General features: G+C 46.6%; 57 protein-coding genes, 1 tRNA gene and 3 pseudogenes (1 of these 61 running past the window's edge). 46 read left to right on the top strand and 15 right to left on the bottom strand.

Annotation, left to right across the window (positions count from 1 at the left end; all coding sequences use genetic code 11):
* The 4 genes from ACIFO6_RS12150 to ACIFO6_RS12165 form a co-directional block, all read left to right on the top strand.
* The coding region (locus tag ACIFO6_RS12150) for an ATP-binding protein (RefSeq protein ID WP_430040910.1) at positions 1-895 on the top strand (895 nt) is incomplete at its 5' end.
* Positions 896-1,269: 374 nt separating this feature from the next.
* Entirely contained in the window at positions 1,270-2,304 is a 1,035-nt protein-coding gene (locus ACIFO6_RS12155) for an NAD(P)/FAD-dependent oxidoreductase (RefSeq protein WP_430040911.1), read from the top strand.
* Between the two features lie 77 nt (positions 2,305-2,381).
* The gene (locus tag ACIFO6_RS12160) at positions 2,382-3,047 is read left to right on the top strand and encodes an HD domain-containing protein (protein ID WP_430040912.1); all 666 of its coding nucleotides are present in this window, start codon (positions 2,382-2,384) and stop codon (positions 3,045-3,047) included.
* A gap of 107 nt (positions 3,048-3,154) precedes the next feature.
* Entirely contained in the window at positions 3,155-3,334 is a 180-nt protein-coding gene (locus ACIFO6_RS12165) for a hypothetical protein (protein WP_014280513.1), read from the top strand.
* Positions 3,335-3,435: 101 nt separating this feature from the next.
* On the opposite strand, the gene ACIFO6_RS12170 is transcribed toward ACIFO6_RS12165, so the two are convergent.
* Positions 3,436-4,548, bottom strand: coding sequence for a LuxR C-terminal-related transcriptional regulator (locus ACIFO6_RS12170; protein WP_430040913.1), 1,113 nt, complete (start codon positions 4,546-4,548; stop codon positions 3,436-3,438).
* Positions 4,549-4,758: 210 nt separating this feature from the next.
* On the opposite strand from ACIFO6_RS12170, the gene ACIFO6_RS12175 reads away from it, so the two are divergent.
* The 11 genes and pseudogenes from ACIFO6_RS12175 to ACIFO6_RS12225 all read left to right on the top strand — a co-directional run bounded on the left by ACIFO6_RS12175 (position 4,759) and on the right by ACIFO6_RS12225 (position 11,802).
* Positions 4,759-5,601 carry a class I SAM-dependent methyltransferase gene (locus tag ACIFO6_RS12175; RefSeq protein WP_430040914.1) on the top strand — a complete coding sequence of 281 codons (843 nt, stop codon included), beginning with the start codon at positions 4,759-4,761 and terminating at the stop codon, positions 5,599-5,601.
* Positions 5,588-6,673, top strand: coding sequence for a saccharopine dehydrogenase family protein (locus ACIFO6_RS12180; protein WP_430040915.1), 1,086 nt, complete (start codon positions 5,588-5,590; stop codon positions 6,671-6,673). Before ACIFO6_RS12175 ends, ACIFO6_RS12180 begins: the two co-directional genes overlap by 14 nt.
* A 197-nt stretch (positions 6,674-6,870) precedes the next feature.
* A complete protein-coding gene (locus ACIFO6_RS12185; protein ID WP_430040916.1) occupies positions 6,871-7,167 on the top strand; it encodes a hypothetical protein in 297 nt (98 codons plus the stop codon).
* A 24-nt stretch (positions 7,168-7,191) separates the two neighbouring features.
* Entirely contained in the window at positions 7,192-7,905 is a 714-nt protein-coding gene (locus tag ACIFO6_RS12190; protein WP_430040917.1) for an HAD family hydrolase, read from the top strand.
* Positions 7,902-8,048, top strand: a pseudogene (locus ACIFO6_RS12195) (GNAT family N-acetyltransferase); the annotation flags it as partial. The gene ACIFO6_RS12190 and the pseudogene ACIFO6_RS12195, both read left to right, overlap by 4 nt.
* A gap of 187 nt (positions 8,049-8,235) precedes the next feature.
* Entirely contained in the window at positions 8,236-8,724 is a 489-nt protein-coding gene (locus ACIFO6_RS12200; RefSeq protein ID WP_430040918.1) for a DUF2809 domain-containing protein, read from the top strand.
* A 60-nt stretch (positions 8,725-8,784) separates the two neighbouring features.
* Complete coding sequence (locus tag ACIFO6_RS12205; RefSeq protein WP_430041033.1) at positions 8,785-9,996, top strand: rhamnogalacturonan acetylesterase; 1,212 nt, start codon at positions 8,785-8,787, stop codon at positions 9,994-9,996.
* A 116-nt stretch (positions 9,997-10,112) separates the two neighbouring features.
* Positions 10,113-10,262 carry a hypothetical protein gene (locus tag ACIFO6_RS12210; protein ID WP_430040919.1) on the top strand — a complete coding sequence of 50 codons (150 nt, stop codon included), beginning with the start codon at positions 10,113-10,115 and terminating at the stop codon, positions 10,260-10,262.
* 56 nt (positions 10,263-10,318) lie between these two features.
* Positions 10,319-10,687: a hypothetical protein gene (locus tag ACIFO6_RS12215; RefSeq protein WP_430040920.1), complete on the top strand. Its 369-nt coding sequence runs from the start codon at positions 10,319-10,321 to the stop codon at positions 10,685-10,687.
* Positions 10,688-11,052: 365 nt separating this feature from the next.
* Positions 11,053-11,610 (top strand): hypothetical protein, encoded by a 558-nt coding sequence (locus ACIFO6_RS12220; RefSeq protein WP_430040921.1) that lies wholly within the window; start codon positions 11,053-11,055, stop codon positions 11,608-11,610.
* A gap of 39 nt (positions 11,611-11,649) precedes the next feature.
* Positions 11,650-11,802: a GNAT family N-acetyltransferase gene (locus tag ACIFO6_RS12225; RefSeq protein WP_430040922.1), complete on the top strand. Its 153-nt coding sequence runs from the start codon at positions 11,650-11,652 to the stop codon at positions 11,800-11,802.
* 2 nt (positions 11,803-11,804) lie between these two features.
* Here ACIFO6_RS12225 and ACIFO6_RS12230 read toward each other — a convergent pair whose 3' ends face one another.
* Together ACIFO6_RS12230 and ACIFO6_RS12235 are read right to left on the bottom strand one after the other, a co-directional pair.
* Entirely contained in the window at positions 11,805-12,146 is a 342-nt protein-coding gene (locus ACIFO6_RS12230; protein WP_430040923.1) for a GIY-YIG nuclease family protein, read from the bottom strand.
* 33 nt (positions 12,147-12,179) lie between these two features.
* Positions 12,180-12,938, bottom strand: a complete 759-nt coding sequence (locus tag ACIFO6_RS12235; RefSeq protein ID WP_430040924.1) for a DUF2087 domain-containing protein — start codon at positions 12,936-12,938, stop codon at positions 12,180-12,182.
* Positions 12,939-13,170: 232 nt separating this feature from the next.
* Here ACIFO6_RS12235 and ACIFO6_RS12240 point away from each other — a divergent pair, with 232 nt between their 5' ends.
* Entirely contained in the window at positions 13,171-13,971 is an 801-nt protein-coding gene (locus ACIFO6_RS12240) for a barstar family protein (protein WP_430040925.1), read from the top strand.
* Positions 13,972-14,174: 203 nt separating this feature from the next.
* Here the strand turns inward: ACIFO6_RS12240 and ACIFO6_RS12245 are convergent, their stop codons facing one another.
* Complete coding sequence (locus ACIFO6_RS12245; protein WP_430041034.1) at positions 14,175-14,354, bottom strand: helix-turn-helix domain-containing protein; 180 nt, start codon at positions 14,352-14,354, stop codon at positions 14,175-14,177.
* A 6-nt stretch (positions 14,355-14,360) separates the two neighbouring features.
* Complete coding sequence (locus tag ACIFO6_RS12250) at positions 14,361-14,576, bottom strand: helix-turn-helix domain-containing protein (RefSeq protein ID WP_404519989.1); 216 nt, start codon at positions 14,574-14,576, stop codon at positions 14,361-14,363.
* Between the two features lie 355 nt (positions 14,577-14,931).
* Between ACIFO6_RS12250 and ACIFO6_RS12255 the strand changes: the two are divergent.
* Positions 14,932-15,322, top strand: a pseudogene (locus ACIFO6_RS12255) (hypothetical protein).
* 47 nt (positions 15,323-15,369) lie between these two features.
* On the opposite strand, the gene ACIFO6_RS12260 reads toward ACIFO6_RS12255, so the two are convergent.
* From ACIFO6_RS12260 to ACIFO6_RS12270, 3 genes and pseudogenes are all read right to left on the bottom strand, one after another.
* Entirely contained in the window at positions 15,370-15,675 is a 306-nt protein-coding gene (locus tag ACIFO6_RS12260) for a hypothetical protein (RefSeq protein WP_430040926.1), read from the bottom strand.
* Between the two features lie 143 nt (positions 15,676-15,818).
* Positions 15,819-17,090 carry an MFS transporter gene (locus ACIFO6_RS12265; RefSeq protein ID WP_430041035.1) on the bottom strand — a complete coding sequence of 424 codons (1,272 nt, stop codon included), beginning with the start codon at positions 17,088-17,090 and terminating at the stop codon, positions 15,819-15,821.
* A 329-nt stretch (positions 17,091-17,419) separates the two neighbouring features.
* Positions 17,420-17,830: pseudogene (locus ACIFO6_RS12270) on the bottom strand (family 1 glycosylhydrolase); the annotation flags it as partial.
* An 80-nt stretch (positions 17,831-17,910) separates the two neighbouring features.
* Here ACIFO6_RS12270 and ACIFO6_RS12275 point away from each other — a divergent pair.
* From ACIFO6_RS12275 to ACIFO6_RS12295, 5 genes are all read left to right on the top strand, one after another.
* Positions 17,911-18,078, top strand: a complete 168-nt coding sequence (locus ACIFO6_RS12275) for a hypothetical protein (protein WP_430040927.1) — start codon at positions 17,911-17,913, stop codon at positions 18,076-18,078.
* Positions 18,079-18,099: 21 nt separating this feature from the next.
* On the top strand, positions 18,100-18,270 hold the full coding sequence (locus tag ACIFO6_RS12280) for a hypothetical protein (RefSeq protein WP_430040928.1): 171 nt from the start codon (positions 18,100-18,102) through the stop codon (positions 18,268-18,270).
* A gap of 215 nt (positions 18,271-18,485) precedes the next feature.
* A complete protein-coding gene (locus ACIFO6_RS12285) occupies positions 18,486-21,377 on the top strand; it encodes a 2-oxoglutarate dehydrogenase E1 component (protein WP_430040929.1) in 2,892 nt (963 codons plus the stop codon).
* 5 nt (positions 21,378-21,382) lie between these two features.
* Positions 21,383-22,693 (top strand): 2-oxoglutarate dehydrogenase complex dihydrolipoyllysine-residue succinyltransferase, encoded by a 1,311-nt coding sequence (gene odhB, locus ACIFO6_RS12290; RefSeq protein WP_430040930.1) that lies wholly within the window; start codon positions 21,383-21,385, stop codon positions 22,691-22,693.
* A gap of 138 nt (positions 22,694-22,831) precedes the next feature.
* A complete protein-coding gene (locus ACIFO6_RS12295) occupies positions 22,832-23,389 on the top strand; it encodes a YfiT family bacillithiol transferase (RefSeq protein WP_430040931.1) in 558 nt (185 codons plus the stop codon).
* Here the strand turns inward: ACIFO6_RS12295 and ACIFO6_RS12300 are convergent.
* The 4 genes from ACIFO6_RS12300 to ACIFO6_RS12315 all read right to left on the bottom strand — a co-directional run bounded on the left by ACIFO6_RS12300 (position 23,358) and on the right by ACIFO6_RS12315 (position 27,017).
* Positions 23,358-24,335: an alpha/beta fold hydrolase gene (locus ACIFO6_RS12300; RefSeq protein ID WP_430040932.1), complete on the bottom strand. Its 978-nt coding sequence runs from the start codon at positions 24,333-24,335 to the stop codon at positions 23,358-23,360. The genes ACIFO6_RS12295 and ACIFO6_RS12300 overlap by 32 nt on opposite strands.
* Positions 24,336-24,361: 26 nt before the next feature.
* Entirely contained in the window at positions 24,362-25,336 is a 975-nt protein-coding gene (locus ACIFO6_RS12305; RefSeq protein WP_430040933.1) for a type I phosphomannose isomerase catalytic subunit, read from the bottom strand.
* 145 nt (positions 25,337-25,481) lie between these two features.
* Positions 25,482-26,063 (bottom strand): class I SAM-dependent methyltransferase, encoded by a 582-nt coding sequence (locus tag ACIFO6_RS12310; protein ID WP_430040934.1) that lies wholly within the window; start codon positions 26,061-26,063, stop codon positions 25,482-25,484.
* A complete protein-coding gene (locus ACIFO6_RS12315; protein ID WP_430040935.1) occupies positions 26,064-27,017 on the bottom strand; it encodes a TIGR01212 family radical SAM protein in 954 nt (317 codons plus the stop codon). It lies immediately after the preceding gene.
* Between the two features lie 305 nt (positions 27,018-27,322).
* Between ACIFO6_RS12315 and ACIFO6_RS12320 the strand changes: the two genes are divergently transcribed.
* Both ACIFO6_RS12320 and trmB read left to right on the top strand, forming a co-directional pair.
* Entirely contained in the window at positions 27,323-27,520 is a 198-nt protein-coding gene (locus ACIFO6_RS12320) for a hypothetical protein (protein WP_430040936.1), read from the top strand.
* Between the two features lie 104 nt (positions 27,521-27,624).
* Complete coding sequence (gene trmB, locus ACIFO6_RS12325; protein ID WP_430040937.1) at positions 27,625-28,338, top strand: tRNA (guanosine(46)-N7)-methyltransferase TrmB; 714 nt, start codon at positions 27,625-27,627, stop codon at positions 28,336-28,338.
* Between the two features lie 24 nt (positions 28,339-28,362).
* Here trmB and ACIFO6_RS12330 read toward each other — a convergent pair whose 3' ends face one another.
* Together ACIFO6_RS12330 and ACIFO6_RS12335 are read right to left on the bottom strand one after the other, a co-directional pair.
* Positions 28,363-29,496 (bottom strand): MGDG synthase family glycosyltransferase, encoded by a 1,134-nt coding sequence (locus ACIFO6_RS12330; RefSeq protein ID WP_430041036.1) that lies wholly within the window; start codon positions 29,494-29,496, stop codon positions 28,363-28,365.
* Positions 29,497-29,547: 51 nt separating this feature from the next.
* The gene (locus ACIFO6_RS12335; protein WP_283655212.1) at positions 29,548-30,075 is read right to left on the bottom strand and encodes a phosphatase PAP2 family protein; all 528 of its coding nucleotides are present in this window, start codon (positions 30,073-30,075) and stop codon (positions 29,548-29,550) included.
* Positions 30,076-30,676: 601 nt separating this feature from the next.
* Between ACIFO6_RS12335 and ACIFO6_RS12340 the strand changes: the two genes are divergently transcribed.
* From ACIFO6_RS12340 to ACIFO6_RS12380, 9 genes are all read left to right on the top strand, one after another.
* Positions 30,677-31,915, top strand: coding sequence for a glycosyltransferase family 2 protein (locus ACIFO6_RS12340; protein WP_430040938.1), 1,239 nt, complete (start codon positions 30,677-30,679; stop codon positions 31,913-31,915).
* A gap of 316 nt (positions 31,916-32,231) precedes the next feature.
* The gene (gene infC, locus ACIFO6_RS12345) at positions 32,232-32,729 is read left to right on the top strand and encodes a translation initiation factor IF-3 (protein ID WP_014280557.1); all 498 of its coding nucleotides are present in this window, start codon (positions 32,232-32,234) and stop codon (positions 32,727-32,729) included.
* 20 nt (positions 32,730-32,749) lie between these two features.
* Positions 32,750-32,950 carry a 50S ribosomal protein L35 gene (rpmI, locus tag ACIFO6_RS12350; protein WP_013309379.1) on the top strand — a complete coding sequence of 67 codons (201 nt, stop codon included), beginning with the start codon at positions 32,750-32,752 and terminating at the stop codon, positions 32,948-32,950.
* Positions 32,951-33,003: 53 nt separating this feature from the next.
* Positions 33,004-33,363 carry a 50S ribosomal protein L20 gene (gene rplT / locus ACIFO6_RS12355; RefSeq protein ID WP_007429517.1) on the top strand — a complete coding sequence of 120 codons (360 nt, stop codon included), beginning with the start codon at positions 33,004-33,006 and terminating at the stop codon, positions 33,361-33,363.
* 380 nt (positions 33,364-33,743) lie between these two features.
* Positions 33,744-34,781: a BMP family lipoprotein gene (locus tag ACIFO6_RS12360; protein WP_430040939.1), complete on the top strand. Its 1,038-nt coding sequence runs from the start codon at positions 33,744-33,746 to the stop codon at positions 34,779-34,781.
* 141 nt (positions 34,782-34,922) lie between these two features.
* A complete protein-coding gene (locus tag ACIFO6_RS12365; RefSeq protein ID WP_430040940.1) occupies positions 34,923-36,461 on the top strand; it encodes an ABC transporter ATP-binding protein in 1,539 nt (512 codons plus the stop codon).
* Positions 36,454-37,533: an ABC transporter permease gene (locus tag ACIFO6_RS12370; protein ID WP_430040941.1), complete on the top strand. Its 1,080-nt coding sequence runs from the start codon at positions 36,454-36,456 to the stop codon at positions 37,531-37,533. Before ACIFO6_RS12365 ends, ACIFO6_RS12370 begins: the two co-directional genes overlap by 8 nt.
* A 1-nt stretch (position 37,534) precedes the next feature.
* The gene (locus tag ACIFO6_RS12375) at positions 37,535-38,494 is read left to right on the top strand and encodes an ABC transporter permease (protein ID WP_430040942.1); all 960 of its coding nucleotides are present in this window, start codon (positions 37,535-37,537) and stop codon (positions 38,492-38,494) included.
* Between the two features lie 265 nt (positions 38,495-38,759).
* A complete protein-coding gene (locus tag ACIFO6_RS12380) occupies positions 38,760-39,113 on the top strand; it encodes a hypothetical protein (RefSeq protein ID WP_430040943.1) in 354 nt (117 codons plus the stop codon).
* Positions 39,114-39,147: 34 nt separating this feature from the next.
* On the opposite strand, the gene ACIFO6_RS12385 is transcribed toward ACIFO6_RS12380, so the two are convergent.
* A complete protein-coding gene (locus tag ACIFO6_RS12385; protein WP_430040944.1) occupies positions 39,148-39,588 on the bottom strand; it encodes a GNAT family N-acetyltransferase in 441 nt (146 codons plus the stop codon).
* A gap of 613 nt (positions 39,589-40,201) precedes the next feature.
* Here ACIFO6_RS12385 and ilvB point away from each other — a divergent pair.
* The 13 genes from ilvB to pheT form a co-directional block, all read left to right on the top strand.
* Entirely contained in the window at positions 40,202-41,947 is a 1,746-nt protein-coding gene (ilvB, locus tag ACIFO6_RS12390; RefSeq protein WP_430040945.1) for a biosynthetic-type acetolactate synthase large subunit, read from the top strand.
* A 1-nt stretch (position 41,948) separates the two neighbouring features.
* Positions 41,949-42,434 (top strand): acetolactate synthase small subunit, encoded by a 486-nt coding sequence (ilvN, locus tag ACIFO6_RS12395; protein WP_430040946.1) that lies wholly within the window; start codon positions 41,949-41,951, stop codon positions 42,432-42,434.
* A 164-nt stretch (positions 42,435-42,598) separates the two neighbouring features.
* Positions 42,599-43,591 (top strand): ketol-acid reductoisomerase, encoded by a 993-nt coding sequence (gene ilvC / locus ACIFO6_RS12400; protein WP_014280566.1) that lies wholly within the window; start codon positions 42,599-42,601, stop codon positions 43,589-43,591.
* 124 nt (positions 43,592-43,715) lie between these two features.
* On the top strand, positions 43,716-45,257 hold the full coding sequence (locus ACIFO6_RS12405; protein ID WP_430040947.1) for a 2-isopropylmalate synthase: 1,542 nt from the start codon (positions 43,716-43,718) through the stop codon (positions 45,255-45,257).
* Positions 45,258-45,461: 204 nt separating this feature from the next.
* Positions 45,462-46,538: a 3-isopropylmalate dehydrogenase gene (gene leuB, locus ACIFO6_RS12410; protein WP_430040948.1), complete on the top strand. Its 1,077-nt coding sequence runs from the start codon at positions 45,462-45,464 to the stop codon at positions 46,536-46,538.
* Between the two features lie 301 nt (positions 46,539-46,839).
* Complete coding sequence (locus ACIFO6_RS12415; RefSeq protein WP_430040949.1) at positions 46,840-47,379, top strand: peroxiredoxin; 540 nt, start codon at positions 46,840-46,842, stop codon at positions 47,377-47,379.
* Between the two features lie 265 nt (positions 47,380-47,644).
* A complete protein-coding gene (locus tag ACIFO6_RS12420) occupies positions 47,645-48,061 on the top strand; it encodes a hypothetical protein (RefSeq protein ID WP_064963921.1) in 417 nt (138 codons plus the stop codon).
* Positions 48,062-48,403: 342 nt separating this feature from the next.
* On the top strand, positions 48,404-49,507 hold the full coding sequence (locus ACIFO6_RS12425; RefSeq protein WP_430040950.1) for an ATP-binding protein: 1,104 nt from the start codon (positions 48,404-48,406) through the stop codon (positions 49,505-49,507).
* Positions 49,508-49,850: 343 nt separating this feature from the next.
* Positions 49,851-51,992, top strand: coding sequence for a putative bifunctional diguanylate cyclase/phosphodiesterase (locus tag ACIFO6_RS12430; protein ID WP_430040951.1), 2,142 nt, complete (start codon positions 49,851-49,853; stop codon positions 51,990-51,992).
* A 107-nt stretch (positions 51,993-52,099) separates the two neighbouring features.
* Positions 52,100-52,170, top strand: a tRNA-Gly gene (locus tag ACIFO6_RS12435).
* Between the two features lie 511 nt (positions 52,171-52,681).
* Positions 52,682-54,523 (top strand): ribosomal protection-like ABC-F family protein, encoded by a 1,842-nt coding sequence (gene abc-f, locus ACIFO6_RS12440; protein WP_430040952.1) that lies wholly within the window; start codon positions 52,682-52,684, stop codon positions 54,521-54,523.
* Positions 54,524-54,999: 476 nt separating this feature from the next.
* The gene (gene pheS, locus ACIFO6_RS12445; protein WP_430040953.1) at positions 55,000-56,031 is read left to right on the top strand and encodes a phenylalanine--tRNA ligase subunit alpha; all 1,032 of its coding nucleotides are present in this window, start codon (positions 55,000-55,002) and stop codon (positions 56,029-56,031) included.
* Positions 56,032-56,059: 28 nt separating this feature from the next.
* Positions 56,060-57,671: the 5' portion of a phenylalanine--tRNA ligase subunit beta gene (gene pheT / locus ACIFO6_RS12450; protein ID WP_430040954.1), read on the top strand. 836 nt of this gene lie beyond the right edge of the window; only the first 1,612 of its 2,448 coding nucleotides appear in the window; it begins with the start codon at positions 56,060-56,062; its stop codon lies beyond the right edge, outside the window.

The following is a 57,671-nucleotide window of genomic DNA, read 5'->3' on the forward strand; positions in this document are numbered from 1 at the left end:
CTTATTATGGTTAATCAACAGGCGTGTTAGTATAGTTTACTATTTAAACATTGTACTCATTTTCATAATAAGTCTATTTATTTTAAATACCTTATTTCACCAAGTAGAAAACGATGTACTCTATGTTCTATCAGGCTGTGGTATTCTAACTATTGATATTATGATCATCTTTGTATACGACAAAATGATTGAAATGGTTAGATTGAAGAATGAAAAGCACCAGTTACAAAAGCATATAGAATTGTGGGGTAACAGTTATGTAAGAACGAAACACTCATTTAATAGAATTAAAAGAATCATACATGATACTAAAAAACAGTTGGTGTACATCCGGGTTTGCATAATGGAGCAACAATTCGACGAAGCAATAACAAATATTAATACAACTTTGGAAGATATAAATTCAGCTTGTTTACGGATTGCTACGGGAAATCTTGTCATTGATGCCTTGGTTAGTCACGCGCTCAATATTGCTAACGATAAAGGAATGAACTTTAAACACGATATCCGTATTAACAGTGAAGATATTCGCTTGGATCGTTATGATTTGTGTGTAGTGATCGGCAATATTCTAGACAATGCTATTGAAGCGGTTGATCTGGTTCCTGATAAGGAAGAGAGGTCTATTTATTTGCAAATATGGTCTGACGCCCATTCGCTATTTATTCATGTAACGAATACTTGCTTGAAGACTACGGAGATACCTAAGAAGCCCCATGTAGAAGACGATTCTGATTTTCATGGCATAGGGCTAGTTAATATCCAACATATAGTTGAAAAGTATGAAGGCTTTTTTCATATTTCGCTTTCTGATTATCGTTTTGAAACCATGGTTATGCTTCCTTTTCACGAAAATAATAGTAGTACGAAGCCTGTTGATTCATCTGAAACATAGCAAATAATCTGGATAACGGCAGACTGACTTATGTGCTTTATTGAAACTAGATATGTACAATGTTTACCATGTGGTGGAGCATACGGTTATCATCTGGGTCAGATCATAGACCGCGCACAGAGATTAGCAGATCGCTGTTTTCAATTTGTACAGACAGGACTTAATGAGAAGGAGTTACGTGCTATAGTGCAGCAATCCCTGAATACCTCAGGAAAATGAGAGAAACAACAGCCATATATACCGTATAAAAATGTAGTTCCAAGGTCACAAAAACCTCCGAATCGGATATGTTTTTAATTCTTAATTGATATTGATAATTATTATCACTTATAATAGGAGCAGACATATCACGCTAAGGTAGGGAGAGTTGCAGAGTGACAGAGTCCTTGGAATTATATGATGTAACGATAATCGGCGGTGGTCCTGCCGGTATGTATACCGCATTTTACAGCGGAATGAGAGATATGAAGACCAAGCTGATCGAAGCCAAGCATGAACTGGGCGGACGGATGCGCATTTACCCGGAGAAGATGATTTGGGATGTTGGAGGTGTCACGCCGATATTATGTGAAAAGCTGATTGATCAGCTAGAGCAGCAGGCGCTGACGTTCGAGCCTACGATTGTGCTGGGACAGCAGATCACAGGTTTGGATCGGCAAGAGGATGGCACCTTCCTATTGACCTCTGCGACAGGGGAGCAGCATTGGACACGTACGGTGGTGCTGGCAGTAGGCTATGGCATTCTCAAAATGGCCAAGCTGGAGATTGAAGGAGCTGACCGCTATGAGGTTACAAACTTGCATTATACTGTGCAAGAGTTGGAGCCGTTTCGAGGCAAGCATGTCCTGATTTCCGGAGGAGGCGACTCGGCTGTGGATTGGGCGAATGAGCTGGAATCTATTGCTGCAAGTGTGACGGTAGTCCATCGGCGTGAGCATTTTGGCGGTCATGAGAAAAATATAGTCCGCATGAAAGAATCTTCGGTGCATGTCCTCACACCTTACGCGGTGAGCCAGCTACATAGTAATAATGGCGAGACGATTGAACAAGTGACGATCAGTCATGTAGAGACGGGTGAAGCACAGGTACTGAACGTCGATGCGATCATTGTAAACCATGGTCTGAAATCGGACTTCGGCCCGCTTCGGGATTGGGGACTGGATATGGGTGAGTGGCATGCCAGAGTGAGTGAAAAGCTGGAAACGAATCTGCCGGGGGTTTTCGGTGCAGGCGATTTTGTCGAGTACGGAAGCAAGCTGTATCTGATTGCGGGTACGTTCACGGATGCTGCCCTTGCGCTGAATAGCGCCAAGCTGTACATTGATCCCGCAGCAGATAAAGTGGCCTATGTATCTTCCCACAACAGCCGCTTCAAGGAAAAAAACCGCGAGCTTGGTGTCGTGGAGTAAGATACCTCAATAAGTTTAATAGGATAGAGATAGGAAAGGCAAAACGCAAAAGAACTTCTGAAAGCAGAAGGTGACTTATGGAGAAACGAACGGAGCAACAGAAAGCTATTTTAGCAGATATTATTCAAAAGGCAGAACCCTTTGTACAGCAGCAGTTGGAGCATGACCATAGTGGTCACGATTGGTGGCATATTGACCGGGTGAGAAAGCTGTCTCTCGTAATTGCTGCCCAAGAGGGCGCAGATACGTTTATTTGTGAACTGGCAGCGCTACTGCATGATGTAGCGGATGAAAAATTAAACAACTCCAAACAAGCGGGACTGGACAAAGTGGAGCAGTGGCTGGGTCTGCATGTAAGTGATCCGGGCGTGATTACGCATGTGATGAATATTATCGGTACGATGTCCTACAACGGTGGACAAAATCCACCTATGGATACGTTGGAAGGTCAGGTTGTGCAGGATGCAGATCGGCTGGATGCCCTTGGAGCGATTGGCATTGCGAGGACTTTTATGTATGCAGGCTCCAAAGGCAGCATGATGCACCACCCGGACAAGGATTTTTCACAGCATGAGTATCGTGCTGCGGGGAAAAGTGCCATATACCATTTTTACGAAAAGCTGTTAAAGCTCAAGGATTTAATGAATACAGCTTATGCTAAAGAACTGGCGGCTGTCCGGCATCAATGGATGGAGATGTATTTGGAGCAGTTTTATAGAGAGTGGAATGTGGATGATAAATAAGGTGTTTCAATAAGGCTGTACTGTTATGTAGAGGTTTGCACAGGATGGCAATGGGGAATGTTGATTAAGGTACATCAATCAGATGAAGTCAAAAAGGAGGAATCAACATGAGCGACCACACTCAAGACGAGGCGAAAATCCGCAACAAGAAGAACGAGGACGGAGATTCCTTGATGGAGAAAAACAAGCTGGAAAACGGCGTGGATATCGAGCCAGAGGCTGACGAATGGATTGCGAAGCCTTCACCTGTGTCCTACGATGATACGAAAACCTCTTCGAAGCAATAAGGCTCTTGCGTCCAAATAGAGCAAACATGCAAAGACAGATGATCCTTAATGGGGTCATCTGTCTCTTTGGCATGTATTATGGTGGAATAGGTGGATAGAAATTAGTTGAATCTGGAATATACCTTCCATACCAGCTCACGGCGGCTGCTTACACCTGTTTTCAAGAAAATCGCTTTCAGATGATCCTGCACTGTGTAGGCTGAAATATGAAGTGCGTTTGCCAGCTCTCGGGTCGAAAAGCCTTGAACAATGAGCCGGACAAGCTGTCTTTCCCGCTCGGACCATGCAAACATCTCGGCCATGAGCGGCAGCATTTCAGATGCTTTAGCAGGCTCAAACCATACGGCAAGCTGTTTTTCATCTTTACTTTGCCCGCTTTGAAGAAGGGTGGCTCTGAGTGTTGCCCACGGGGTTCCTGCGTCTGCGGCGGGTATACATAGTTTGGCTGGTGAAGCGGAAGTAGTCAAAGCTCCCGGAAGGGCTGTGGATAGTGCGCGAAAGCATACTGCCCGAACGGGCGCGGGAAGGCTATTTTCGTTAATGCCTTCCTGCTGCCGAAGCAACTTGAGCCACTGGTCTGCCGTTGGATTGGAGGAAATCGGCTCCAGCTTGCCAGAAAGCACCAGAACCCCTGGCTCCATATTATTTTCCATTATTATAGCGGAGTCTGGAGATAAGCCCACACTGGCCTGACGCAAATGGTAGGCTATAGACGGTGCTAAGGCTTCAAGAAGCTGCTGCTCTTCCTCGCTGAATACCGGCTCCGTATGAAGGCGAAACAACGTGAGAAATCCCCAACAGCTCCCTTTGTACATTAATGGAACACGTAGCTCATCCCCGAATCCGGCAGGCTGCAAAACATCCCTGTAGCGTGCGCTCCGACCCGGTTCACCTTGCGTAGCTCCGTTGAGAGACGCTATGGACTGCCCCTCCCGCACCAACAGCTCGTATTTCATCACATCATTGCGCAGATATTCGTACTCTAACAGCTTGTAATGAATGTCATCCACGCCTGATTCGGTGAATGCCCCTGTGGAAAGCAGCGTATGCGGATCAACCGAGGTACAACACGCCGCATCGAACGAAACCTGAGTACGTAAGCGGTCGATTAGCGCATGTTTGTATGCTTGTGATGAAGGGGCTTTTTCTCCCAGTCGAATGATTTGCTGTCGAGCATCCTTTAGCTGTGAAAATTGTGTATATTGTGCGCTCATACATTGCTCCCATCGTGAAAAGCTGGAGTTTCGTAACATTGTATCGAAGTAAATCCCACATCTATGGGATGGTGGATATACGTATAGTCGTTATAATTGAGAATGATTCTTGATTAAATCAACAATATACGAATGCTAGGGGAAGATCAAGGCTAAATGCAAGGCCAGTCGCATCTTTTTCCAGCTGTTCGATTTTGGAGGGAACTATATATGGAATATAGCAACAGCCGTCATACAGGCCCTGAACATACGATTCCTAACCAGCCTATGAGCTGGAACGATCCGAATGCAAGCAAGTACCCGGACACAATTGCTTTAAAAATACCGGGATATGCTCATCTGTATGAGATGACGGACCGCTTGTTAACCGCACAGCTTGAAGCTCAGGCCAGCACGCAGACCGCAGATCCGAATGTACTGATTATCGGTGCTGGCGGCGGTCAGGAGCTGATTACACTCGGAGGACAACATGCGGCATGGTCTTTTGCGGCAGTTGATCCATCTGAACGCATGCTGGATTTGGCACGTCAGCGTGTGGGGCAAGCGGGCATAAGGTCAAAAATATCATTTGTCACAGGCACGTTGGAAGAGCTGCCCGGAGAACAACTCCAAGAACAGCCTAAGGAGCAGTCTGGACAACAGACCGAAGCATCACACACGGAGCCGATTTATGATGCTGCCACCTGCCTGCTGGTGCTTCATTTTCTTCACAGCTTGGAGAGTAAACGGGCATTGCTACAACAGATATCTGCTCGTCTCAAACCGGGCGCGCCTTTTTGCCTGGCCTCCATCAATGGAAATCCACAGGAGTCTGCCTTTTCCATTCAAATGCAGGCGTGGAAAAGTCATATGCTGGACCAGGGCATTCCCCTGGAGGATTGGGAGCGATTCGCTGCTTCCATTGGCCGTGAGTCAGACCCGGTGTCCAATACGGCAATACAGGAAATGCTGGTAGATGCAGGCTTTACCCATATCACCCGGTATTTTGGCGCTTTTTTAGTGAATGGGTGGTTTGCAGTTAAAGGGGGAGAAGCTACTCATGACAAAGGATAGCATTATCATCATTGGCGGATATGGTCATGTCGGAAAAATTTTATGCACGGAACTAAGTGAAATATTTCCCGGCAAGGTGTTTGCCGCAGGACGCAGTATGGAACGTGCCACTGAATTTAGCAAGCAATCGGGTGGCAAGGTGCTGCCTTTACAGCTTAATATTCATGAGCCGATAGCCCCGTCGATTTTAAAGCAGGCCAAGATCGTTATCATGTGTCTGGATCAGGAAAATACAGACCTGGTACGTGCCTGCCTTCAGCATGGCGTACATTATATGGATATTACCGCAAATGCAGCCTTCTTGAGTCAGGTGGAGCGGTGCCATCAGGAGGCACGAGCTTATCAGGCGACTGCCCTGCTAAGTGTGGGATTGGCCCCGGGGCTGACGAATCTGTTGGCACTGCAAGCGACGCAGCTTATGGATCAGACGGATGAGTTGAACATTTCTCTGATGCTGGGCTTGGGAGACGAACATGGTCAGGCTGCCATTGAATGGACAGTGGATCAGATTCATACGGATTTGGAGGTTATGGAGCAGGGGCGCCCGGTGATTCGAAAAAGCTTCAGTGACGGGCGAGTGGCAGATTTCGGCGCAGGTGTGGGACGCCATCGCGCATATCGTTTTCCTTTTTCCGATCAGCATACACTTCCACGTACGCTCGGAATTCCTACGGTCAGCACACGTCTTTGCTTCGATTCCCGGTTAACTACCCGGCTTCTGGCAGGGCTTCGGACCACAGGGATATCGGGTTTACTCCGACAGCAATCCGTGCGTAGCGCAATGGTTCGCAGTTTTAGCAAGCTGCATCTGGGAGGGAACGCCGTGGCGGTCAAGGTAGACGCGCGAGGAACCCTCCATGGCAAGGAAACGAAAGTCGAATGCCAACTAAGGGGACATCATCAGTCCGATTTAACCGCCAAGGCAGCTGTCTTTGCAGCGCTGGCGCTATACCGTTCTGAGCTTCCTCATGGTGTATTTCACATGGAGCAGTGTTTTTCGTGGAATCGTATGCAGGAATGGCTGGGACAGCAGGTAGCTGTGGATATTCAGGTGAATGGACAGCAAGTATAGAAGTTATATTTTCTGACCCAAGAGGGACTTATGTAATCCAAGCTTATTCGGCAACTCAATACGAATGGGTCTTGGATTTCCTTTCCTGTTAGATTACACTAGTAAGAAGTACATATTTTTGGAAGGAACTGAGACAACACAGATAGATTCGAATGGAATACCAGGATACAACTGGCCGCTGGAAGGCATGATTTTCGATGTGGAGCAACATGTATTCTGGACTCCCGAATGGGGGGAGAGACAGACATATCGTTACAGCTAAAGCCAACGCCTATGTGGATTTTGGTATTGAATTGGGAAAGCTCATGGACATTTACGAAAATGAGCAGGATCTGGAAGACATCAAGGACAGACTGACCCAGATCGAGGCGAAGCTGGAACACAGGTCGACTTCCGGAAGAATACTGAAAACATTGCTTATCATTTTCTTTTCCGTTATTTTCTTGCTTTTGGGGATCGGAGTTGTTCAATTTGTTTCCAACTCATCGGTATGAGGAACCGGAAGAAGGGAGTTCGGGATGTCCATAGAAGCGGTCATTTTTGATCTGGATAATACGCTGATTCATCGTAAACAGGCGTTTGCGGCATATACGGAGCATTTTGTGGAACGCTTCATTGTGGCGGAGGATCCGGCGAGCAGGGCAGCAATAGTCGAGCACATACGCCTGGCGGATCAGGATGGATACCGTGACAAAAGGGAGCTGTATACGGAGCTGCATGCAGATTTGGAACTGAAAAATTCGGATACGACGGTACAGGAAATACTGGGCTTTTGGTATGGTGAATTTCATAAGTTTACGGTACTGATGGACGGAGCTAAGGAAGTGCTATCCGAGCTGCGGTCGCGGGGCTTGAAGCTTGGCATCATCACCAATGGCTCTCTCCGCACGCAGCAAGCAAAGATCAACCGTGTGATGCTGAAGGACTATTTTGATTCGATTATCGTTTCGGGAGGCGTCCACGTCGAGAAGCCAAATCCTCGCATATTTGAGTTGGCGTTAAACGAGCTTGGGATAACAGACCCAGGCAACGTCTGGTATGTAGGCGATCACCCGACAAATGATATTCGCGGTGCTCAAAGCGCAGGATTGCATACAATCTGGCTGGAGGGCTTTATGCCGTGGCAGGAAACGGGCATTGTACCGGATTGCAGGATTGGCAGTTTGCGCGAAATCATCGGTTGGCTGGATCATGCCAGCTATTCGGGGAATATGGGGGAGGGAGCATCATGAGTAAGAATAAGACGGATCAGCCCAGCCCCATCTTATTCTTATTCCCGGAGCAATTCCAGACAGAACGGTTGACGATTCGCGCTCCACAGTGGGGTGATGGGGCGATGGTCAATGAAGCGATGCGGGAGAGTGTGGATGAATTGCATTTGTACGATATTGTGGAGGCTCGTATGATGAATTGGATCATGAAAAATACAGACAGGTTAGTGTGCATACAATATGACATCAGCAGGAATATCAGCATTCTTGCAAGCGCTAACCTCAGGGGATACTCGACGAGATTCCAGCAGCTTGGCGAAGCTTTTCCAGCGTTAGGTCAGGTGATTTAGCATGAGAAGAACTCGTAAAAGCGTCGACGTCGACTGGAAGAAGAATCGGAACACAGGTGTGAAATTCCGCTGGAAGGCCCGAGCTGTGTATCTGGCTGCGGTGCTGGTCGCTATCCTGTTGGGCTTGGGAAGCCGGACCTTTTCCTCCCGGCTGCCTGAATTCGTTGCCAATCATTTTGGGGATGGCTTGTGGGCGTGCATGATTTACTTTGGACTGAGGATGTTGTGGGTGGATCGTCGGTTGTCTGTAGCGCTGTGGGGCAGCTTGCTGTTTTGTTTCGCCATTGAGTTCAGTCAGATGTACCAGGCTCCCTGGATTAATAGTATCCGGGCGACGACATTGGGCGGGCTGGTGTTGGGAAAAGGGTTCCTGACTGCCGATCTGGTTCGGTACACGGTGGGTATTGCGGTATCCTGGGCGTTGGACCAAGGATATAGAAGGCTGGCAGGCATCACTACACGTATAGACAATGACGAGTCATTCAAATAATCTGAGAAGTGAGGGTTGCGCTTGAGACAAAAGGGAAAGCGTCACAGGTTGTTGGGTAAAATGATTGGATTATGCGCAGGGTTCAGCTTGGTGCTTGCGACCATAATTGTTCCGGGGCAGGCATTGGCCGATAAACAACTCACGGGGCCTCTTCGTTTTGACTTTGGCCCGGGAAGCTTAGCTGAGGGCTACACTCAGGTCACCGCCAATGATGCATACACGCCTGAACGAGGCTATGGATTTACCGATCTTTCCAAGGTGAAAGAAAAGGATCGTGGTGGAAATGACGCTATTCGTTCGGATTTCGTTCGTGTTCAGGGATCATCCTTTGTTGTCAACTTGCCGCTTGCGGATTATACACTTTCCCTGATCGCCGGGGATACAGACGGAAGCACAGATATTACGGTAAAGGCCGAGTCCATCGTCAAGGTGGAGCCTACCGCCAAAACAGCAGGGCAATTTGTCGAGGCCACATTTGAGCTTGCTCTCATCGATGGTCAGCTGGAATTGTATTTCTCGGGAAATGATCCGAAGATTAACGCGCTGGTTATTACGCCAAAAGAGACTCGAACGCAAAGTGAGCATCCTTCCGTATATCTTGCGGGGGATTCCACGGTCCAAACCTATAAAGCCTCTATGAAGCCTCAGGCTGGTTGGGGACAGATGCTTGCGCCGTTTTTTACAGACGAGACGACTTTTGTGAACCGTTCTATTGGTGGACGAAGCACGAAGACTTTCCTTATACAAGGAAGGCTGGACGATATTTTGCGGACCATCCGACCGGGTGATTATTTGCTTATTCAGTTTGGTCATAATGATGCGGCAATCAACAACCAAGAGCGTTATGTTTCCCCAGCGGATTATAAAGTCTATTTGAAAACCTACATTCAGGGAGCGACACAGCGCGGGGCCACACCTGTGCTGATAACTCCTGTTGGACGCAGGGATTATGACGCCGCAAGTGCTTCCTATCGAATCAGTTTTCCGGAATACGTGCAGGCCATGAAGGAAACGGCATCCGAGACAGGCGTTGCACTGGTTGATCTATGCCAGTTAAGTGTGGCATATTATAATACGCTTGGTCCGGAAGGGACAATTCCGTTATTTTTACATCTGGAGCCGGGAGTTTACCCTGCGTTCCCTGATGGGGTGAAGGACGATACGCATTTTCAGGAGTACGGGGCGGAGCAAATAGCCCGTCTGGTAGCCCAGGGTGTCCGTGAGCTGAATATCCCTTTATCCTCTTATGTACGGACGAATACTTCACCATAAAACGCTATTTCCATACGCATGGTATACTTAGAAAATAAGCGGCCCTACCCAAAGATGGCTCTGTTCCGGCTAGGGTAGGGCTTTAACGTTCCGAGCAGAAGCAGGAGAGGACAGGCGTGAGTAACATAAAGCACGGTATTTGGGTCTATCTATGTATTGGGGACGCGCTTAGCGGGAATTTATTATGGGCTTGGGGAGATTCCGCAGCATTGGCTTACGTCCTTGGCGAGAGTAGAGGATATCATCAAGTTGTGCGAGCAGTTTGAGCATTCGTTGGCCAAATAAGAACTTCATTTAACTTGAGCCACGGGAGGAAACGCTAATGTCGGTTGCCCAGTTGAACAGACTCATTGACGGTCAAATACTCTATAATCAGCATCGGAGTTTGTTTTATATGCATGAGGGGAACGCCCTGATGGGGCCACCTTGTGAGGAATATACGCCTGAATTGCAGGCAAAGCTGCTAGGATTGGACATTGCTCGTTTGCAGGAGCCTGTTCTTGATGTAGGCTGCGGAGCAGAGGCACGGCTGGTCGGCTATTTGCGTTCGCTTGGCATCGAGGCTTATGGAACAGATCGGTTGGCTGGAGACAACCTTCAAGGAAGGCGCATGGGGAACGATTATCTCTCATATGGCGTTCTCCAATCATTTTATACATCATCATTTGAAATCGGACGGCAATATTCATGAATACGCCCACAAATATATGGAATTGCTTAGGGCAATCCGGCCGGGAGGAAGCTTTATTTACAGTCCGTACCTTCCTTTTATGGAAAAGCTTTTGGATATCCAGGCTGGTTATCGAGTAGAGCATATCCAGTCATCTAAAGGTTATGAAGCCACGAAAATAACACGATTACATTCATAATATATATTTGTCAGAGTTCATCTTGGAATGGTATTATAAGGATTGATATTACTCTATTTGGGATTCTATTAACGATCTAAACCATATATTCCTAAATGCCGATATATCTGAATGAGGCGAAAACACACTGTTATTGTATTCGTCCATAAATGGGGAAGTATATGATTGGGTTAGGAGAGTAGAAGAAGTGTCGGATCTGTATACGAAAAAAGAAGTAGAGGATTATGTAACGAACATGGTTCTTGAACGGCCTTTGGGTGTAAGTATTGCAGCCATTTTACTGATTTTTAATGGAGCTCTTCTGCTGGTGACACAGCTGTTGACACTTAATGCGTTGAATGAGGCTTCTACGTTGTTGGGAATTTGCAGGGGGATGTTTCAAGGGTTCATCGCTTTGCTCGGTTTGTCAGGGGCAACTGCCGGTGTCGGCATGTTATTTGGTAAGAAGTGGGCCTGGTGGCTGGCTGTATTTTATTTTACATATGAAACGATGCGTTATGCGTGTGCGATCTTGTTTATTCTGGATGTACCTCCAATGTTGGGGGGCGTGCATCTAAGTCCTGCCCTATATTACGTAAAGTACGGTATGCGTATTGTGTGGAATTTGCTGTTTACGGTGTATATGTGTCGTAGTACGGTGAGTGGATTTTTTCAAATAAGTGGAATAAATAAGTGGAAGGCATGTATTTTATTATTTTTAATCAATGGGGTGATGGTCGGAATCGGCTGGTGGCTGATGAATTAGTATCTTCAGCCGGCATCCGAATACTGGCGACAGTGCCTGATGTCAGAAGCGATGAAGGCAGTGATTCATTATGGATTTCATTTGCCGCAGGTTCACCGTATCGAAGCCTTCATTGATCCAGATAACGAAGGCTCCAGACGGTTATTGCTCAAAAGTGGTTTACCCAAGAAGGGCACTTGTACGTATTGGTAATTTTACAAATATCCTTTTTCTCCGTAAGGCTGAAGCCGATCAAGCCAGGTCTGCTCCAGCTTGGCCAGTGCATCCTTGACATCGAAGAATTCCGAATCTTTTTTCTTCAAAAGCTCCAACACCTCAAACTCAAATGCTTCTTCGCCATATTCATTCCATTCCTGTTGCAGTTGTTGGTTCTGACAAGTTCCCATTTGTAGTTCAAACCGACGACCGTTCAGTGATTTTAAATTTGGTGTGCCAGCGACAAAAATTTTCCCGTTGTGTGTATTGCGAATGCAGTAGATTCCGGCCTCTGTCTTGATCTCCATATACTGCTGCACCAGTTCTTTTCTTCGATTCATGTTGAGTTCTCCTTCGTTTTCAAGTATCGCGCCTCAAGATTCCTTCAACCTATATTCACTGCCATCCGGCTTGCGATCCAGTAGACTATATTCAATCATATATCTTCGTAACGTGACATAATCGTCATACACTTCCTGTAAAATAGCATTAATATCCTTCTCATGATACGTCCGTCCTATCTCAAAACGTCCCGCAATTTCACGCAGTACAATCAATTTATGCTTTTCCTGCATTTTGAAGGTTTTCAGGCGACCCTGTGTACCATCTGGAAAATACTTTGCCAAAACCTTTTGTCTTTCGTCTTCGGTAATGTTGTAGCGTTCATCCATCATCCGTGCCCGTACCGGTACTTCGACGATAGTGGGAGCGTGACGGTCTTTCTCCTTTAACAGCTCCATTAAGGTGAGAAATACCTTGGCCTGACGTTCCTTTTCTTTGAGACCAAAGCGATGATTGCGTATGGTAGATGCGCTGCCGATTCCGGTTTCCTTTTGAATATCCGCATCGCCCATGCCTTGATAAAATAACTGGAGCAATCCATTCTGATGATCCGTCAGTCCAGTCAGCTTTTTGTCCAGGCCGATCAAATAGTCAAAGACCGAACCGTACGTCCGCTCAATATGAAGACGCATATACCGCTCCGCGTCATAAAATACCCCTCGATCCTGATATATGATTCCCTGTTCGTAGCGCTGTCCGTCCAGTAGACAAACCACCTGCTCCCCCTGACGGATATATCCACGCTTCAGTTCCTCAACTCCAGCATTCCAAAATAGCTCGGAATGATCCATTTTAATAAACACCTCGATTAAATTTTGTTTATTTTGTAGACAATATAACATTTTGTTTATATAAAATCAATGGATAAAGTGAAGGGTTTAATTATACAGCGATTAAAATATTTTTACTTTAAGGATTCTTTTCGTCTTTTTGTAATGAGGGGAATTGTTTATGGATTAACTCCAAGATATAATCTATAGCCCACTTTTATTTTAAGGAAATTTAGACAAAAAGAGGTGTGATATGAAATATAGATTTGCTGTCATTGACGATGAAAGTGGGCTTACAGTTGGCTATTGTAGAGATGTGGTTGGCTTAACGGGTGATATCATCGTTGAAACGTATGAAAAGGTGATTTTTGAACAATTTGTATTTAATGAAGGCTTCATAGAAAACATAACGAAGACAAAACAATCTGTATACAACTTGTACATTGCTATTTTAAATGATGAAGAAAAAGGGATTGGAAGCTATTATTATCACCTTTCTGAATCCTACATAATCCATAAACTGGATTATAATAAAGGAAACTTCAATCTGGAGTTAACGGGTATACTTGAAACTAAGCCTTCCCCTGGGGAATTAAGATTATGGAAGTATTTAAAGGGAACTCAGCCGCTTGAAAATAATATATGGCAAGGCTTCTCTAAAGAAGAACAGGCCGGGTGGCTAAACGTGACTAGGATACATTCTGCGTCTAATCATTCTCACAGGTTGGATAAACGAGGAGAAGTCTACACTTTAAACGGCGAATACATATTGGATTTTACAACATTTTTTATAGCACTTGGTGAAGCGATTAATGGACCCGGAGGGTACTATGGATTTAGCTTGGACAGTATATCAGACTGTCTCTGTGGAGGGTTTGGAGCTATGAGACCGTTCACGATCCATTGGCAAAACGCGCATTACTTTTTGGAAAGATACGAGGAAGAGTGGGATCAAAAAGAGACGTACTATAGATTTTCACCACAGCAATATTTTATGGATCTATTAATGATTTTGGTATCAGGTGGTGTCACCGTGAATTTTGCTTCGAAATAAGATAGGGAAGTAGGAGGGAATCTTTGAAATGGAAGATGATTTTATCATATGTGGAGAGTTTACATCTAAAACCACTGAATAGGGTAGGGATAGACGATGAACCTACTAAGTAGTGGCTCGTATTTGGAATTGTAACAGGGGGCATCTAGCATTTATAAGTACACATTCATCTAGCTTGTAAAGAACAAAGAGCCGTAAGCAAATTAACGGCTCTCTTCGTCGTCTTCCGGCAAGTATTCGATTAGTTCACCAGGGAGTACGCCAAGGGTTCTACAAAGTGTATTCAAGGTTGGAAAGTCAATCCGGGCGTTTGCGTTGGAGGCCAAAGCTTTAACCGTATTTCGATTAATCCCTGTAATAGAAACAATATCTTTTTGTTCCAGTCCACTCTACAAATCTGCATCATTCTCTACATACTCAATTACATCTTGAACATGGCAGTCTAGAGCTTTACAAATTTTATCTAGCGTATCAAATTTCACACCGTCTGTTTCTTCGTTGTAAAGTTTGGTGATTCCGTTTCTATGTAATCCAGTCATGCGGGAAAGCTCGGCAATATTTACTCGTTTTTCGCCCATAATACGGGAAAGATGAATCTTTATCATATTTTCCTCCAGCTAAATGCATTCTATAGTGTTAAAAAATAACATCGAAGTATTGACAATATACGCTGTCAAATATATACTGAAAACAATAAAAGTAACACTGTAGTGTGCATTTAGTTTATTGGGATGTTATTTGTGAACGTTGTAGTAATATGCTTATCGTACCAAAACGTTTTACAATTAGCAATAAATTATCGTCCAGACACCTAGTTTAGAACAAACCATCTGTAGAAGAAGGGATATTAACACAAATACAATAAGTAGTAATGCTCATAACAACGTTTTAAATATTTTAATGAATTCTTTAGTCTTTAATATCATTGGATAAATGAATAGACGAATGAAGCGAGGATGTATGACAGAATCAGTAATGGGATTGGAACGGGTATCCATGGTTCAGGGGCCGTATGATTCACCTCATATGTATGAGATATGCGAAGGGGTTCTTTATGACCATCAATATTTCTTTTACCTCGAAAATGGCATACTGTGTTTGCGCCATGTGAAGAAGGTGGAGCAATCATATCATACGCATCTTTACCTGGACGGAGAGAGCGGAGGAGGGTGTACAAGGGGAAGTTATGCAAGTTGTCACGGAGATCATCGAACGCTTACGCGCCAAGGATGGACTGACATTTTTATTCGATGAACTGCTGTGGCTACATGGGAGGGGACCCATTGAATTAAACCTTTTCAATAAGAAGGATGAAGTGACCCCAAGTGGCAGACAACTTACTACAAAATAAATGACCCTTATGCTCTATATCATGGAACTTACCGAATAGAAAACGGCTTATGATTTCAGTGAATGTACCAGTTGTTGACTGATGAAAATGAGCGGATTCCGAATCCATATGATCAATTCCAGCATCGCGGCATCGGCAGAAGGACTAAAGCCCCAATCACCTCCGAATAAAATGTTTTGCTGCTGCTCTAATATAGGTGACAGAGGTTCTTCCAAGTCATATTGTTCTTTGATTCTCTCTTTCGTTTCTTGATCTATGACAAGGTTATTCTGTGCAAAGGTACAACTGACAGGAACGCTTAACTGTATTAAAAGAAGTAATGCTGCGGGTATTAACACTTTTTTGCTTTGCATGGTTAGCTCCTATGATCTCCGTTTTTTGTATCTACCAAAATGTACGTGCTTGTGGATCATTTGAGGGGAGCTATGATGAAGCCACCTCTGCACTGGATATGGAGACAGAAGTGGCAATTCAACTTAGAACTCTTTTAATCTGCCTATAAAGATTCCTGAAGGGCGTTAGAAGAAGTGCCGTAATCAGCATAACGGGGGAGCACAATAGTGTAATATATTCCTACAATAACGGTACAGACCCCGACTAATAAAAATAAGACTTCAATTGGAATAAATGAAGGAAAGCTTACAGCAATGAAACCCAATGTAAGAGATTGGGACAGCATCATTAGCGGATTAATTAAACCTTGCACACGTCCCATCATTTGAGGATCTACAATACAAGGCAGCCATCCTCCTATGCCAATATTAATGAACGGAAGTATGAGTGCAATGACAAAGTTGATAATCATAAATACATAGAGGTGATTCACAAACCCAAGAGTACACATACCCATTCCGGCTACCAGAACTCCCGCAGCAATCATTTGGTGTAGCTTTAGCTTGGCGGAGATAAGAGAAGCGATTAAGGTACCAAGCAACACACCAGCTCCAAAAATAATACCTGTCCATACCATATACTGCTCATAGTTGCCTGGAGCTAGCTTATATTTAAGAATAAACATCGGTAAAACGCTAAATCCACCATTCAAAATACCGAACATAAAAAATCCTGAAACCAACCAAATCAATAGTTTGTTGCGTAATATGTAAAGAAACCCTTGTTTAAAGTCGTGCATGACCAATTTGATTTTTAATTGTTTAAATTGATGTGCCCCGTTCGGAAGGCGTACTTCCTTTGGAATTTTGCAGGAACGAATGAGCAGTGCAGACACAATAAAAGAAACAGCATCAATGAGGATCGCTCCAGTAATTCCAAAATGCCAATAAATGACGGCCCCCAGAGTTCCTCCAAACAACATGAATAGACTCCCCATCATTTGATTGAGGCCTGCTGCAATGGTGTAATCCTCTTTGTTTAATATTCCCTGTATAATGGCACTTTCAGCTGGGAAAAAAAATTTGGAGGCAGCACTACGGATGAAGAGGCAGGCAAATATCAAAGGAATCGAATCAACCCAAACAAAAATAAGTAAGCATAAGGATAAAAAAGCGCTGATCCAGTCACAATTAACAGCAATTTTTTGTCGGTCCATCCGATCTGCCAGCACTCCAACCATGAGAAATACTGCCAGCATCGGGAGCGAATACATTAATTCGGCAAGCGTTGCATAGTATGGCTGATTCGTAAACCGTTTCAACAAATAAAACATGAATGCAGTAACCCCAATAATTCCTCCCATTTGTGAGGCGAACGTTGCCAGGAAAAGCCTGACATAATTCTTGTTTCTGAGTACTTGTTTTAATCCAGTCACAGTCCCATCCCTTTCGCTTTCAAAGCGGTTTTTTAGATGCCTAATTAAAATAATAGTGAAAGGTAGGAATTTTGTACAGAAAAGTGACTTTAATGTCATATTAAAATTTGAGTTTGCATCGTATCGGACCATCTGTCTTTTAAAAAACTCTGCTGTAAAAGGTAATCATATAGGTTGGGTTGGGGAGTTGTTTTTAAACTCGTTTGGCGTAGCATGAGGCGCAACATAAACTAAATAACCAGCCGTCGGTTGATATCCGACGACTGGCTGGTTAACTTGCCAGGTGTTTGATTCATGACTCACAAATGGGGGGCAGTCTCTAATCTAAATTAGGCTAAATCCTCGCCATTTGTGGCGATTACTTTTTTATACCAGTCGAAGCTTTTCTTCTTTTTGCGGTTAAGGGTTCCGTGGTCTTCGTCGTCCTGATCCACATAAATAAATCCGTAGCGTTTGGACATTTCTGAAGTGGATGTACTGATGATATCAATTGCTCCCCAACTGGTATAGCCCATCACCTCAACGCCATCCAGGATAGCTTCTTTTAGTTGTTCAATATGCTGTCTGAAATAGTCAATCCGGTAATCATCTATAATGGAGCCGTATTCTTCGACAGTATCCTTGGCTCCCAGCCCATTTTCTACCACAAACAAAGGCAATTGATAACGATCATACAATTCTTTCAAAACCGTTCTCAGGCCAATCGGGTCCAACTGCCAGCCCCATTCCGTGGACGCGAGCAGATCACAGTAGCCAATGCCAAAAAAGCCGCCCAACTGTATAAAAAATGCGGGCGACTGTACGAGCACTGGATGAACAAATGGACATCAATACAGTGAATGCAACATTAAAATCGCTGGTGACGGAATACAAAATGGATCGACGTGCCGGGTTGGATCAAGTGGAGCAGCAGCTTGGTGAGTCAAGGAATACTCTGGTTGACAGAGATCAGTTGTTTGAGCTTTTTGATCAATTACGTGATTTTTAGATAAATGGATGTGAAGGACATATGATAGGTACTCCGATTCTAATTCAAATGGCGGCGGGTGGAATGTACAGTCGTCTGCAAACTGCCCAATTCGGTTCCTCATACTATGATTTGTACGATAAAAGCGCCAAGGCTGGGGGACAAACCCGCCTCTGGCGCTTGTTTTCATACCAAATAACCCGATTGATCTAATTTACGCATTGGTATGTTGAGAAAAAGGAAATGCTCATTGACGGAAAAGTTTATACAATGGAGGAAGGATAGGAACTGTGAAATTCGACTTTTGACGAAGGATTTCATATAATGTGAGCATATTGTGAACAACTTAAATTGAGAATTTTGCGAAAACTGAAATGAAAATGATTTCCGTCCAGCTATGAATTTCAAAATTTGACGGAGGGAACGAGATGACAATGGAAGAGAGCAGCAGACAGGTACCTTGGCAGAGTTATTATGGACCTAATTTAGGTTATGTGCAGGACCAGTATGAAAAGTATGTAGCGGACCCCGGAACAGTTGATCCGGCTTACCGCGAGCTGTTTGATCAATGGGGTGAGCCGCCGCAATCCGAATACTCGGCTGCTTCCATGATAGACTACAAATTGCAAGGCCCCCCGGCAAGCGCTCAGGGACATCTTGATTCGAACACATTACAGAAAGCGGTTACAGCCGGGAAAATGGTGTGGAACATCCGTGAATACGGACATTTGGCTGCACAAATAGACCCGCTGGGACTGGATGCCGAGCAGGATACACGCTTGCTTGATCCGGCATCCTACGGTTTAACTGAACAGGACCTAAAGGCTTTTCCGGCCTCTTTAATATGGGATAACGCTCCTGCTGGAACACTTAACGGCTGGGAGGCTATCCAACGCTTACGTGTAGCATACACAGGCCCGATTGCCTATGAATTTAGTCACATTCATAACGAGGAGGAACGCCGCTGGCTGAACGGCTATGCTGAATCCGGCTGGTCCTCCAAACCACTCACCACACAGGAACGCAAGGCGTTGCTAGGCAGGTTGGTAGAGGTGGAGCAGTTCGAAGAGTTTTTGCATAAAACGTTTGTCGGACAGAAACGTTTTTCCATCGAAGGTAATGATGTCCTTGTACCCGTACTCGACGAGATTATCCGTCTTACGACGAATGCAGGTGCGAGCCACGTGCTGATGGGGATGGCGCATCGTGGTCGTCTGAATGTACTGGCCCATGTACTGGGCAAGCCTTACAGCAAGATTTTCTCTGAATTTCATCATTCTCCGAATAAGGATATGATTCCGTCGGAAGGCTCGACAGGGATTAATTATGGCTGGACCGGAGATGTAAAATATCATCTGGGTGCCAATCGTTTTGTAAAGGATGGGGAAGCGGTACAGGCCCGTCTGACATTGGCGAATAACCCGAGTCATCTGGAATACGTGAACCCGGTCGTGCAGGGCTTTTCCCGCGCAGCGCAGGAGGATCGCAGTGAAGCAGGCTATCCGAAGCTGGATGTCAGCAAGGCGGCAACGATTATCATGCATGGCGATGCAGCTTTTCCAGGTGAAGGCATTGTGGCCGAATCACTCAATTTCACGAATTTGCGCGGCTTCCGTAATGGCGGCTCGGTTCATATTATTGTTAACAATCGTCTGGGCTTTACAACGGAAAGCGTGGATTCACGTTCGACCCGCTATGCAAGCGATCTGGCCAAAGGCTATGAAATTCCGATCGTACACGTGAACGCGGATAATCCTGAGGCGTGTATTGCAGCAGCTCGAATGGCAGGCGAATACCGCAACCGTTTCAAGAAGGATTTCCTGATTGATCTGATCGGCTATCGTCGTTATGGTCATAATGAATCCGATGATCCAGAAACAACGCAACCGCTGGTATACAGCAAGGTGAAAAACCATCCAACGGTTAGCAAATTGTACGCTCAAAAATTGATTAAGCAAGGAATCGTGGATGAAGCGTTTAATACTGGACTTATCGAAAAGGTACAAAATCGACTTAAGGAAGCGCATGAGCATGTGAAGAATAACCCGGAAGAGGAGCCTGCAATTGCTCCTTCCAAGGCAAAACGGGGTCAGGATTCTGTGGTTCGTACGGCTGTAGAGTTGAAAAAGCTGCGTCAGATTAATGAAAACCTGCTGAAATGGCCAAAAGCCTTCCAGGTATATCCGAAGCTGGATCGTATTTTACAGCGTAGAAAAACGGCTCTGAACGAAGGTGAAAAGGTGGATTGGAGCTTGGCGGAAACGCTGGCTCTGGCTACGATTCTGGCAGATGGCAAACCGATCCGTATGACGGGTCAGGATGCGGAGCGGGCAACGTTTGCTCACCGTAACCTCGTGTTGCATGAGCCTGAAACGGGCAATACGCATTGTCCTTTGCACACATTGCCGGAAGCACGTGCTTCGTTCAGTATTCATAACAGCCCGTTGTCTGAGGCGTCTGTCCTTGGCTTTGAGTATGGCTATAACGTGTACTCTCCTGAAACGTTAGTGATTTGGGAAGCGCAATTCGGTGATTTTGCCAACTGTGCGCAGGTTATTTTCGATCAGTTCATTTCCGCTGGCCGCGCCAAATGGAGACAGAAATCCAGTCTGGTAATGCTGTTGCCGCATGGTAGTGAAGGGCAAGGACCGGAGCATACAAGCGCACGTCTGGAACGATTCCTCCAACTGTCTGCACAAAATAACTGGACTGTCGCTAACTTGAGCAGTGCCTCGCAGTATTTCCATCTGCTGCGCCGTCAGGCTGCATTAAGCGAGAGTGAGGAAGCTCGTCCGCTTGTGATGATGTCACCGAAGAGTCTCATTCGTAACAATCGTGTCGCTTCGCCTGTTTCCGAGTTCAGCGAAGGAACATTCCGTCCCGTGCTGGAGCAGCCCGGATTGGGTGCACGCCCGGATCGTGTAGAACGGATTGTACTGTGCAGTGGCAAGATTGCCATTGATCTGGAAGAAGCGTTGGAGAAGAACAAGGATGAAGCGGAGGACCGTTTGCGCATTATTCGTGTTGAGCAGTTGTATCCTTTCCCGGAAGAGGAAATTCGGAATATTTTCAGCCGCTTCCAGCATGTTAAGGAATTCGTATGGGCACAGGAAGAGCCGAAAAACATGGGTGCCTGGAGTTACATTGAGCCTCGTCTGCGGAATGTTGTGCCGCAAGGAGCGGAAATCCGCTATGCGGGCAGACCGGATCGTTCCAGTCCAGCGAGCGGTTATCAGCAAGTACACAGCCTAGAGCAGCAGCGAATTATTCAATCAGCGTTGAAGCAGGATTCCAAAAACAATATTACACTTGGGAGGTAGCGGCTGTGAGCGATATTTTAGTGCCGGCAATGGGAGAATCCATCACGGAAGGATCAATCTCCAAATGGCTTGTGAAGGAAGGGGATTCCGTAGGGCAGGGAGATGTTCTACTGGAGCTGGAAACCGATAAGGTCAATCTGGAAATTAGCGCAGAGGAAGCTGGTGTAGTCCAGAAAATCCTTCGTCAGGAAGGGGAAACGGTGGTTATTGGTGAAGCTGTAGGCTTAATCGGAAGCGGCAGTGGGAGCGTTAGCGCAGGATCATCCAGTGCCGGAGAAGCAGCAGCGACCCAAGCGCTGGAGGCAACGCGTGTAGCCGCTTCGCCTGCTTCCACAGCAGGCGGTGGCAAGTCAGCGGCGGAACAGGCTGCACAGCCTGTTACATCCAATGGTGACGGCAACGGTCAGATGGCATCTCCCTCTGCCCGGAAGCTGGCGCGTGAGCGCGGAATTGATCTGGAGCAGGTACAGGGGAAGGACCCATTGGGACGCGTATTCCAGGAGGACGTTAAAACGCATGCGAACAGCGTCGATGCTTCGCGTGCTGTATCACCTGCACCTGCTTCTCCCGCTGCGAATAAGCCTGCTGCATCTCCATCTCAGACAGAGTACAGCAAGCCGGTAGAACGTCAGCGCATGTCCCGCCGCAGAGCGACCATTGCCAAACGTCTCGTTGAGGCACAGCAAACGGCCGCTATGCTTACAACCTTTAATGAAGTGGATATGACCGCAATCCTTGATGTTCGCAAACGCCGCAAAGATAAGTTCAAGGAGAAGCACGATGTTGGGCTGGGCTTTATGTCCTTCTTTACGAAGGCAGTGGTCGGTGCGCTCAAGCGTTTCCCTACTGTAAATGCGGAAATTAACGGCGATGATATCGTACTGAAAAAATACTATGATATCGGGATTGCTGTATCTGCGAAGGAAGGGCTGGTCGTACCCGTTGTACGGGATGCTGATCGTCTCGGCTTTGCCGAAATCGAGAAGAGCATTGCAGATTTGGCTGGCAAAGCACGTTCCAATTCGCTTTCTTTGGCAGATCTGCAAGGTGGAACCTTTACCATTACCAATGGAGGTATTTTCGGTTCCCTGCTGTCTACGCCGATCCTGAATACACCGCAAGTGGGTATTTTGGGAATGCATAAAATCCAGCTTCGCCCGATTGCCATTGACGAGGAACGTATGGAAAATCGTCCGATGATGTATATCGCGTTGTCCTACGATCACCGGATTATTGATGGTAGCGAAGCGGTTCGCTTCCTGGTAACGGTCAAAGAATTGCTGGAAGATCCGGAATCGCTGTTGCTGGAAGGATAAAATAAATTAACAGATGTAATAAATTTTTACGTCTATGAAGAAGCAGGCTCTTGTGGGTCTGCTTTTTTTCCTGCATCGTTATAACATAAGATTACAGGTAGTAGGTACTCAGATGCGAAAGAAGGGTGGGGGACTGTTTTGGATCATGATTTGCGCTACCCGATTGGGCCATTTGTCGTTCCGGATATGATTACAGAAGAACAGCTTGTGGCATGGACTCAAGATATTGCTGAACTGCCTTCTCAGCTTCGTCAGGCGGTCGAAGGGCTGGACGAGCAACAGTTGAACACGCCTTATCGCGAAGGAGGCTGGACGGTTAGGCAGGTTGTCCATCATTTGGCAGACAGTCATATGAACGGTTATATTCGCTTCAAGCTGGCGCTAACAGAGGATACACCCACGATTAATCCATATGATGAGGGGCGTTGGGCCGAAATACCGGATGCAAGGGAGCTTCCGCTGGAGCCTTCTCTGCGATTGCTGGAAGGGCTGCATGAACGGTGGGTGGTTGTGTTGCGTTCACTGGGGGGTGATCAATATAGCTCATATTACTTCTCTAAGAGAACGGAATGCATGGTAATAAAAGGAACCCTCAAGTCCACTGTAATCGTGGTTTTGAAGGTTCCCTTTTTTATTCCAGCGAGGAGGACCTGGACAATGCGGATTAACCGGATGTTTCAGAGCCTCCAGACATAACAGAAACGGAGGTCGCTGCTGTGTTGACATGACAATCCAGCCAATCCACGATATCGGTCATGACCTCGTTGCGGTTCGTTTCATGCAGCATCTCATGTCGGCCGTCAGGATAGAGACGATATTCTACATCCTGAATCTTCAAACTTCTGTACATATCCACCAGCGATAGAACACCCTTACCGAACAACCCCACCGGATCACGATCCCCAGCAAAAATATAAATTGGCAGCTTGGGATTGATTTTTTCGAGTGAGGAGGGCCAATGAATTTCCTGTAAAAGCCGGAAAAAATCAAGGAAAAAGCCTGTCGTGCAGATGGCACCACATAACGGATCATGCACGAATTGGTCTACTTCATCGGGATCGCGGGATAACCAGTCAAACGCTGTACGCACCGGACGAAAGGCTCGATTAAACCCGCCGAAGACCATAGCGTTGAGCAGTATGCTGCGGTGATCCATTCCTTGCAGTTTGGCTTGCATCAGGGCAACTTGTTCTCCAAGTTTCAGCAGACCACGCCGCCCGTTCGTTCCCGATAAAATAAACCCGTGATACTGCTGCTTATCATCATACATGATTTTCTGAGTTAAAAAGGATCCCATACTGTGACCGAGCAAAAAACGAGGCTGATCCGGAAACTCCTTGGCCGCAATTTCGCCCAGATCCAGCATACCGCTTGCCATTCGTTGGAATGCATTCGCCCCTGGCATGCCAAGCTTATCAGAATCACCGGCGGTACGTCCGTGGCCGATATGATCGTTGGCATATACACCATAGCCAGAAGCTGTAAGCTTCTCAGCCAAGCCAGTATAGCGGTAGGATGTCTCGCACATCCCGTGCGAAATCTGAACGATTCCCCGCACGGGCGTATGCTGATCCGGTAGCCAACGGTAGACAAAAAGATCCGTTCCGTCATTTTCAGCGATGGTGAAGGTATATTCCAGCATAAGTTAGACAACACACCCTTTAAGCTTTAAGGAAGATAAGATCTAAGGACAGTCATTCCGTCATTCAGCGTGTAACCACCCAGATTAGCGGGGAGCAGGAAGCAATCTCCAGCTTTGCAGGACAGAGACGATGAATGATTGTCCCACGTTAATGTACCACTGCCTTCGCAAATCACGAGAATGGTAAAGCTGTCATCGGTTGTGGAAAGCGCCCAGCTTCCCTCTACGATACCCTTTTCCACGACAAAATAATCACAGGCTGCGAGTTGAAGCCATTCACCCGGCTGTAGACCGCCTGTCTTCATTGTTGTTGCACCAGCCCCCTCGTAAGAGGTCACATTGAGGGAATCCTCGATATGCAGCTCACGGGGCTTGCCATCCAGACCAGGACGGTTGTAGTCATATAACCGATAGGTGGTATCTGAATTTTGCTGAATTTCAGCAACAACAACGCCTGCACACAACGCATGTACGGTTCCAGCAGGGATGAAGAATGTGTCGCCTGCCTCAACAGGAACCTGACGCAAGCTGCCCAGGATGTCTCCGCTCTCAAGAGCGGTACGCAGGCTGTCCCGAGTCACGCCCTCGGTCAAACCGTAAATAATTTTGGCATCCGGTTTGGCATCAAGCACATACCACATTTCGGTTTTTCCCAGCTCTCCGGCTGGAAGTCCTGCATAATCATCTGTCGGATGCACTTGCACGGACAGATCGTCATTGCAATCCAGCAGCTTGATCAGAAGCGGAAAACGTCCGCCTTTTTCCGATACGCCCTTGGCCCCGAGCCAGTCCTGCCCGTAGGTTTCGCGAATTTCATCCAGCCCCTTGCCAGCCAGCTCGCCATTGATGACCATTGTGGTTCCATTTGGATGATCGGCAATCATCCATCCTTCCCCAATATGCCCTTCCGGCGGGGTTAAACCGAATTGCTCCAAGGCTCGTCCTCCCCAAACTCTCTCTTTGAACTCAGGTTGAAATTGCAGCGGGTATGGCTTTAGCATAATTTCTCTCCTCCATAATGAGTAATGAGTGCGACCAGAAACATGCCGCTGGGGCAATAAAACTGGGGTGAATAGCCCGTACGACGCTCAAAAAAGATATATGTAAGGCGGCTAAAAAAGCCGCTCATAACCTGAATATGCGACATTATTTCTTTTCAACCGCCACTACGTAAGGCGAAGTAGCTCGTTGTAATTGGCGGTAAATAATGCTTTGACCACTGGATACCGGGAGGGCGGAGGCCCATTGAAGGACAGCTTCGGCTTCCTCGCCGCCTCCGGCGTGCCCCGGATACAGTACGGCTGTCAGAATACCGCGTGGTTGCAGCAGATACAGTGCCGCATCAAGAGCGGCGAGTGTACTGTCGGTATGCGTAATAACAGATGGATCAGCGCCTTCGGAGGGCAAGTAGCCGAGGTTAAACATGACCGCGGCTACTTTGCCATGCAGCTTGTCGGGAACGGCTTCCCGCATCTGCTCATGACCTTGCAGTAATAGCGATACCTCCGCCAGTGAGGGGGATTCGTCTTCGTCCAGCCGACGACGAGCGAGCTGCAACGCCTCCTGCTGGATATCGAAGCCATAGACACGTCCCCGTCTTCCGGCAGCCTTAGCCAGGAACAGCGTATCCGCTCCGGTGCCGACTGTGGCATCTATAGCCGCATCGCCCGGCTGGACTCGCGCAGCTACCAATTGATGAGCATAGCTCAGTACAGACAGGAAGCCCATTTAAGGCTGCCTCCAATACTTGCCTTGCCACGTTTCACGTGATTTTAGCTCATCGTCAATAGCGTTAAGCACTTCCCATTTTTTGAGCGACCACATGGGTCCCAGCAGCAAATCGCGTGGTGCATCCCCGGTCAACCGATGAACGATCATTTCGGGCGGCAAAAATTCCAGCGTATCGACGATCAGCTTGACGTATTCATCCTTTTCCAGAAAGCGAAGCAATCCGGCTTCATACTGCTTGACCATCGGCGTTTTGCGCATGAGATGCAGCAGGTGGATTTTGATGCCCTGTACATCCATAGCCGCCACTGCACGACCTGTGTCCAGCATCATTTCATGTGTTTCCTGCGGCAGTCCGTAAATAATGTGTGCGCACACACGGATATTGCGCTTGCGCAGCTTTTCCACCGCATCCAGATAGCATTGAGTGTCATGGGCGCGGTTAATCAGCTCCGAGGTGGATTCATGGACGGTTTGCAGGCCCATTTCGATCCACAGGTATGTGCGCTCGTTTAGCTCGGCAAGGTAATCTACGACATCGTCAGGCAGGCAATCGGGACGCGTAGCGATAGACAGACCGACAACACCGGGCTGCTCCAGAATGACCTCGAAGTATTCGCGCAGCTCCTCAACCGGGGCATACGTATTCGTATAGGCTTGAAAATAGCCGATATATTGGGCGTTTGGCCATTTTAGATGCTGACGGTCCCGAATCGTATTGAATTGGGTGACGAGATCGTCCCGACGGCGTCCGGCAAAGTCACCAGATCCCCGTGCGCTGCAAAAGGTGCAGCCTCCTTTGGCAATGGAACCATCCCGGTTCGGACAGGTAAAGCCTGCATCCAGCATGACTTTGAACACTTTATTTTGAAATTGCTCGCGCATTTCGTAATTCCACGTATGGAACCGTTTATCTCCCCACAGGATAGAAGCAGGCAACAAATCTGTTTTCATGGGTGTACTCCTTTTTTTTGCGATCACCCTATTGTAACAAAAATCAGTCGGAATTGGGAATCACTTGAGAGCGAAAGGCAAGAGAAAGTGCGGATTTTATTGGATTGAGGATTGAAAAAGGTTACACCATGTGTTATATTGTAAGCGGTACCAGACATACTATAAAAGGACTGTTTTCGATCCTGAAAATAAAAGTTAACCATCGGCTAATGATTATTTTTCAGGGCAGCTATGCTGCTTCTATCGCCTGCTTTAGGGTAAATGCACGTCGGTTCCATCACTAATAACCCGTGAGGTGATCTTTTATGAATACGCAGGACAAAACGCGTATGGATAAAGTTACTGTTGAGTTAACCTTTGACGAGGCACTGGCGCTGACTGGTGTCCGTTTTGGGCAAGACCGCCAGATTGGAACGGCCGCACGTCAAAAAATCAGAGCCGCTTGCCAAAAGACAATTGATTTTTTACCTGCTGATGGGGTAGACTATGAACAATTAAATTAGTTGGACCCCAATCCAAATATATTGAAAAAGGAATTTCATTTCCGTATCTTCAAGCGGGGGTGAGATTCCTTTTTCCTTGATAACAGAGTATATGGAGGAGTAACATGCGTTTACGCGGAAGAAAAGGAATACGGGAAAGTCTGGAAGAGCAACAGGACCTGGTGATCTTGGAGCCGGGACAGTATAAAGGAAAGTGGCAGCAACTTTTTGGCAATGATCGTCCGATTCATGTGGAATTCGGTATGGGCAAAGGTCGGTTCATCAGTCAAATGAGCTATCGGAATCCGGAAATCAACTATATTGGCTTTGATATGTATGATGAACTGGTGCGTCGCGCAGCGGAAAAGTCGCGACTGGCCTGGAGTGATACAGAGGTGGATACGCCGCCTAATATCAAATTGGCGCTGGCGAACATTGAACAGATTGAAAATGTTTTTGAACCTGGGGAAATTGAACGCATTTATTTAAATTTTAGCGATCCGTGGCCTAAAGCCAAGCATGCGCGTCGTCGCTTGACGCATCCGCGCTTTTTGGACAAGTACCGGCAACTTTTAAATAGCAAGGGGCAAATTCATTTCAAAACCGATTCAGAGACGCTGTTTGAGTTCTCGCTGAATTCGTTTGCTGATAGTGGTCTGCAAATGACGAACATATCATTGAACCTTCATCGTGATGGTATCAACGAAGAGCATGTCATGACTGAGTATGAGCATAAATTTATGGGCAAAGGCATGAACATCCATCGTGTCGAGGTGTTGATTGGCAAATATGCATTGGAAGAGTATGAAAAAATGCGTCTTGAGAAGTATGGGAAATAAATAAAAAAACAGGGTGCTTCCTTTTTAGGAAAGCACCCTGTTTGGTTCCAGTATATCCAAAATACTCTGTGCACTCTGAAGAGGATAATATCGCGCTACATTATGAACGTGATCCTGTCGCTTGCGAACGATTTCCGGAAATTCGTGTAACAGCCGGTTCATCCATTTAACGACAACATCCAGCGAAGTAATCGGTTCTCCGAAGCCTTGAGCCGTAAAGTATTGACAATTTTCTTCTTCCTGTCCGGGGAGAGGTTTGTGAAACAACATCGGAATCCCTTTTGCCAGCCCCTCGGTGCATGTCATTCCGCCGGGCTTGGTAATGAGCAGATTCGATACCTCCATTAATTTGTCGATTTCCCGCGTAAATCCGAAAATTTGAATGTTCGGATGATTGAAGAGGGAATCCAGCTGCATTTTACGACGAATTTTATCATTATGACCCAGACAAAAAATAAATTGAATGTTTTCTCTCCAGTGTGTAAGCGAGCGATGGATGACTTCGTCGTTCATCAGACCCCAGCCGCCGCCCATAACGAGTACGGTGGGAATCGGCTTAAGACCGAATTGGTCCCGTATTTCGTCGTGCCCCGGATGTTCCCAGAAATTCGGATGAACCGGAATACCCGTTACTTGAATTTTCGACATAGGCACTCCGCGTGTGCGCAGCTTACGCATGACTTCAGGCGTAGAAACAAAGTACCGATCCACCTCGGGACTGATCCACGTTCCATGAGCATCGTAGTCTGTAATGACGGTACAGAGTGGAACATGTACACCCAAGCGCTTCAAACGTGAAATCACTGCACTTGGGATGGGATGAGTGCATACCACCAAATCAGGACGAAGCTGCCGAAGAATGTTTCGGGTCTGTGTGTAGAACAGACGGTGCAAAGCGAGCGTTGTAAGACGGTTTAATGATTTTTTATACTGATGACGGTAAACCATTCCGATCAGGCGAGGCTGCGATATGACAGTCTTCTTATACGCTGTAATAATGAGTGGAGCCATTCTCGGATTCAAAAAGCTCCCTAATTCCAGCACTCTGGTCTGCACATTCGGAGAAAGCTTGCGCAAGCTGCTTGAGAGCGCGTACGCAGCTTGAGTATGTCCGGCACCGAAACCTTCCGATAATAATAACACTCGTTTTTTAGCCACTCTCATTTCACCTGTTCCTGCTGGGATGTTCTCAATCATACCATATCGGCTTTAAGGCCAGAATGCAACCGTTCCTATTGCTGCTGATGTGCCGATGACCGCCCCTGCGAGTACGTCCGTAGGATAGTGGAGCCCCAGGTAAATTCGGGAAAAACCCACAATCAGCGCGACGGGCAGCAATAGCAGTATTAGCATGGGGGACTGTAGCATAAAAGGAACGGTTACTGAAAAAATAGCGGTTGTATGCCCGGAAGGAAAAGAATGATCGGACAAGGGATTACGGAACGTATTCGTATCTGGCAGTGCCAGGTACGGACGAATCCGCGGGTACAGCTTTTTGGCGATGGCTACAGGGATGTGGCTGACTCCAAGCGCGATGGCCCCCTTCATACCGGATTCCTTCCATGGAAGCGGAGCGAGCAGCCATACAAGCAGTGTAGAGGTGATTGTAAAGGTCGCTCCCCCCAGATGTGTAAGATAATAAAGCCAGAAGTTCAAAAAACGATTGTGTAAGCGTCCGTTGATCCATTTGAACAACTGCTGCTCCAAATTTACAAGTTTTACGACTAGACGTTGCATTTGGTTTCCTCCGGTTGCCGTGCCGGGTTGGTCGGCAAATATTTTGAATCACTTGGACAGAATCAGGTGATAAGTCATTATTCTCTTACTCTCATCATATTTTTAAACGCTGCTCATTTCAAGAATTACAACTTATCTGGTTCAATTCTACAGAAAAATGTTAATGGAGTATAAGTTGAATTGTATAACTTTCTTTGCGTTCATTCGTCTAATACGATAGAGTATTTAGAAGTGGCTGTTAAATGGACCACAAATAAGGAGGGACTAAAGAAATAAAAAGTTAGCAAATGGATGAAAATAAGACCTACCGTCATGTATGAAAGGATCAGCGTCGTATTCCTGGTTCAAACGGGAGTTTGTCGTGTTTTTTTGCTGCTGAGAACGGTTTATAGGCTTTGACAAAAGATTGAAAACCAACGAAAATCGTAATGGCGTTCCTGTGTCAGCCAAAAGGGGACTGCGCACAGTCAATGAGAAAAGCAAGGGTCGGGTCAAAAACTACAAAAAAAGGCGCCCAAAACGCCGCAACTTGCGCTACAGAGATAGAAAACAAACAAACGCAAGATTTTTAAGGGGTATAAAAAGGGGGTAACAAGAGATTATGTTAGACGCCATTTTTGTGACGCTCCAGATTATTCTGGCGCTGATCGCGGTCTATCAGTTTGGATTCTCCTTGTTCGGTCTGGTTCGCAAAAAAAGAAAAGAGCATGCGGCTCCGGAAAAATCATTTGCCATTTTGGTCGCTGCCCACAACGAGGAACAGGTTGTTGGAGCATTGATGGAGAACTTGAAGCAGCTTGATTATCCTAAGGAACTGTACGATGTATTCGTTATTTGTGATAACTGTACGGACAAGACGGCGGATATCGTTCGCGCACACGGCATGAATGCTTGTGAACGTACGAATCCGAATTTGCGTGGTAAAGGCTACGCCATTGAGTGGATGCTCAAGGAATTGTGGGCATTGCCACGTCAATATGATGCGATTGTCATGTTCGATGCTGACAATTTGGCACATACGAATTTCTTAAGTGAAATGAACAACGACTTGTGCACAGGTGCCCGTGTTATCCAGGGGTACATTGATACGAAGAATCCTGAGGATTCATGGATTACTGCGGCATACGGAGTATCTTACTGGTACATCAACCGTCTGTGGCAGCTGTCACGTCACAACCTGAACATGGCTAACTTCCTTGGTGGTACAGGCATGTGTTTTGAAACGAACCTGCTCAAGGAAATGGGCTGGGGCGCGACGAGTCTGGTAGAGGATCTGGAGTTTACCATGCGCTGTACGCAACGCAATGTATATCCAAGATTCAATTATGATGCCAAGGTATATGACGAGAAGCCGTTGACTTTTAAAGCTTCCTCCAGACAACGTCTGCGCTGGATGCAGGGTCACTTTACAGTCGCTCGCCGTTATTTCTTCCCACTGATGTGGCAGAGCATCAAGCATAGAAGTCTGATTAAATTCGATATGGCTCTCTATGGTCTGAATGTGTATATCGTACTGTTTACTTTCTTGATGACAGCAGCGATGTGGGTGGATATTGCGTTCTTCGGGGGACCTAACATTGAAAATATCTATGTGCAATTTCCGGCCTGGACCGGTGTTATAGCAGTTGGGTTGAACATTTCAACCTTTGTGATTGCGATGATTCTGGAGAAGGTCACGTTCAAAAAAGTGTATCTTTATTTGCTGCTGTTCCCTGTCTATCTGATTTCGTGGTATCCGATTACGTTCTATGCGTTCTTCACGCAAAACAACAAGCAATGGAGCCACACCCAGCATACGCGTGTCGTTAGGCTGGAAGAAGTTCAAAGTAAGCAGGGCTAAGTGCAGAAGGACATGAGTGTATCGCAGCTCCTAAGTGGCAACTGCTTTGAATAAATGTGTTGACACTCTGATGAGTTGCGTGATAAGATGTTCGAGTATGTTAATTGAAAAGTATGGATTATAAGTAGAAGGTCCGACTTCTCACCTGTCCGGTATTGCCGGCTGGTCTTGATCCAATGATTTGTGAATTTAACTTTCATGATGAATTGAGTATCAGACAGGGATGTCGGCTGCATAGTCGTCATCCCTTTTTTGTGCTTTAACACAATACAACAATAACAGGTTCTGGAGGTGGAGGGTTATTAGTAAGGAACATATGATCAATGATGAGATTCGAGTGAGAGAAGTACGTCTGGTTGGTGCTAACGGGGAACAAATCGGGATTACACCGACTCGTGAAGCTCTGCAAATGGCGATTGACGCAAACTTGGATCTCGTGAACGTGGCGCCTCAAGCGAAGCCGCCCGTGTGTCGGATTATGGATTACGGAAAATTCCGCTATGAGCAACAGAAGAAGGAAAAGGAAGCCCGTAAAAACCAGAAGATCGTTGACATCAAAGAGGTATGGTTCCGTTCCAACATCGAGGAGCATGACTACCAGACCAAGTTTCGCAATGTGGTTAAGTTCCTGAATGAAGGGGACAAGGTGAAATGCTCCGTTCGTTTCCGCGGTCGGGAAATTACCCATGCTAATGTGGGTCAAAAAATTCTCGAGCGTGTGAAAGTGGAAGTTGCTGATCTTTGTACCGTGGAGCGCCAACCCAAGCTCGAAGGACGCAGCATGATTATGATATTGGCTCCAAAGAGTCAATGACAAATTAAGGAGGAAGTTCAATGCCTAAAATGAAAACACATAGTAGCCTTAAAGGCCGCTTCAAGATTACCGGTACTGGTAAAGTAATGCGTTACAAAGCTTACAAAAACCACTTGCTTTCCCACAAATCCAAACGTGCAAAACGCGTTCTGGGTACTAACCCTGAGATGGCACCTGGGGACGTTAAGCGTCTGAAACAAGGTCTTGCTAACCTGAAATAGCACACAGCACGGCAATGAATTAAGCATAAACATTATTTGGGAGGTCTTTTGATATGGCAAGAGTAAAGGGCGGATTCGTCGTTCGTCGTCGTCATAAAAAAGTATTGAAGCTTGCTAAAGGTTATTTTGGTTCCAAACACCGCATTTTTAAAACAGCTAACGAGCAGGTAATGAAATCGCTTGTTTACGCATACCGTGACCGTCGTCAGACGAAACGTAACTTCCGCAGACTGTGGATCGTGCGTATCAATGCAGCAGCTCGTTTGAACGGTTTGTCTTACAGCAAACTGATGCACGGCCTGAAATTGGCTGGTGTGGACATTAACCGCAAAATCCTGGCTGATCTTGCAGTCAACGATATCAATGCGTTCAACTCTTTGGCAACTGTTGCTAAAGGCAAAATCAACGCTTAATTATTGAAATGAAGACGTTGAAACCGCGAAAGTGGTTGAAAAGGTATCCCGAGCAGTATGCTGTGTAGGGATGCCTTTTTTTGTACATACTTAACGAAATGAAAAAAGTTCAAATCATTCAAAATACGAATAAACATGACGCATGATGACAGAATGTATGGATTTTTCAATAGGTGTAGCGCTTACATTAATCAATTTTCAAAAAAAATTGACCCAAGGTTATTAATCATCTGGATTTTAGGCGATCATAATTGTATAATCTCTAAAGTAAGTCTTCTATAGGATCTGTCTCGACAGTAAATGGCATGTATGACGACGTGTCCATTTTCAGAAAAAAGAGACAGTCCAGGGATCTAACACTAAGGGGGAACAGTATCAGCATGAAGAAAATGTTCAGTATGTCTTTGGTTATGCTGCTAGCGATCTCGGTCATTCTCGCAGGCTGCGGTAGCAAAAATCAAGGCGCGTCCAACGCAAGCGGCGGAGATACAGGTGGTTCTGCCAAAACATCGAATGTCCAAATTGGCATGGTTACAGATGTAGGTGGCGTAAATGACAAATCGTTTAACCAATCTGCATGGGAAGCATTGCAAGCCATTGAAAAAGAAACAGGTACCAAGGCTAAATACCTGCAAAGTAAATCGGATCAAGATTATATTCCTAACCTGAACCAATTTGTTAAGGGTGGTTTTAACCTGACTTGGGGTATTGGTTTTAATCTGGCAAATGCGATTGGACAAGTAGCGAAAGACAACCCGGACAAAAATCTGGCGATCATCGACAGTGTCGTAGATGTGCCTAATGTAAAATCGGTTGTTTTTGCTGAAAATGAAGGTTCCTTCCTGGTGGGGGTTGTAGCTGGTAAACTCACCAAAACAAACAAAATCGGTTTTGTGGGTGGACAAGATAGCCCGCTGATCAAACGTTTTGAAAAAGGCTTCGAAGCGGGTATTAAAGCAGTAAATCCAAATGCAAAATTGGAAGTAAACTACACAGGTGCGTTTGATAAGCCGGATCTGGGTAAAGCAGCTGCTGCAACGATCTACAACAGCGGTGCGGACATTATTTTTCACGCAGCTGGCGGATCAGGTACAGGCGTATTTAACGAAGCGCTCGCACGGAAGCAACAAGGTCAGCAAGTATGGGTTATCGGTGTAGATAAAGACCAATCGCTTGAGTTTGGTGATGACGTAACGTTGACTTCAATGGTCAAACGTGTGGATGAAGCCGTAAAACGCGTATCCAAGGAAGTTATCGACGGTAAATTTAAGGGCGGAATCGAAACGCTGGCTCTGAAAGATAACGGAATTGGCTTGGCAGATACATCCAGTAAAAACGTTCCTAAAGACGTGCTTGATCTCGTAGAACAATACAAGCAAAAAATTATTAAGGGCGAAATTACAGTTCCTTCGAAATAAGATTTGGCTTGCAAGATGAATAAAGGTGGCGACAAGGCTGGTTCACAAGACTAGCCTTGTTCTTACGTCTGGAGTTATACAGATCATAACGGTAAATCAGCTCATTAGAGCACATACTATAAAGTATATAAGGGTGATCTCATGGATGCAGCGACCCCCGTCGTTGAGTTAAAGCAAATTACAAAACGATTCCCCGGCATCGTTGCCAACGACTCCATCAGCATCAAGCTGCATAAGGGAGAAATTCATGCCCTTTTGGGTGAGAATGGTGCGGGTAAATCTACGCTTATGAATATTCTTTTCGGACTGTATCAGCCGGATGAAGGATCGATAGAAATCGGTGGAAAACCAGTACAGATTGCTAGCCCCAATAAGGCGATTGATTTGGGGATTGGCATGGTGCATCAGCATTTTAAGCTCGTGCAGCCGTTTACTGTCACCGAAAATATTGTCCTGGGCTCGGAGCCACGCAAAGGTCTGAAAATCAATTATAAAAAGGCTGCCGCCGAAGTACAGCGATTGTCTGAGCAGTATGGCCTTCAGGTGAATCCGAATGCCAAAATAGAAGATATATCTGTCGGTATGCAGCAACGTGTGGAAATTATAAAAACGCTTTATCGTGGCGCAGATATCCTGATCTTTGACGAGCCGACAGCGGTACTGACTCCACAGGAAATTATTGAGCTGCTGGACATTATGAAGCGTCTGGTAGCTGAAGGCAAGTCGATTATTCTGATCACTCATAAACTTAAAGAAATCATGCAAATTGCAGATACAGTTACGATTATTCGCCGGGGTCAGGTTATTAACACGGTCAAGACATCGGAAACGACGCCGAATGATCTGGCGGAGAAAATGGTAGGTCGCCGTGTGTCCTTTAAAGTGGACAAGCAGGCTGCCCAGCCGGGACAAACCGTGCTGGAAATGAGCCAAGTGGTCTCTAAAAACAAGGATGGCATTAGTGTTCTCAATGAGCTGAACCTGCAAGTCAAGGCAGGTGAGATTTTAGGAATCGCCGGAGTGGATGGCAATGGACAGAGTGAGCTGATTGAAGCTTTGACTGGTCTACGTAAGGTCGATGGCGGACACATCCGATTGCTCGGACAAGAAATGACGAATCAGTCGCCACGTAAAATTTCAGAGGCAGGCGTTTCGCATATCCCGGAGGATCGGCATAAGCACGGGTTGGTACTTGATTTTTCCATGAGCGAAAACATGGTTCTGGAGACGTACTATCAGGCTCCTTACAGTAAAAACGGCTTTTTGAACAAAGAGGCTATTGATAAGCAGGCGAAAAGTCTCATTGAGAAATTTGATGTGAGAACACCGGATATTCATACCAAGGCAAGAGCGTTATCCGGCGGTAATCAGCAAAAGGCAATCATTGCGCGTGAAATCGATAAAAACCCAGACCTGCTCATTGCGGCCCAGCCTACACGTGGGTTGGATGTTGGAGCGATTGAGTTTGTCCAGAAACAACTGATTGCCCAGCGGGATCAAGGCAAAGCAGTATTGCTCATTTCCTTTGAGTTGGATGAAATTATGAATGTATCCGACCGAATTGCTGTCATGTATGAAGGCAAGATTGTCGGGGAAGTGCTGCCGGAAGAAACGAATGATCAGGAATTGGGATTGATGATGGCCGGAAGTGCAGTGAAGAAAGGAGTAGAGAATGGCTAACCTATTGAAAATATTTACAAAAGACTCCTTTGTTCTGGCGCTGGTCTCTATTATTTTGGGGCTTCTTCTGGGGGCTGTCGTGATGCTGATTGGCGGCTACGATCCCATTGTTGCATATTCTGCACTATTTAGCCGTGTGTACGGAGACTCATACAACTTTGGTGAGGCTATCCGTGAAATGACTCCACTGATTTTGACAGGATTGGCATTTGCTTTTGCGGCTCGTGCCGGATTGTTTAATATCGGCGGTGAAGGTCAATTTCTGGTGGGTATGACGGCTGCTTCGATTGTGGGCATCAAGCTGCATGGACTGCCTGCTATTATACATGCGCCGCTGGCGATCATTGCCGGGGCGGTATTCGGGGGTCTATGGGCTGCAATTGCTGGCTATTTGAAGGCCAAGCGTGGCGTTAATGAGGTTATCACCTGTATTATGATGAACTGGATTGGTCTGTATTTGGCTAACCTGGTGATTAACCAGTTCGCACTCATGGAAGGTGAAAATCGTTCCGTGGATATTCTGCCTTCCGCTTCGATTTCGATTGAATGGCTGTCACAGATGATGGGAAATGCCCGGGTTCATTGGGGAACCGTCATTGCTGTGCTGGCAGCAGTGTTTTTCTATATTTTCTTGTGGAAAACCAAACAAGGCTACGAGTTGCGTGCTGTCGGATTTAATCAGGACGCATCCCGCTATGCAGGTATGAGTGTGAATCGCAATATCGTAAAAGCGATGTTCATTAGTGGTGTTTTTGCCGGCTTGGCGGGTGCCTTTGAAGTGCTGGGTGTATTCCATTATCAATCCGTCATGGCAGGATCGCCGGGAACCGGCTTTGATGGTATCGCGGTAGCGCTCATTGGGATGAATAATCCGTTTGGTGTGCTGCTGGGCTCTGTTTTGTTCGGAACGCTCACGTATGGTTCTGCGGGGATGAGCTTTAGCGCGGATGTGCCGCCCGAAATTATTCGGATTGTCATCGGCTCGATTATTTTCTTTATTGCAGCCCAGGGAATTGTACGTTGGGTTGTAAAGCCGCTCTACTCCAAGCGGAAGAAAGAGAAGGTGTTGTAAAATGAGTTGGTTAACACTTGGTGAATTAATCCATACAACGCTCGTTTTTGCGACAGCGATTATATTTGCGTCTCTCGGCGGAGTTTTTTCGGAAAAATCCGGTGTAACGAACCTCGGTCTGGAAGGTCTTATGGTGTTCGGGGCGTTTGCAGCGGGTGTAGGCGGATTTTATGCGGAACAAGCAGGACTGGGGGGAACCTCTGCGGCTTGGGTAGGTGTGCTGTCGGCGGCGGTATTCGGTATTCTGGTTTCGTTGATTCATGCTGTAGCCTCAATTACGTTTAAAGCCGATCAGGTCATTAGCGGGATTGTTATCAACTTTTTGGCGGCAGGCAGTACGCTATACATGGTTAAGCTTTTATTTGAGGGTGATGGCGATACTGGGCGAATTCAGGGGTTTAGCGAAATATCCATTCCCTATCTAGTAGATATTCCGATTTTGGGAAAAGCCTTTTTCCAAGCCTATCCGACGACCTATTTGGCCATATTATTAGTCATTATTGGATATTTTACATTGTATAAAACGCCGTTCGGCTTGCGGTTGCGTTCTGTGGGTGAGCATCCAGGCGCTGCGGATACCGTTGGTATCAAGGTAAATCGGCTGCGTTATATCGGGGTCATGATCAGCGGTGCGTTGGCTGGTATTGGCGGAGCTACGATCACCTTGACGACGACAAATATGTTTTCGCATAATACGGTATCCGGTCAAGGATATATTGCCATTGCCGCTATGATTTTCGGAAAATGGAATCCGCTCGGCGCTTTTGGCGCAGCTGTGTTTTTTGGCTTTTCTCAGGCCATTCGCAACTATGTGCAGTTGTTCGCATGGTCGCAAAGTATTCCCCAGGAAATTATTTTTATGCTGCCGTATCTCCTGACGATTATTGTTCTGGTAGTGGCTGTAGGGCGTTCGCGTGCTCCGGCTGCTTTGGGTCAGCTCTATGATCCAAGCAATCGCTAATAGTATATGGGCAGCTAAACACTGTTTGTTTTGAAATCTGAAAATTGTATTTGTTCGCAAATCCGGTATCTGCATTCGCAGGTACCGGATTTTTTTAGGTTGTGCAGGCATTTAAACATACGCTTCTGGCATGGATGGAATAGACTGTGTTATGCAGATTGGACGACGCTCGGCCCCTGTCAGCTCCAGTCTGTTTTGTGGTGGCGGTGAGCTATCAAGGAGCCGTTCAATCTGTCCATTCGTTGAGAAAGAAGGAGGAAATACGATGAAACAGGCAGTAACCAGAAAGCAGGTGGAGAAGCTTGTCGGTAAAGTCATTCTGGCTACTCGCAAGGATGGTTCCCAAGTCAGCGGCAAGCTGATTCGCATTTCGGGTAACCGACTGATTCTTCAGCCAAACCGTAAGAAAAAAGTAAAGACGAAGGCGATTATTCCCCTGGTGCTGTTTGACTTGCTTGCCATCGGCACGGCTCCTTACATTGGTGCATATGGCGGTTACGGAGCAGGTTATGGGGGACCAGGATATGGCGGTCCGGGATACGGTGCCCCTCAGTACGGCCCATATACAGATGGGGGATACCCCGGATCAGGTTATCCGTCTTACCCCAATGTATTCTAGGCTAATGGGATTATGAGATGTAGAAGGTACATTTTCACAATGCCTTTTCAAGTTCATGGCATCGGCTCAGGGAGACGTATCGTAGCATTTGGTACTGGTTGCGCAGATAAAAGCGGATTCCACGGATATTGTCTTCGTCTACCATGACTTTTGCTCGCTTGCAGCGTCGTAGACGTCCGTATTGCTCGGCATGCTCCAGCAGTTTTTTTCCGTAGCGCTGGCCTTGATAAGACGAAGAGATTGCGATCAAATCAATATATAGCAGCTCTCCATGCAGCATAACATGAATGAAGCCGACAGGCTTCGCATTATCTGGCCTGCAAGCGACAAAAGTGATGCCCCGGTTTAAGCGCCGGGGTAATTCTTTACGAATTTGGTCCATTTCTTGTGCGCTTAAATGCGATAGGGGAACAAGCTCTTGCTCAATCAGGCGAAGGATCATGCTGTCATCCTGGGCGCTGCGTTTGCGGATCATAAGCGGGCCTCCTTTTCCACCCTTTTAGCAGGCAAGACGCAGCTTTGGAGGTGCGCACAGTCTCGCCGTGTGGTCTTTTTTATAATATGCGGATACCTCTTGCAAGCGTGCGATTCAGAGGTACCCCGGAGAAAAAACATAAATTTTTATGAAATCTGGGTATTGACTATCCTAGATGGGGGACATATAATGTGTCTAAACATTTGAAAGAATGACATGAACTCAACGGCAATGAAAAGGACGAAGTGATTAGGGCTCTTTTGTTCAGAGAGTGAGGCATTAGCTGCAAGCTTCACCAAAATCCCTTTTTAACGAGCTCACCTTGGAGCTGTTTTCCTGAAAAGTATTTGGGCCCGATGATATTTAGCGGTGCGCTGAATCACCTATTAGGGAAAATCGTACGGTCTACGTTACAGACGCCAGATATGGAGATCCCTTGTGATTTCTGTACCTGCCAAGGTTCGATATTGCGAAATATCGGGCAAATACGGGTGGTACCACGGAAGCTATAGCCTTTCGTCCCTCAGTAACAGCAAGTCTGTTCTAGGGATGGAAGGTTTTTTTGTTTTTACAAATGTCAGATGTATGTAAATTTTGTAAAGGAGGATGACCAATGAGTGCACAAATTCCTGAAGTTCGGTCAACCGATGAATTACGTGAAAAGTGGATGAAACCTGAAGTGATTACAGGTTCGGAAATTTTGCTCCGTAGCCTGTTGCTGGAGGGAGTAGATTGTGTCTTCGGATACCCCGGTGGTGCAGTGCTTTACATTTATGATGCCATGTACGGCTTTGAGGATTTCAAGCATGTCCTCACCCGTCACGAGCAAGGAGCCATTCATGCGGCGGATGGTTACGCACGTGCCAGCGGTAAAGTGGGCGTCTGTATCGCGACTTCCGGACCTGGAGCAACTAATCTGGTAACTGGTATTGCGACGGCCTTTATGGATTCGGTGCCGTTAGTGGTCATCACAGGCAACGTTATATCCTCTCTAATCGGCACAGATGCTTTTCAGGAAGCCGATATTACGGGAATCACGATGCCGATTACGAAGCACAGCTATCTGGTAAGAGATGTAGAGGATCTGCCGCGAATCATTCATGAGGCATTCCATATTGCCAACACGGGTCGCAAGGGTCCGGTACTGATTGATATTCCGAAGGATATATCGGCAGCCCAAACGCTATTTGTTCCGCAAACGGGACCTGTGACCATGCGAGGTTATAACCCGAAGGTATTGCCAAACAAAATACAGCTAGACAAGCTGACTCAGGCTATTGCTGAAGCAAAACGCCCATTTATTCTGGCAGGTGGCGGGGTTGTATACTCCGGCGGACACGAGGCACTTTACGAGTTTGTTCGCAAAACGGAAATTCCGATTACGACAACATTGCTGGGATTGGGCGGTTTCCCAAGTGGTCATGAATTGTGGACGGGAATGCCGGGGATGCACGGAACGTACACCTCCAATCTGGCGATTCAACAGTCGGATTTGCTAATCTGTATCGGTGCCCGCTTTGATGACCGGGTGACAGGCAAGCTGGACGGCTTTGCTCCTCACGCCAAAATCGTTCATATTGATATTGATCCTGCTGAAATCGGCAAAAACGTACCGACAGATATTCCGATTGTAGGGGATGTGAAGGCGGTACTGGAATTGCTGAACCAGGATGTGAAACGTGCGAATCAAGCGGATGCGTGGAGAGCACAAATTCAACAATGGAAAAATGAGAAGCCTTATTCTTATAAGGATTCGGATACAGTGCTTAAGCCACAATGGGTTGTCGAGCTGCTGGATGAAACGACCAAAGGCGGCGCAATCGTAACGACGGACGTGGGTCAGCATCAAATGTGGGCGGCGCAGTATTATAAATTCAATCAGCCGCGCTCATGGGTAACATCCGGTGGGCTGGGGACGATGGGATTTGGTTTCCCTTCCGCGATCGGTGCTCAGATGGCAAATCCCGACAGACTGGTTATCTCGATTAACGGAGACGGCGGCATGCAGATGTGTTCGCAGGAGCTGGCCATTTGTGCAATCAATAACATCCCGGTCAAAATCGTAATTATCAACAATCAGGTGCTGGGGATGGTTCGACAATGGCAGGAATTGATCTATGACAATCGCTATAGCCATATTGATCTGGCCGGAAGCCCGGATTTTGTGAAGCTGGCTGAGGCATATGGCGTAAAAGGACTGCGTGCTACGAATAAGGAAGAGGCACGTCGGGCTTGGCAGGAGGCGCTTGATACACCCGGACCGGTCGTTGTCGAGTTTGTGGTCAGCAAGGAAGAGAATGTATATCCGATGGTGACGCAAGGTTCGACGATTGATCAAATGCTGATGGGGGACGAGTAAAATGACGACTAAAAATACCATTGCTGTACTGGTAAATGATCATCCCGGCGTTTTGCAGCGTGTGTCCGGCCTGTTCGGTCGCCGTGGCTTTAACATTGAGAGCATTACCGTGGGTCAATCGGAGGAAGCGGGATTATCTCGTATGGTCATTGTGACTATAGGAGATAAGAACAATCTGGAGCAGATCGAGAAGCAGCTTTACAAGCTGGTTGATGTCATCAAGGTTATTGATCTTAGCTCCAAGCCGATGGTTGCACGGGAGTTGGCGATGATAAAGGTGAAGGCAGAACCACCTCAGCGGCCAGAAATTATGGGCGTCGTGGAAACGTTCAGAGCAGCCGTAGTTGATGTTGGAACGACGAGCTTGATTGTTCAGGTCATTGGTGATACCGAAAAAATTGATGCCATGATCGAGCTGTTGAAGCCTTACGGTATTCGTGAGCTGACCCGAACCGGGGTTACGGCCATGATACGTGGCAATGCTTAATACGGAGCTTTAACGAATTACCGCTTATAGCGCATTACATCAATAAAGAACCGCCCGCATAAGAGCGGGGACTCGAAGAGATTTTCAAATTTTGGGTAACGAGGCAGAGTCTCTTGGAGTACCCGCTCATTATGAAGGGTCCAATTAAAAGGAGGAAATTAACCATGGCAGTTACAACGTACTACGAAAAAGATGCAGAGCTCAGCGTATTGAAAGGAAAAACAGTTGCCGTTATCGGTTACGGTAGCCAAGGACATGCTCAAGCACAAAACTTGCGTGATAGTGGTCTGAATGTTGTTATCGGTTTGCGTGAAGGCAAATCGGCAGATGTTGCAAGAAACGACGGTTTTGAAGTTCTGAACGTGGCTGATGCAACAAGCCGTGCAGATGTGGTTCAAATTTTGTTGCCAGATGAAACACAAGCTTCCGTATACAAAAATGAAATTGAACCTAACCTGAAAAAAGGTGCAGCGCTTTTATTCTCCCATGGCTTCAACGTTCATTTCGGACAAATCGTTGCTCCTAAAGATAGCGATGTACTGCTGGTTGCTCCAAAATCCCCTGGTCATATGGTACGTCGTACCTATGTAGAAGGCTTTGGCGTACCGGGTCTGATCGCAATCGAGCAGGATGCAACAGGTCAAGCGAAAGAAATCGGTCTTGCTTATGCCAAGGGTATTGGCTGTACACGTGCAGGCGTGATCGAAACCTCCTTCCGTGAAGAAACGGAAACAGATCTGTTTGGTGAGCAAGCGGTATTGTGTGGCGGCGTGAGCGCACTCGTAAAAGCGGGCTTTGAAACGTTGACTGAAGCAGGATATGCTCCTGAGATGGCTTACTTCGAATGCTTGCATGAGCTTAAGCTGATCGTTGACCTGATGTATGAAGGCGGATTGGCAACAATGCGCGATTCCATCAGTAACACAGCGGAATATGGCGACTATGTAACTGGACCACGTATCGTAACAGAAGATACAAAGAAAGCAATGAAGGACGTATTGACTGACATTCAACAAGGTAAATTTGCTCGTGACTTTATCCTTGAAAATCAATCCGGACGTGCATTCCTGACGGCTACTCGCCGTAATGAAGCTAACCATCCGATTGAAGTGGTGGGCGGACAATTGCGCGAAATGATGCACTGGATCAAAAAATAAGATCTTTTTGTACAACGAGTTCGACAATATGATTCATTCATAATGTAATATTACAATGCGGCCCTGCTTATTGCGTGAGCCGCATTGTAATTTAATGCTTCTATCCTGAGGGAGGTGCGTTAGGTTGCGCAAAATATATATATTTGACACAACGTTGAGAGACGGAGAACAGTCACCTGGTGTGAACTTGAATACCCGTGAGAAAGTAGAGATCGCCCATCAGTTGGAAAAACTGGGTATTGACCGTATGGAAGCTGGGTTCCCGGCTGCTTCTCCGGGCGACCTGGCTGCTGTCAATGCAGTTGCCAAGGCTGTCAAAAATTCAACGGTTATTGGTCTTTCACGTGCGAGGGAACAGGATATTGATGCGGTCCGCGAGGCACTTAAGGGAGCTCAGGACCCATGTATCCATATCTTTTTGGCAACCTCTCCGATTCACCGTCAGCATAAGCTGCGGATGGAGAAGGCACAGGTATTAGAAACCGCTCGTTCAGCCATTCGTTACGGGTTAAAATATTTGCCAAAGGTAGAATTTTCTCTGGAGGATGCAGGTCGTACAGAGCTTGATTTTGTGGTGGAAATGGTCACCATGGCTGTACAGGAAGGTGTGTCTGTCGTCAATATTCCGGATACCGTGGGTTACTTGACACCCTATGAATACGGCAACATTTTCAAGCATGTTAAGGAGAATGTGGTTGATGTGGAAAAGGTTCAACTGAGCGCACATTGTCACAACGACCTGGGAATGGCTACGGCCAATACACTGGCTGCGATCCTGAACGGGGCGGATCAGATTGAGGGCACCATTAACGGTATCGGTGAACGCGCCGGAAATACCGCTATTGAGGAAATCGCAATGGCACTGGAGACGAGACAGGAATTTTTCCAGGTCAAAACGTCTCTGCAACTGTCCGAGATTGCACGTACAAGCCGTATGGTCAGTCGCCTAACGGGCATGGTTGTGCCGGGTAACAAGGCGATTGTTGGAGCGAATGCTTTTGCACATGAATCGGGTATTCACCAGGATGGCATGTTGAAGGAAAAAACGACCTACGAAATCATGACGCCAGAAAGTATTGGTCTGAAGGAGAGCAAGCTGGTACTGGGCAAGCATTCCGGTCGCCATGCTTTCCGCGAACGCTTGATCGAGTTGGGCTACGAATTGAGCGAGGAGGAGCTGAACCGCTCTTTCGGACAGTTCAAGGATTTGGCTGATAGGAAGAAAGAAGTATCGGATGATGATATCCTGGCACTACTGGAAGAAAAACTGGCCGATTCACCGGAAGTCTTCAAGCTGGAAACGATTTTCGTAACATATGGCAACGAGGCTACACCTTCCGCCAAGGTACGTTTGGTTACCGACGAAGGTCAGGTTATTGAGACGGAAGCTGAAGGGAACGGCTCGGTGGATGCGATTTACAATGCGATTGACCAAGCCAGCAGTGAGGTAGTCGTTCTTTCGGATTACTCGATCAAGTCTGTTACCCAAGGTAAGGATGCTCTGGGTGAAGTGCATGTCGTGTTGACCCAAAACGATCTGTCTGTACAGGGACGTGGGGTAAGCACTGACATTCTGGAAGCAAGTGCCCGCGCTTATGTGGATGCATTGAATGGCTTGATCGACAAGCGTAAAAACTACAGCAATCGTGTAGATTATAAGTCCTAATGGCTGCGAATCAAGCCATTTGGAGTTTACAGGATCGGGTGTTTCCGGTCCTGTTTTGTTTTGACGTATTACAGATTTTCAGCTTATAGGCTAAGCCTATTAAATTGATAGATTCTATATCTTGGTCAAAGCCCTGCCATATATGTTACAAAGAAGGTATAAATAATACGCCCGTAAGGCTGTAAAATAAGAGGAGTGTACGTGATGGCAGACGTGAAAAAGATTGCGGTAATAGCTGGGGACGGAATCGGACCGGAAGTGGTCGCTGAGGCAGAGAAAATTTTGAAGCGTACGGAGGAAGTGTTTGGCCATTCATTTGAAACGGAGCATGCACTGTTCGGTGGAATTGCAATTGATGAGAAGGGTACACCATTGCCCCAAGAAACGCTGGCTGTCTGCCAATCTGCAGATGCCGTACTGTTGGGAGCCGTAGGTGGTCCCAAGTGGGATAACAATCCGAAGGAGCTTCGCCCTGAAACAGGACTGCTGGGTATACGCAAAGAGCTGGGCCTGTTCTCTAATCTTCGTCCGGCTGTCGTCTTCGACTGTCTCAAGGACGCATCGACACTGAAGCCTGAAGTGCTGGAAGGAACGGATCTGATCGTTGTGCGCGAGCTGACGGGCGGCATTTACTTCGGTGAGAAGTTCAGACGTGAAAGTCCTCAGGGTGAGGAAGCTGTCGATACATGCGCATACAATGTAATGGAAGTGGAGCGCATTGTTCGCCAATCTTTCGAGATTGCCCAAAAGCGTCGCAAAAAGCTCGCATCGGTGGACAAGGCCAACGTGCTGGAAACTTCCCGTTTGTGGCGTGAAGTGGTTAACCGGGTCGCAGTAGACTATCCGGATGTTGAGCTGGAGCATGTGCTGGTTGATAACTGCGCAATGCAATTGCTGCGTCGGCCGTCCAGCTTTGACGTCATCGTGACGGAAAATATGTTTGGCGATATCCTTAGTGATGAAGCGGCTATGCTGACCGGGTCCATCGGTATGCTGTCCTCCGCTTCTCTCGGGGAAGGCAGCTTCGGTCTGTACGAGCCGGTCCACGGCTCGGCACCGGACATTGCGGGTCAAGGACTGGCCAACCCGATTGCAACCATCCTGTCCGTTGCTTTAATGTTCCGTATGACCTTTGCATATGAGAAAGCTGCTGATGCCATTGAAAAGGCGGTCGCTGAGGTACTGGATGCCGGACATCGCACAGCCGATATCGCGGTGGATAAATCCAAGGCCATCTCGACAACCCAAATGGGTGATCTGATTGCAGCGGCTATTCGATAAAAGCTTAGAGGCTTCCTTGAAACAAGGTAGCTGATTATACAGCAAGTGCATGATACAGCAGCTCCTGAGCCATCAGGGGCTGCTGTTATATCCGGAAGTGTACAACCTGGTGAATGTGTATAAATTGTGAATTTTCAAAACCTAGTTTAAAATAATTCTAAAAAAGTAATGGTTACAATATTGACTTTGATTTCTGCGAATGATAACATTTATCAAGTAGGTTGTTTTAATACAATACAGATGATTGAGGAAAACATATTTGGTGTTTTTCTTACATATTTTAAAAGGAGGATTTCATATTATGGCAGAAAGATTGGTAGGAAGACCCGCACCTGATTTTGCATTGGAAACAGTGACTGGGGACGGTCAAGAATTTGGTTCGGTGAAGCTTTCCGATTACCGTGGCAAATGGCTCGTGTTCTTCTTCTATCCACTGGATTTCACTTTTGTGTGCCCAACAGAAATCACAGCATTGAGCGATGCTGCTGACCAATTTAAAGAGCTGGATACTGAAATTCTGGGTATCAGTGTAGACTCCGTACACAGCCACAAAGCATGGATCAACACAGCAAAAGAAAACAACGGATTGGGCAAACTGAACTTCCCGTTGGCTTCTGATATCACGAAAAAAACAGCAAGCGATTATGGCGTCCTGATCGAAGAAGAAGGAATTGCATTGCGCGGTTTGTTCATCATTGATCCTGAAGGCGAATTGAAATATCAAGTGGTTAATCACAACGACGTAGGTCGTAGTGTAGAAGAAACATTGCGTGTACTGCAAGCTTTGCAATCTGGCGGCTTGTGCGCAATGAACTGGAGACCAGGCGACAAGAACCTGTAATACAAACTTCAGAAGAAGTTGAACATTAAACTTGCAAGCCCCCAACAAGCGGTTTTTTACCGACATTGGGGGCTTGCTTGCCTATGTTATGCAGGAAAAGATTTTATAATTGTGTGTGTTTGAAGTGAACAGTACAGGATGAAATAAGAAATAATTGTGGAAATGTTACTGTGTTTTGGAGGAATTTCGACTGGTGAAAGCGAATAAGGTAACATAGAGGATAAACAAGGCGGAACAGGTTTTGTTCAGAGGAGGCTGAGCCCGGATGAGTTATTGCTGTGGAGCAAGCATGGTAGGAACCAAGGGAACGCTGAAGCATTACCGCACCCAAGTTCATAATGTTCCTTTGCTGTTTTGCCCGGTATGTCGTCGCATTGAGGTCCATTATAAAGTCGAGAATGAGTATGAAATTTTGGCGGAGTATGCACATGGAGACGGGGCAAGCGAGATTGATTTTCAGGACTACGTCATGGAAGATGATGATACGATATTTGAGAATTGTGTGAATCGAGAGAGTGAAGATGCGTTTGAAATTGTGAAGCGCCAAATTGACATGTCTCTGGATTTATTGACGGTAGCAAAGCAGATGAACGATGAAAAATGGCAGGGAGAGCTCAAGAGAAGACTGGCTGTTATGAGCCAGAGACGCTCTCGGCTTCAGCACAATAAGAGCGGCAGTTGACATCCTACACACCAAAGAAGCTCTCACACCTAGAGAGCTTTTTTGGTGTGTAGGGCGCTTATTCCTAACTTATTATTTCGTTTTTGGTAATGTTGCGTAGATATTATGACGAAAGAAAACAGGATAAAAATGTGAATTCGACACTTTTTCCGATTGACTGGAATCCTAAGTCTTGTCTATCATAAAATTAGACTTTCAATTGGAAAGAGATGACCGGGATTTTATGAATCTGTTTTCTAACCGTTGAAGGGTAGTCGATAGATGATGTCTTTCTCTTCTTCAAAAAATGTTAAGCGTCCGATACGGCCAGTTTATCATTCCGAAACAAGGGGGAAGCCTGGCATGATCAGTGAATTCCAAGAAGCCTTGCTTGATACCGTGGGAGCTTGTCCTCCCACACAGATCGCCAATAACAAGTATGAAAATGTGCTGGAGAACCTGGATAGTGGTATCATGCTGTTTGACAGTGACGGTGTACTGACCTTTATTAACGTGCAAATGGCCAAACTGCTGGAACTGCCGCGTAGTTCGCTGGCAGGCCGCAACTTGATGCAAATTTTGCATCATCCCGAGTTAAGCCGATTTAAGAAGAAGAAAATTATGCAGATATACAAAGAGACCATCTTTCATAGAAAGCGCTATCATGAGCTGATTGATGAATATGGTCGGCATTGGCTGATTACAGTGACCTACGGGGATCAGATGGATGGCGATTTTTTGTTCAGTGTCAAGGATGTGTCGGATTATAAGCAAATTGAGCAGACGGCGTATCAAAATGACAAGCTCGCGATGTTAGGACGCATTTCCGCCTCAATCGCTCATGAAATCCGTAACCCGCTTACCGCTATTCGGGGTTTTATTCAATTATTGCGGCCGCATCTGGTGGAGCTGGGAAGAGATGAGTATGCTCGTATAATATTGACAGAGATAGATCGCGCGAACGACATTATTTATGAGTTTCTGAATTCGTCCAAGCCTTCAGCTCCGCAAAAAACGGCTGTACCTGTGATGGGTCTGCTGAAAGAGGTTGTGATGCTGACCGAAAGCGAGGCGCTGATGAAGGGTTGTCAAATCGCACTGGATGAAAATAGTACGCTCATGAAGGTGTCGATTGATGTAAAGCAAATTAAGCAGGTCATTCTCAATATGATCAAAAATGCAATGGATGCCATCGAAGGTATCGGAGAGGACCGTAAGGGATGCATTGATATACATACAGTGCTGGAAGGCTCGTATGTCCATATTTGCATTGAAGATAACGGTTTGGGAATGGATCACAATACATTATCACGTTTATTTGACCCATTTTTTACAACGAAAGAAAGCGGTACCGGCTTGGGATTGGCAGTGAGCTATCGGATCATCAAAAATCACGGAGGCTTTATTCATGTAGACAGTACACATGGAAAGGGGACACAGTTTAAAATCACGCTCCCTGTAGTTTAGTGTGCTGGGACTTTCACAAAGGGGTGTAGTAGCTACGGATTCTTTTGTGTTCTTACAGTACTGGAGTATAGGTATCACTCATTTGAAAAAGAACAGATAGAGCGCAGGATCTGAAAAGATGATGCGCTTTTTTTGGTGTTGTAAGCTTATTAATTTGCGTAAATATGAAAATGAAATAATGAATATAAAACTAAAAAATGATTCACCTTTCACAGATTAAATGTTATTATGTACCAGAATCCATATTTATTTTTGATACTATAGACTTAAAAAACGGCTTCCAAAGCTGTCAAACGTCTTAGATGATCGGAATTTCCGATATGCAGGGGGCTGAATAGGCTGAATGATTACACAGCTGGAAGTAAAGAAAACGTTAGGCATCGGCATTGCTGCGCTAGCTCTGTTTGTCTTGGTTCAGTTACTTTATGAAACCTTGAATAAGCTATACTCTTATAATGTTTTTTTCTTGCTATATCCCATTGCTGGATTCGTCTGTGGAGCGATCTGTTTCTCTATTTTTTATCAATCCTGGTCGGTTTTGCTAGAGCAGTTATCCTGGCAGAGACTTCTCATCGCGCCCACATTTCTGGTGGCAGGACTTCTTTACCTTATTCATATCCTCTCGTTTAGTTTTATTAGCCTGACGGATTTTGTTTTGTCTCCGGGTATTTCGCTGTGGCTTCTTTATGTGAACCGTGTCTTTACCTCTATTATGCTTATAGTCATTTGCTCTTCCCCCTTTAAAAAAGCCAAATCAGGATACAGGAAAACCGCTTTATGGACAGGTATAAGTTTTACTTTGCTGATCCTGGGGACCATTCAGATATACGGGCCGCACTTACCCGATCTGGGTGTAAGACATGAGATGGACAACCTGGGGTGGATGTTGAACTGGGTTATCCTGTTTCTGCTTGTATCCTATTTTATTTTGGGTGTACGCAAATATTTGCGGCATCCATCTCCAGATTTTGGTAATTTTCTTATGCTTCGCGGGATTGGGCTGTGTATCGTGAGCCAGTTGTTTTATTTGTTCTCCCGGCAAATGAGTGATATAAATCAGCTTATGGGACTTGTGATGAATGCTATTGCGTTTTATGATCTGCTAAGCGGCTTGGTTCGGCTCATGGTCCTTGTTCCATACCAGGAAAAGAAGGCGGCAGAATCTGAATTTAATTACATAGCCTATTATGATGATATCACAGGGCTACCGAATCGTCGGCGTCTTTTACAACGTCTGGAGCAATCTCTGAGCAATCCATTAAAACCCGATGAGACGGCAGCTCTTTTAATATTGAACATTGACCGATTCAAAACCATTAACGATTCGTTGGGGCATATGGCAGGGAATTATTTGCTGTATGCGGTGGGAGAACGCTTGGAGCATTTTTGCTGTGAAGGCGAGGATGTTTTCGGTATGGGCAGAGATGAGTTTGCGTTTCTTCTCACAGGCTATCAGGATATAGATGCTATGAAAAATCGTATTGATGATATGGTAAAGCTGTTTGAGCAGCCTTTTGAAATTAATGGTGAGTACTATCATGTGATGGTGAGTATAGGGATAGCTTTATATCCTGTGGATGCCACTCAGGGTGAGAAGCTCATACAGCATGCGGATACCGCTGTCCATAATGCCAAGGAGCAGGGAGTGAATTTTAAGCGGTATACCAGTGTCATGCAGATGCGGGCGCAGGAAAGGCTCCAATTGGAAAATGATTTGCGGCGTGGGCTTGAAAATAAAGAGTTTTCACTGGTGTATCAACCGCGTGTTCACTTGAAGAGCGGTGAACTGACGAGCTTGGAGGCACTGGTGCGTTGGAACCATCCTCATCGTGGAATGGTGATGCCGGGAGATTTTATTCCGGTGGCTGAAGAAAGCGGTCTGATCATGCCTTTGGGGGAATGGGTGCTGCGGGAGGCTTGCCTGCAAAACAAGCGTTGGCAGAAGGCAGGGTACCAGCCCATCCCGATATCAGTGAATTTATCCATGCGCCAATTTCAGCAAAAAAAGCTCGTGGATGTGATCCGGGGCATTTTGACCTGCACGAGACTGGAGCCGTGCTACCTGGAACTGGAGATTACAGAGAGTATGACTTTTGATAAGGATCGGGCCTTTGAGCAACTGAAAAACATAAAGGCCATTGGCGTTGCAATCAGTATCGACGATTTTGGAACAGGCTATAGTTCGTTGCATTATTTGAAAAATCTTCCGATTGACCGACTTAAAATTGACCGTTCCTTTGTCAATGAGGTGCTGGTGGACAGCAAAAATGCGGCTATTGTGTCGACCATTGCCTCCATGGCCCACCATTTGAAGCTAAAGGTTACAGCTGAAGGAGTGGAAAACGAGGGTCAGCTCCAATTTTTACAGGCTCAGGATTGCCATGAGGGGCAAGGCTATTATTTCAGTCGGCCTATTTCGGCGGAATCTTTTGAAAACCTGTTTTTGCGCAAACCTATGAATTGGCTGGTTCAGGATGGTATGTAGTTTACTTGCAATTTACAGGCAGGTAAGCTATACTAAATAACATCCTGATTTTGCTGGTTGACAACAGCTCGTTGATGTCATTCATATGAATTAAGATATTTTAAAGTGCGGGTGTAGTTCAATGGTAGAACTTCAGCCTTCCAAGCTGATAGCGTGGGTTCGATTCCCATCACCCGCTTTGCGTAAAAAAGTAAAAACCCTTGTGACGCAAGGGTTTTTTATTTTGCCCATAGCTCGACGTATGACACAAACCAAGGATTTTGTCACTAAATATGCAGGCTCGTCCAATACAACCCTTGTATTCGGAAAATAATTTTGTCGTGCATTATGATTTGCAAATACGTTCTGATCTGCTATACTGGCTGCAAGCAAGTATTCCGTGAAAAGGAAGGTAACGATACGTCCGATGAAGTAAGACACTGATTTTCCCCATAAACTGCACAGTTACTGGCAGGCGGCTGTATGCTGCAACGGGAGAGGTGTGTCTGAAAATGAGGTTTGGGACGTATACGTTTGCTCCGGAACGGGATTATGCTTTTTTTCGTTTACGGTTCTCTTTCTCATAAACGTATGTTCTAAAACGATTCATAGCAGTCATTCTATATTCTTTGTATGCAAGCCGCAGCCTTCTGCGGCTTTTTTTATTGCATCCGGTGATGAAAACCGGACCGGGAAAGGATGATTACCATATGAAAACCATTTTGCGTATTCGAAATGTCATAAAGGATTGGAACGGGACGTCTTTGTTTGAGAATGTGTCCATGGATGTGACGGAGGGGGAGCGGCTCGCCCTGTTCGGAAGAAATGGAGCAGGCAAAACGACGCTATTGCGCATACTGTTGGGCGACGAGGCGCCGACTTTAGGTAAAGTAGAGCATGAATTGCCGCTGGAGGAGCGGGGCTGGCTGAAGCAGCAGGATACCATTCAATCCGCGCGAACTGCACTAGAGGTGGCACAGCAGGCCAGTCCTGAGCATTGGCGAGTGAAGACGACGCTGAAGCAACTGGAGGCTGAAATTGCCCATAGGGGAGAGGGAACAGAGCGTCAACTGGAGCAATACGGCGAGCTGATGGATGAGTATGAGCGGCTGCAAGGTTTTGCTTGGGAGTCCGAGGTGGAAAAGGCGCTGACCTGGATGGGAATGCCTGCTGAGACGTGGCCTGTTGCCTATGGTGACCTGAGCGGAGGGCAGAAGACCAGAGTACGGTTAGCCGGATTGATGGTCAGACAGCCGAAGCTGCTGGTGCTGGATGAACCGATCAACCATCTGGATGCCGAAGGCTTGCTCTGGCTGGAGCAGTGGCTGTCCACATATCTTGGGACGCTGCTGTTTGTATCGCATGACAGAGCCTTTTTGGATCGAGTAGCTACAGGCATTTGCGAGCTGACGTCAACCGGCATTCGACGCTATAAGGGCGACTATACGGAATATAAGGCGCATAAGGAACGGGAGCTGCGGGAGCAGGAAGCCAGCTACCGGAAGCAGGAGCTGGCACGGCAGGCATTGGAGGAGACGATTCGAAACTACCGGGAATGGTTCCATCAGGCGCACCGGGCAGCTTCCAATGTGGAAATGGGCATTACGCAAAGCTTTTACAAGGCCAAGGCTAATAAAAATATTTCCCGTTATCATGCGAAGGAGAAGGAGCTGGAACGGCTGGAGGCCAATCGGGTTGAGCAGCCGCGTGAAGCTGCGTCTCTGCATATGAAATTAAGTGACAGCGGATTTCAGGCCAAATATTTTCTGCGTGCCGAGCATGTATATTTTAGGTATGACGACCATAATACCATTGTGCAGGATCTCAACCTGAACATTACACGTGGCGATCGTCTGGCTGTTCGGGGTCCGAATGGAATTGGCAAAACAACGCTGCTGCGGCTGTTAACAGGACAGTTGGAGCCGTATAAGGGAAAGATCACAGCGAATCCACAGCTAAAAATTGGATATTTCTCACAGGAGCTGGAGCAGCTTCCAGAGAATCAGACATTGCTGGACAGCTTGCTTGCGCTCCCCACCATGACGCAGACGGAAGCGAGAACGGTGCTGGGATGCTTTCTTTTTGCCAGAGAAGATGTGTTCAAGAGGATCGGGACGCTCAGTATGGGTGAGAAATGCAGAGTGGCCTTTCTACGTTTGTACTTTAGTGGAGCCAACCTGCTGGTGCTGGATGAGCCAACCAATTATTTTGACATTGAAACCCGTGAGATTGTAGAGGAGTCTTTGCGCAGTTACGATGGGGCATTGGTGCTTGTCTCTCATGACCGGGAGCTGGTGCGCCGGACGGCAACCCGTTTGCTTGATATGCAGTCTGGAGGCACCTATGAAATCTACGAAGGAACAGCCGACGAAAAGCAGGAAGAACAGCGGAACCGTCAACGGGAACCAGAGGATCAGGAGCAGCGTGAGGAGCGTCTGCGATTACAGCTGCGCCTTACGGAGCTGATGGGTACGGCTGGGCCGAACGATGAAAATCAGGAACTGCTGTCAGAAATCAGGCGTATTCGTGCCAAACTGGATCAGTGGGATTAAACTGCTGTGTGAAAATGGGTGAAACGTATGCCCGGCTTGCCAAAGCGCGAGGGTTTGCATATAATAATGAACAATAGTTCGAAATTTGAAAATGTCTTGATGGAGAAGAGTAGGCAGTGTCCGATTGAACAGGGAGGAAGCGCCGTAGGATTGAGAGCGTTTCTGCAAAACAGGGCTGTTGAAGTTCGCTCCGGAGCAGTTCCTTGAACCTCCCATGCTATCCGTAGATGGCAAGTGGGCAAGTAGGGGATACCGGTTCACGACCGTTACAACGTGCAGAGCGAGATGATCATGCATAGCATGGATAACACCTGTACTGTCGAAAGGCAGATATTGTCGAAAGGCGAAGCGCGGGGTGTGCTGAGCAGGATTGTCTAACGAGGGTGGTACCACGGTCTTTTCGTCCCTTACCGGGAGAAAGGACCTTTTTTTGTTGTCTGAAAAGCTGGATATGAAGAAAGGGGACTGAACAGGCGATGAGCGAAACCATCCAAATGAAGGAACATTTGCTGGCCTTGAAGGAAGAAGCATTGGAAGTATTGGAGAAGGTGGCAACGCCCAAGGAGCTGGCCGATCTGCGGGTCAAATATTCGGGTAAAAAGGGTGCCCTGACTGAAATTTTGCGCGGTATGGGCAAGCTGAGCGCGGAAGAACGTCCAGTTGTTGGACAAGTAGCCAATGAAGTGCGCGAGGCGATTGAAGAAGTCGTCAATCGTAAACAGGACGAGTTCACCAAAGCAGAAACGAATGAGCGTCTGCAAGCGGAAAAGATCGATGTTACACTGCCTGGACGCACAATGCCGCAAGGTGGATTGCATCCACTCAACAAAGTAATCGAGCAGATCGAGGATATTTTTACAGGTATGGGCTACCGGGTTGCAGAAGGTCCACAGGCTGAGACGGATTATTATAACTTTGAAGCGTTGAACCTGCCTAAAAATCACCCGGCGCGGGATATGCAGGATTCGTTCTATCTAACCGAGGATCTGTTGATGCGTACCCATACGTCACCCGTTCAGATTCGCGCAATGGAGGCGATGAAGGGCGAAACACCTATCAAGGTCATTTGTCCGGGTACGGTTTTCCGACGTGATGACGACGATGCTACGCATTCTTTCCAATTTCACCAAATTGAAGGGATCGTTGTTGGTAAAGGCATTCGCATGAGTGATCTGAAAGGAACCTTGCTGCAATTTGCACGCGAAATGTTCGGGGAATCGACCGAAATCCGTCTGCGTCCAAGCTTCTTTCCGTTTACCGAGCCGAGTGCTGAGGTAGACGTGACTTTTGTAAAGAAAAATGGCGAGCGCGTATGGATCGAAATTTTGGGCTGTGGCATGATGCATCCGAAAGTGCTGGAAATGGGCGGTTTTGATCCCGAGGTATATAGCGGCTTTGCATTCGGTATGGGTGTAGAACGGATTGCCATTTTGAAATACGGAATTGACGATATTCGTCATTTTTATAACAGCGACCTGTCATTCTTGAAGCAGTTTGCGCGTCAATAAACAACTATATCAAGGGAAGTGAACCCATATGAAAGTATCATTCGATTGGCTATCCGAGTATGTGTCGCTGGATCAGGTGAGCGCGGAGGATCTGGCTGAGAAAATCACCCGTTCGGGCATTGAAATTGATGAGGTCGAACATCGGAACAAAGGGATTACAGGCGTCGTGGTCGGTTATGTCAAAAGCAAGGAAAAACACCCTGATGCGGATAAGCTGAATGTGTGTATTGTCGATGCGGGACAAGAGGAAGATCTGCAAATCGTGTGCGGTGCCAAAAATGTGGATGTAGGGCAAAAGGTTCCTGTTGCCGTTGTGGGCGCGAAGCTGCCGGGAGATTTTCAGATTAAAAAGGCCAAGCTGCGCGGTGTCGTATCCATGGGCATGATCTGCTCGGCTAAGGAACTGGGTATGAATGACAAGCTGTTGCCCAAAGAGTTGCAGGAAGGTATTCTGGTGCTGCCCGAGGATGCTGAAATCGGTACGCCGATTACGAAGCTGCTGGCGCTGGATGATCAGGTGCTGGATTTTGATCTGACACCAAACCGTTCGGATTGCTTGAGTATGCACGGAGCGGCTTATGAAGTGAGCGCGATTCTGGGGCGTGACATTTCGCTGGCTGACCCGGCTAAGGATTTGGTGGAAATCAGCGATGCGGCGGCAGATCATCTGTCGGTGAAGGTGGATGCACCTGAACTGTGTACGCACTATGCCGCTCGTTATATCACGGGTGTAAAAGTGGGAGCTTCTCCGCTGTGGATTCAAAACCGCCTAATGGCGGCGGGAGTTCGTCCGATCAACAACATCGTGGATATTACGAACTATGTCATGCTGGAATACGGTCAGCCGTTGCATGCTTTTGATGCGGATAAGCTGGAAAATGGCAACATCGAAGTACGTCTCGCTCGTGCAGGCGAAACATTGGTTACGCTGGACGATCAGGAGCGCAAGCTGGAGCCACATATGCTGCTGATTACAGACGGCGTGAAGCCGATTGCGCTGGCAGGGGTGATGGGCGGAGCCAATTCTGAAGTTACGGATGCGACGGTCAGCATTGCGCTGGAATCCGCGAAGTTTGACGGCGGTACGGTTCGCAAAACGTCCCGTCAGCTTGGACTTCGTTCCGAAGCAAGCCTGCGTTTTGAAAAAGAGGTTGATCCGGGTGCTGTTGTACCTGCAGTGAACCGTGCGGCTGCGCTGATTCAGCGTTATGCAGGAGGCACTGTGCATCAAGGCATCGTGGAAGCTGTTTCTGCGAAGGCCGAAAGCCGGATTATCAAGCTGTCGCTGGATAAAGTGAACCGGTATTTGGGAACAGAGTTGTCGTTGCTTGAGGTAAAAACGATTTTCGGCAAACTTCATTTCGGATGCGGTGACGTGGAGCAAGGTGTGTTGGAAGTGGAAGTGCCTACACGCCGCGGGGATATTACCATCGATGTGGATTTGATTGAAGAGGTAGCCCGTCTGTATGGCTATGACAATATTCCGACGACGCCGATTGAAGGACCCACGACGCCGGGTGCTTTGACGGCATCGCAATCACTGCGTCGTTCTATGCGTAAATTGCTGGCCCATGGCGGCTGGCAAGAGACGATCAGTTACTCGTTTGTGCACCCGGAAAGTGCAGGTTTGTTTAATGCGC

The sequence above is a fragment of the Paenibacillus sp. NRS-1781 genome (assembly GCF_050467745.1).
Taxonomy (GTDB): domain Bacteria; phylum Bacillota; class Bacilli; order Paenibacillales; family Paenibacillaceae; genus Paenibacillus; species Paenibacillus terrae_A.

What these genes read in the sequence shown, in the direction of transcription:
- ACIFO6_RS12305 (WP_430040933.1), bottom strand. Translation starts at nt 25,336, where the DNA reads ATGCTAAAGCCATACCCGCTGCAATTTCAACCTGAGTTCAAAGAGAGA.
- ACIFO6_RS12205 (WP_430041033.1), top strand. Translation starts at nt 8,785, where the DNA reads ATGATTGGATTATGCGCAGGGTTCAGCTTGGTGCTTGCGACCATAATT.
- ilvN (WP_430040946.1), top strand. Translation starts at nt 41,949, where the DNA reads ATGACGACTAAAAATACCATTGCTGTACTGGTAAATGATCATCCCGGC.
- ACIFO6_RS12420 (WP_064963921.1), top strand. Translation starts at nt 47,645, where the DNA reads ATGAGTTATTGCTGTGGAGCAAGCATGGTAGGAACCAAGGGAACGCTG.
- ACIFO6_RS12335 (WP_283655212.1), bottom strand. Translation starts at nt 30,075, where the DNA reads ATGCAACGTCTAGTCGTAAAACTTGTAAATTTGGAGCAGCAGTTGTTC.
- ACIFO6_RS12310 (WP_430040934.1), bottom strand. Translation starts at nt 26,063, where the DNA reads ATGGGCTTCCTGTCTGTACTGAGCTATGCTCATCAATTGGTAGCTGCG.
- ACIFO6_RS12165 (WP_014280513.1), top strand. Translation starts at nt 3,155, where the DNA reads ATGAGCGACCACACTCAAGACGAGGCGAAAATCCGCAACAAGAAGAAC.
- rpmI (WP_013309379.1), top strand. Translation starts at nt 32,750, where the DNA reads ATGCCTAAAATGAAAACACATAGTAGCCTTAAAGGCCGCTTCAAGATT.
- ACIFO6_RS12250 (WP_404519989.1), bottom strand. Translation starts at nt 14,576, where the DNA reads ATGATAAAGATTCATCTTTCCCGTATTATGGGCGAAAAACGAGTAAAT.
- ACIFO6_RS12340 (WP_430040938.1), top strand. Translation starts at nt 30,677, where the DNA reads ATGTTAGACGCCATTTTTGTGACGCTCCAGATTATTCTGGCGCTGATC.
- ACIFO6_RS12370 (WP_430040941.1), top strand. Translation starts at nt 36,454, where the DNA reads ATGGCTAACCTATTGAAAATATTTACAAAAGACTCCTTTGTTCTGGCG.
- pheS (WP_430040953.1), top strand. Translation starts at nt 55,000, where the DNA reads ATGAGCGAAACCATCCAAATGAAGGAACATTTGCTGGCCTTGAAGGAA.
- ACIFO6_RS12225 (WP_430040922.1), top strand. Translation starts at nt 11,650, where the DNA reads ATGTCAGAAGCGATGAAGGCAGTGATTCATTATGGATTTCATTTGCCG.
- trmB (WP_430040937.1), top strand. Translation starts at nt 27,625, where the DNA reads ATGCGTTTACGCGGAAGAAAAGGAATACGGGAAAGTCTGGAAGAGCAA.
- ACIFO6_RS12380 (WP_430040943.1), top strand. Translation starts at nt 38,760, where the DNA reads ATGAAACAGGCAGTAACCAGAAAGCAGGTGGAGAAGCTTGTCGGTAAA.
- rplT (WP_007429517.1), top strand. Translation starts at nt 33,004, where the DNA reads ATGGCAAGAGTAAAGGGCGGATTCGTCGTTCGTCGTCGTCATAAAAAA.
- ilvC (WP_014280566.1), top strand. Translation starts at nt 42,599, where the DNA reads ATGGCAGTTACAACGTACTACGAAAAAGATGCAGAGCTCAGCGTATTG.
- ACIFO6_RS12415 (WP_430040949.1), top strand. Translation starts at nt 46,840, where the DNA reads ATGGCAGAAAGATTGGTAGGAAGACCCGCACCTGATTTTGCATTGGAA.
- ACIFO6_RS12300 (WP_430040932.1), bottom strand. Translation starts at nt 24,335, where the DNA reads ATGCTGGAATATACCTTCACCATCGCTGAAAATGACGGAACGGATCTT.
- abc-f (WP_430040952.1), top strand. Translation starts at nt 52,682, where the DNA reads ATGAAAACCATTTTGCGTATTCGAAATGTCATAAAGGATTGGAACGGG.
- ACIFO6_RS12240 (WP_430040925.1), top strand. Translation starts at nt 13,171, where the DNA reads ATGAAATATAGATTTGCTGTCATTGACGATGAAAGTGGGCTTACAGTT.
- ACIFO6_RS12190 (WP_430040917.1), top strand. Translation starts at nt 7,192, where the DNA reads ATGTCCATAGAAGCGGTCATTTTTGATCTGGATAATACGCTGATTCAT.
- ACIFO6_RS12200 (WP_430040918.1), top strand. Translation starts at nt 8,236, where the DNA reads ATGAGAAGAACTCGTAAAAGCGTCGACGTCGACTGGAAGAAGAATCGG.
- ACIFO6_RS12215 (WP_430040920.1), top strand. Translation starts at nt 10,319, where the DNA reads ATGTCGGTTGCCCAGTTGAACAGACTCATTGACGGTCAAATACTCTAT.
- ACIFO6_RS12360 (WP_430040939.1), top strand. Translation starts at nt 33,744, where the DNA reads ATGAAGAAAATGTTCAGTATGTCTTTGGTTATGCTGCTAGCGATCTCG.
- ACIFO6_RS12320 (WP_430040936.1), top strand. Translation starts at nt 27,323, where the DNA reads ATGAATACGCAGGACAAAACGCGTATGGATAAAGTTACTGTTGAGTTA.
- ACIFO6_RS12260 (WP_430040926.1), bottom strand. Translation starts at nt 15,675, where the DNA reads ATGCAAAGCAAAAAAGTGTTAATACCCGCAGCATTACTTCTTTTAATA.
- ACIFO6_RS12275 (WP_430040927.1), top strand. Translation starts at nt 17,911, where the DNA reads ATGGACATCAATACAGTGAATGCAACATTAAAATCGCTGGTGACGGAA.
- ACIFO6_RS12280 (WP_430040928.1), top strand. Translation starts at nt 18,100, where the DNA reads ATGATAGGTACTCCGATTCTAATTCAAATGGCGGCGGGTGGAATGTAC.
- ACIFO6_RS12430 (WP_430040951.1), top strand. Translation starts at nt 49,851, where the DNA reads ATGATTACACAGCTGGAAGTAAAGAAAACGTTAGGCATCGGCATTGCT.
- ACIFO6_RS12180 (WP_430040915.1), top strand. Translation starts at nt 5,588, where the DNA reads ATGACAAAGGATAGCATTATCATCATTGGCGGATATGGTCATGTCGGA.
- ACIFO6_RS12175 (WP_430040914.1), top strand. Translation starts at nt 4,759, where the DNA reads ATGGAATATAGCAACAGCCGTCATACAGGCCCTGAACATACGATTCCT.
- ACIFO6_RS12315 (WP_430040935.1), bottom strand. Translation starts at nt 27,017, where the DNA reads ATGAAAACAGATTTGTTGCCTGCTTCTATCCTGTGGGGAGATAAACGG.
- ACIFO6_RS12185 (WP_430040916.1), top strand. Translation starts at nt 6,871, where the DNA reads ATGTGGAGCAACATGTATTCTGGACTCCCGAATGGGGGGAGAGACAGA.
- ACIFO6_RS12160 (WP_430040912.1), top strand. Translation starts at nt 2,382, where the DNA reads ATGGAGAAACGAACGGAGCAACAGAAAGCTATTTTAGCAGATATTATT.
- ACIFO6_RS12425 (WP_430040950.1), top strand. Translation starts at nt 48,404, where the DNA reads ATGATCAGTGAATTCCAAGAAGCCTTGCTTGATACCGTGGGAGCTTGT.
- ACIFO6_RS12385 (WP_430040944.1), bottom strand. Translation starts at nt 39,588, where the DNA reads ATGATCCGCAAACGCAGCGCCCAGGATGACAGCATGATCCTTCGCCTG.
- ilvB (WP_430040945.1), top strand. Translation starts at nt 40,202, where the DNA reads ATGAGTGCACAAATTCCTGAAGTTCGGTCAACCGATGAATTACGTGAA.
- ACIFO6_RS12235 (WP_430040924.1), bottom strand. Translation starts at nt 12,938, where the DNA reads ATGGATCATTCCGAGCTATTTTGGAATGCTGGAGTTGAGGAACTGAAG.
- ACIFO6_RS12365 (WP_430040940.1), top strand. Translation starts at nt 34,923, where the DNA reads ATGGATGCAGCGACCCCCGTCGTTGAGTTAAAGCAAATTACAAAACGA.
- leuB (WP_430040948.1), top strand. Translation starts at nt 45,462, where the DNA reads ATGGCAGACGTGAAAAAGATTGCGGTAATAGCTGGGGACGGAATCGGA.
- ACIFO6_RS12375 (WP_430040942.1), top strand. Translation starts at nt 37,535, where the DNA reads ATGAGTTGGTTAACACTTGGTGAATTAATCCATACAACGCTCGTTTTT.
- infC (WP_014280557.1), top strand. Translation starts at nt 32,232, where the DNA reads ATGATCAATGATGAGATTCGAGTGAGAGAAGTACGTCTGGTTGGTGCT.
- ACIFO6_RS12230 (WP_430040923.1), bottom strand. Translation starts at nt 12,146, where the DNA reads ATGAATCGAAGAAAAGAACTGGTGCAGCAGTATATGGAGATCAAGACA.
- ACIFO6_RS12170 (WP_430040913.1), bottom strand. Translation starts at nt 4,548, where the DNA reads ATGAGCGCACAATATACACAATTTTCACAGCTAAAGGATGCTCGACAG.
- ACIFO6_RS12285 (WP_430040929.1), top strand. Translation starts at nt 18,486, where the DNA reads ATGACAATGGAAGAGAGCAGCAGACAGGTACCTTGGCAGAGTTATTAT.